The 57,671-nt window shown below is 69.6% G+C and carries 48 protein-coding genes (2 of these 48 cut by a window edge); 23 read left to right on the top strand and 25 right to left on the bottom strand.

Annotation, left to right across the window (positions count from 1 at the left end; translation table 11 throughout):
• Window positions 1–2,223, top strand: partial view of a BTAD domain-containing putative transcriptional regulator gene (locus tag AB0C30_RS02845; protein WP_357938876.1) — the 3' portion only. The gene continues 417 nt to the left of window position 1, outside the view; only the last 2,223 of its 2,640 coding nucleotides appear in the window; its start codon lies off the left edge, out of view; its stop codon occupies window positions 2,221–2,223.
• Here AB0C30_RS02845 and AB0C30_RS02850 read toward each other — a convergent pair.
• The 4 genes from AB0C30_RS02850 to AB0C30_RS02865 form a co-directional block, all read right to left on the bottom strand.
• Window positions 2,220–2,738, bottom strand: a complete 519-nt coding sequence (locus AB0C30_RS02850; protein ID WP_357938878.1) for a GNAT family protein — start codon at window positions 2,736–2,738, stop codon at window positions 2,220–2,222. The genes AB0C30_RS02845 and AB0C30_RS02850 overlap by 4 nt on opposite strands.
• Complete coding sequence (locus AB0C30_RS02855; RefSeq protein WP_357938880.1) at window positions 2,735–4,075, bottom strand: NERD domain-containing protein kinase family protein; 1,341 nt, start codon at window positions 4,073–4,075, stop codon at window positions 2,735–2,737. Before AB0C30_RS02855 ends, AB0C30_RS02850 begins: the two co-directional genes overlap by 4 nt.
• 133 nt (window positions 4,076–4,208) lie before the next feature.
• Window positions 4,209–4,778 carry a class I SAM-dependent methyltransferase gene (locus tag AB0C30_RS02860; RefSeq protein WP_357938882.1) on the bottom strand — a complete coding sequence of 190 codons (570 nt, stop codon included), beginning with the start codon at window positions 4,776–4,778 and terminating at the stop codon, window positions 4,209–4,211.
• Window positions 4,779–4,888: 110 nt separating this feature from the next.
• Window positions 4,889–5,377: a hypothetical protein gene (locus AB0C30_RS02865; RefSeq protein ID WP_357938884.1), complete on the bottom strand. Its 489-nt coding sequence runs from the start codon at window positions 5,375–5,377 to the stop codon at window positions 4,889–4,891.
• 403 nt (window positions 5,378–5,780) lie between these two features.
• Here AB0C30_RS02865 and AB0C30_RS02870 point away from each other — a divergent pair, with 403 nt between their 5' ends.
• The gene (locus tag AB0C30_RS02870; protein WP_357938886.1) at window positions 5,781–6,017 is read left to right on the top strand and encodes a hypothetical protein; all 237 of its coding nucleotides are present in this window, start codon (window positions 5,781–5,783) and stop codon (window positions 6,015–6,017) included.
• A gap of 230 nt (window positions 6,018–6,247) precedes the next feature.
• Here AB0C30_RS02870 and AB0C30_RS02875 read toward each other — a convergent pair whose 3' ends face one another.
• Window positions 6,248–7,213, bottom strand: a complete 966-nt coding sequence (locus tag AB0C30_RS02875) for an NlpC/P60 family protein (RefSeq protein WP_357938888.1) — start codon at window positions 7,211–7,213, stop codon at window positions 6,248–6,250.
• Between the two features lie 572 nt (window positions 7,214–7,785).
• Here AB0C30_RS02875 and AB0C30_RS02880 point away from each other — a divergent pair.
• Window positions 7,786–8,121: an STAS domain-containing protein gene (locus AB0C30_RS02880; RefSeq protein WP_357938890.1), complete on the top strand. Its 336-nt coding sequence runs from the start codon at window positions 7,786–7,788 to the stop codon at window positions 8,119–8,121.
• A 49-nt stretch (window positions 8,122–8,170) separates the two neighbouring features.
• Here AB0C30_RS02880 and AB0C30_RS02885 read toward each other — a convergent pair whose 3' ends face one another.
• Genes AB0C30_RS02885 through AB0C30_RS02905 form a run of 5 tightly spaced genes read right to left on the bottom strand, consistent with a single transcriptional unit; the run spans window position 8,171 to window position 15,211 of the window.
• Complete coding sequence (locus AB0C30_RS02885) at window positions 8,171–10,357, bottom strand: terpene synthase family protein (RefSeq protein WP_357938892.1); 2,187 nt, start codon at window positions 10,355–10,357, stop codon at window positions 8,171–8,173.
• Window positions 10,357–11,739 carry a family 2B encapsulin nanocompartment shell protein gene (locus AB0C30_RS02890; RefSeq protein WP_357938894.1) on the bottom strand — a complete coding sequence of 461 codons (1,383 nt, stop codon included), beginning with the start codon at window positions 11,737–11,739 and terminating at the stop codon, window positions 10,357–10,359. Before AB0C30_RS02890 ends, AB0C30_RS02885 begins: the two co-directional genes overlap by 1 nt.
• A gap of 43 nt (window positions 11,740–11,782) precedes the next feature.
• Complete coding sequence (locus AB0C30_RS02895; protein ID WP_357938896.1) at window positions 11,783–13,180, bottom strand: family 2B encapsulin nanocompartment shell protein; 1,398 nt, start codon at window positions 13,178–13,180, stop codon at window positions 11,783–11,785.
• Window positions 13,181–13,208: 28 nt separating this feature from the next.
• Window positions 13,209–14,150 carry a 4-hydroxy-3-methylbut-2-enyl diphosphate reductase gene (locus AB0C30_RS02900; RefSeq protein ID WP_357938898.1) on the bottom strand — a complete coding sequence of 314 codons (942 nt, stop codon included), beginning with the start codon at window positions 14,148–14,150 and terminating at the stop codon, window positions 13,209–13,211.
• Between the two features lie 11 nt (window positions 14,151–14,161).
• Window positions 14,162–15,211: a polyprenyl synthetase family protein gene (locus AB0C30_RS02905; RefSeq protein ID WP_357938900.1), complete on the bottom strand. Its 1,050-nt coding sequence runs from the start codon at window positions 15,209–15,211 to the stop codon at window positions 14,162–14,164.
• Window positions 15,212–15,512: 301 nt separating this feature from the next.
• Between AB0C30_RS02905 and AB0C30_RS02910 the strand changes: the two genes are divergently transcribed.
• Window positions 15,513–15,992, top strand: coding sequence for an ATP-binding protein (locus tag AB0C30_RS02910; RefSeq protein ID WP_357938902.1), 480 nt, complete (start codon window positions 15,513–15,515; stop codon window positions 15,990–15,992).
• Between the two features lie 141 nt (window positions 15,993–16,133).
• On the top strand, window positions 16,134–16,961 hold the full coding sequence (locus tag AB0C30_RS02915; RefSeq protein WP_357938904.1) for a hypothetical protein: 828 nt from the start codon (window positions 16,134–16,136) through the stop codon (window positions 16,959–16,961).
• Between the two features lie 4 nt (window positions 16,962–16,965).
• Here the strand turns inward: AB0C30_RS02915 and AB0C30_RS02920 are convergent, their stop codons facing one another.
• Window positions 16,966–17,370: an STAS domain-containing protein gene (locus AB0C30_RS02920; protein ID WP_357938906.1), complete on the bottom strand. Its 405-nt coding sequence runs from the start codon at window positions 17,368–17,370 to the stop codon at window positions 16,966–16,968.
• 306 nt (window positions 17,371–17,676) lie between these two features.
• Between AB0C30_RS02920 and AB0C30_RS02925 the strand changes: the two genes are divergently transcribed.
• Complete coding sequence (locus tag AB0C30_RS02925; protein ID WP_357939749.1) at window positions 17,677–18,306, top strand: PRC-barrel domain-containing protein; 630 nt, start codon at window positions 17,677–17,679, stop codon at window positions 18,304–18,306.
• Window positions 18,307–18,525: 219 nt separating this feature from the next.
• Here AB0C30_RS02925 and AB0C30_RS02930 read toward each other — a convergent pair whose 3' ends face one another.
• Window positions 18,526–20,874, bottom strand: a complete 2,349-nt coding sequence (locus tag AB0C30_RS02930) for a glycoside hydrolase family 6 protein (RefSeq protein ID WP_357938908.1) — start codon at window positions 20,872–20,874, stop codon at window positions 18,526–18,528.
• Between the two features lie 272 nt (window positions 20,875–21,146).
• Here AB0C30_RS02930 and AB0C30_RS02935 point away from each other — a divergent pair, with 272 nt between their 5' ends.
• Both AB0C30_RS02935 and AB0C30_RS02940 read left to right on the top strand, forming a co-directional pair.
• Entirely contained in the window at window positions 21,147–24,074 is a 2,928-nt protein-coding gene (locus AB0C30_RS02935) for a glycoside hydrolase family 48 protein (protein ID WP_357938910.1), read from the top strand.
• Between the two features lie 75 nt (window positions 24,075–24,149).
• A complete protein-coding gene (locus AB0C30_RS02940) occupies window positions 24,150–25,730 on the top strand; it encodes a cellulase family glycosylhydrolase (RefSeq protein ID WP_357938912.1) in 1,581 nt (526 codons plus the stop codon).
• Between the two features lie 313 nt (window positions 25,731–26,043).
• On the opposite strand, the gene AB0C30_RS02945 is transcribed toward AB0C30_RS02940, so the two are convergent.
• Complete coding sequence (locus AB0C30_RS02945) at window positions 26,044–26,568, bottom strand: hypothetical protein (protein WP_357938914.1); 525 nt, start codon at window positions 26,566–26,568, stop codon at window positions 26,044–26,046.
• Between the two features lie 21 nt (window positions 26,569–26,589).
• Window positions 26,590–27,651 (bottom strand): lytic polysaccharide monooxygenase, encoded by a 1,062-nt coding sequence (locus AB0C30_RS02950; RefSeq protein ID WP_357938916.1) that lies wholly within the window; start codon window positions 27,649–27,651, stop codon window positions 26,590–26,592.
• Window positions 27,652–27,910: 259 nt separating this feature from the next.
• On the opposite strand from AB0C30_RS02950, the gene AB0C30_RS02955 reads away from it, so the two are divergent.
• Entirely contained in the window at window positions 27,911–29,296 is a 1,386-nt protein-coding gene (locus AB0C30_RS02955) for a cellulose binding domain-containing protein (protein ID WP_357938918.1), read from the top strand.
• Window positions 29,297–29,399: 103 nt separating this feature from the next.
• Here the strand turns inward: AB0C30_RS02955 and solA are convergent, their stop codons facing one another.
• From solA to AB0C30_RS02985, 6 genes are read right to left on the bottom strand one after another with little or no spacing between them, the layout of a single operon-like run.
• Window positions 29,400–30,590 carry an N-methyl-L-tryptophan oxidase gene (gene solA, locus AB0C30_RS02960; protein WP_357938921.1) on the bottom strand — a complete coding sequence of 397 codons (1,191 nt, stop codon included), beginning with the start codon at window positions 30,588–30,590 and terminating at the stop codon, window positions 29,400–29,402.
• A complete protein-coding gene (locus AB0C30_RS02965; RefSeq protein ID WP_357938923.1) occupies window positions 30,587–32,140 on the bottom strand; it encodes an NAD-dependent succinate-semialdehyde dehydrogenase in 1,554 nt (517 codons plus the stop codon). The genes solA and AB0C30_RS02965 overlap by 4 nt, the downstream gene beginning before the upstream one ends.
• Window positions 32,082–33,344, bottom strand: a complete 1,263-nt coding sequence (locus tag AB0C30_RS02970; protein WP_357938925.1) for an aspartate aminotransferase family protein — start codon at window positions 33,342–33,344, stop codon at window positions 32,082–32,084. The genes AB0C30_RS02965 and AB0C30_RS02970 overlap by 59 nt, the downstream gene beginning before the upstream one ends.
• A gap of 55 nt (window positions 33,345–33,399) precedes the next feature.
• The gene (locus AB0C30_RS02975; protein ID WP_357938927.1) at window positions 33,400–33,813 is read right to left on the bottom strand and encodes a hypothetical protein; all 414 of its coding nucleotides are present in this window, start codon (window positions 33,811–33,813) and stop codon (window positions 33,400–33,402) included.
• Between the two features lie 54 nt (window positions 33,814–33,867).
• On the bottom strand, window positions 33,868–34,410 hold the full coding sequence (locus tag AB0C30_RS02980; protein WP_357938929.1) for a GNAT family N-acetyltransferase: 543 nt from the start codon (window positions 34,408–34,410) through the stop codon (window positions 33,868–33,870).
• A gap of 5 nt (window positions 34,411–34,415) precedes the next feature.
• Window positions 34,416–35,708 carry a cation diffusion facilitator family transporter gene (locus tag AB0C30_RS02985; RefSeq protein WP_357938931.1) on the bottom strand — a complete coding sequence of 431 codons (1,293 nt, stop codon included), beginning with the start codon at window positions 35,706–35,708 and terminating at the stop codon, window positions 34,416–34,418.
• 455 nt (window positions 35,709–36,163) lie between these two features.
• Between AB0C30_RS02985 and AB0C30_RS02990 the strand changes: the two genes are divergently transcribed.
• The 11 genes from AB0C30_RS02990 (at window position 36,164) to AB0C30_RS03040 (ending at window position 48,501) form a co-directional block, all read left to right on the top strand.
• The gene (locus tag AB0C30_RS02990) at window positions 36,164–36,838 is read left to right on the top strand and encodes a haloacid dehalogenase type II (protein WP_357938933.1); all 675 of its coding nucleotides are present in this window, start codon (window positions 36,164–36,166) and stop codon (window positions 36,836–36,838) included.
• 37 nt (window positions 36,839–36,875) lie between these two features.
• Window positions 36,876–38,150 (top strand): FAD-binding oxidoreductase, encoded by a 1,275-nt coding sequence (locus AB0C30_RS02995; protein ID WP_357938935.1) that lies wholly within the window; start codon window positions 36,876–36,878, stop codon window positions 38,148–38,150.
• A 47-nt stretch (window positions 38,151–38,197) separates the two neighbouring features.
• Window positions 38,198–39,133, top strand: coding sequence for an ABC transporter permease (locus AB0C30_RS03000; protein ID WP_357938937.1), 936 nt, complete (start codon window positions 38,198–38,200; stop codon window positions 39,131–39,133).
• On the top strand, window positions 39,120–40,040 hold the full coding sequence (locus AB0C30_RS03005) for an ABC transporter permease (RefSeq protein WP_357938939.1): 921 nt from the start codon (window positions 39,120–39,122) through the stop codon (window positions 40,038–40,040). The genes AB0C30_RS03000 and AB0C30_RS03005 overlap by 14 nt, the downstream gene beginning before the upstream one ends.
• A gap of 113 nt (window positions 40,041–40,153) precedes the next feature.
• Window positions 40,154–40,969, top strand: coding sequence for a GntR family transcriptional regulator (locus AB0C30_RS03010; RefSeq protein WP_357938941.1), 816 nt, complete (start codon window positions 40,154–40,156; stop codon window positions 40,967–40,969).
• The gene (locus AB0C30_RS03015) at window positions 40,966–41,970 is read left to right on the top strand and encodes an ABC transporter ATP-binding protein (protein ID WP_357938943.1); all 1,005 of its coding nucleotides are present in this window, start codon (window positions 40,966–40,968) and stop codon (window positions 41,968–41,970) included. Before AB0C30_RS03010 ends, AB0C30_RS03015 begins: the two co-directional genes overlap by 4 nt.
• Complete coding sequence (locus AB0C30_RS03020) at window positions 41,967–42,983, top strand: ABC transporter ATP-binding protein (RefSeq protein ID WP_357938945.1); 1,017 nt, start codon at window positions 41,967–41,969, stop codon at window positions 42,981–42,983. The genes AB0C30_RS03015 and AB0C30_RS03020 overlap by 4 nt, the downstream gene beginning before the upstream one ends.
• Window positions 42,980–44,467, top strand: coding sequence for an aldehyde dehydrogenase family protein (locus tag AB0C30_RS03025; protein WP_357938947.1), 1,488 nt, complete (start codon window positions 42,980–42,982; stop codon window positions 44,465–44,467). The genes AB0C30_RS03020 and AB0C30_RS03025 overlap by 4 nt, the downstream gene beginning before the upstream one ends.
• A gap of 127 nt (window positions 44,468–44,594) precedes the next feature.
• Window positions 44,595–46,124, top strand: a complete 1,530-nt coding sequence (locus tag AB0C30_RS03030; protein ID WP_357938949.1) for an ABC transporter substrate-binding protein — start codon at window positions 44,595–44,597, stop codon at window positions 46,122–46,124.
• Entirely contained in the window at window positions 46,121–47,218 is a 1,098-nt protein-coding gene (locus tag AB0C30_RS03035) for a tartrate dehydrogenase (protein WP_357938951.1), read from the top strand. Before AB0C30_RS03030 ends, AB0C30_RS03035 begins: the two co-directional genes overlap by 4 nt.
• Window positions 47,215–48,501: an amidohydrolase gene (locus tag AB0C30_RS03040; protein ID WP_357938953.1), complete on the top strand. Its 1,287-nt coding sequence runs from the start codon at window positions 47,215–47,217 to the stop codon at window positions 48,499–48,501. The genes AB0C30_RS03035 and AB0C30_RS03040 overlap by 4 nt, the downstream gene beginning before the upstream one ends.
• Window positions 48,502–48,550: 49 nt before the next feature.
• Here AB0C30_RS03040 and AB0C30_RS03045 read toward each other — a convergent pair whose 3' ends face one another.
• The 4 genes from AB0C30_RS03045 to AB0C30_RS03060 form a co-directional block, all read right to left on the bottom strand.
• A complete protein-coding gene (locus tag AB0C30_RS03045) occupies window positions 48,551–49,507 on the bottom strand; it encodes a Dyp-type peroxidase (RefSeq protein WP_357938955.1) in 957 nt (318 codons plus the stop codon).
• Window positions 49,508–49,638: 131 nt separating this feature from the next.
• Window positions 49,639–51,096 (bottom strand): protein kinase, encoded by a 1,458-nt coding sequence (locus AB0C30_RS03050; RefSeq protein WP_357938957.1) that lies wholly within the window; start codon window positions 51,094–51,096, stop codon window positions 49,639–49,641.
• Window positions 51,083–52,054: a LacI family DNA-binding transcriptional regulator gene (locus AB0C30_RS03055; RefSeq protein WP_357938959.1), complete on the bottom strand. Its 972-nt coding sequence runs from the start codon at window positions 52,052–52,054 to the stop codon at window positions 51,083–51,085. Before AB0C30_RS03055 ends, AB0C30_RS03050 begins: the two co-directional genes overlap by 14 nt.
• Window positions 52,055–52,229: 175 nt before the next feature.
• Window positions 52,230–54,383, bottom strand: a complete 2,154-nt coding sequence (locus AB0C30_RS03060) for a transglycosylase domain-containing protein (protein ID WP_357938961.1) — start codon at window positions 54,381–54,383, stop codon at window positions 52,230–52,232.
• Between the two features lie 61 nt (window positions 54,384–54,444).
• Between AB0C30_RS03060 and AB0C30_RS03065 the strand changes: the two genes are divergently transcribed.
• From AB0C30_RS03065 to AB0C30_RS03075, 3 genes are all read left to right on the top strand, one after another.
• A complete protein-coding gene (locus AB0C30_RS03065) occupies window positions 54,445–55,062 on the top strand; it encodes a TetR/AcrR family transcriptional regulator (protein WP_357938963.1) in 618 nt (205 codons plus the stop codon).
• A gap of 243 nt (window positions 55,063–55,305) precedes the next feature.
• Window positions 55,306–56,187, top strand: a complete 882-nt coding sequence (folP, locus tag AB0C30_RS03070) for a dihydropteroate synthase (protein WP_357938965.1) — start codon at window positions 55,306–55,308, stop codon at window positions 56,185–56,187.
• A 15-nt stretch (window positions 56,188–56,202) separates the two neighbouring features.
• Window positions 56,203–56,607: a DUF1992 domain-containing protein gene (locus AB0C30_RS03075; protein WP_357938967.1), complete on the top strand. Its 405-nt coding sequence runs from the start codon at window positions 56,203–56,205 to the stop codon at window positions 56,605–56,607.
• Here AB0C30_RS03075 and AB0C30_RS03080 read toward each other — a convergent pair.
• On the bottom strand, window positions 56,604–57,671 hold the 3' portion of the coding sequence (locus AB0C30_RS03080; RefSeq protein WP_357938969.1) for a glycosyltransferase family 4 protein. 105 nt of this gene lie beyond the right edge of the window; 1,068 of the gene's 1,173 nt are visible here — the last part of the coding sequence; its start codon lies off the right edge, out of view; the stop codon is at window positions 56,604–56,606. The genes AB0C30_RS03075 and AB0C30_RS03080 overlap by 4 nt on opposite strands.

The raw sequence follows: 57,671 nt of genomic DNA on the forward strand, positions 1-57,671 counted from the left end.
ATCGGCCAGCGGATCGAGAGGGGCGACCACGCAGGGGCGATCACCCAGCTGCGCGGGCTGCTGGTGGAGCACCCCTACCGGGAAGACCTGTGGAGCCGCCTCGTCCTGGCGTTGAACCGGGCCGGCCGCAAGGCCGAGGCGCTGCGGGCCTACGCCACGATCCGCGCCCAGCTGGTGGACGAGCTCGGCGTGGAACCGGGCGCCGACCTGCGTCGCGCCCACGAGTCGATCCTGGCCGACGAGGCCCCACCGGTCGCGCCCCGGCAGCTGCCGCCGGACCTGCCCGACTTCACCGGCCGGGCCGACCAGCTGGCCCTGCTGGCCAAGCCCTTCTCCATCGCGGTCGTCTCCGGTTCGCCGGGGGCCGGGAAGTCGGCGCTGGCCGTACACGCCGCCCACGGCCTGCGCGACGCCTTCCCCGGCGGGCAGCTCTATCTCGAACTCGACGGCAGGGAGCCGGCCGACCTGCTTGCCGAGGCGCTCCGGGCGCTCGGCGTGGAGACGCCGCCGCCGACGATCCACGAGCGCTCGGCGCTGTTCCGGTCGATGCTGTCCAAGCAGCCGATGCTCGTGCTGCTCGACGACGCGCTCGACGCCGCCCAGGTACGGCCGCTGCTGCCCGGAAACGACTGCGCCGTCATCGTGACCAGCCGGCGCCGGATCACGGAGTTACCCGGCTCGATCCAGGTCGACCTCGGAGAGCTGTCCGCGCACGACGCGCTGACGCTGCTCGGCAGGATCATCGGCACGGATCGGGTGTCCCGCGAGCACGAGGCGGCCCTGGCGATCGTGGAGGCGTGCGGGCGCCTGCCGGTGGCCGTGCGCAGCGCCGGATCGCGCCTGGCGGGCCGGCCGGGCTGGTCGCTCTCGGTGCTCAGACAGCGGCTGGACGACGACCGGCTGAGCGAGCTGAAAGAGGTGCGGGTCTGCCTCGACCGCAGTTACCGCCACCTACCTGACGAAGCCGCCCGTACGCTGGGCACGCTCGGCCTCCTGGGCGCCGTGGCCCAGCCCGGCTGGGTGATCGACGCCGCGCTCGACAGGCACCGCGCCGACGACGTCACCGACCTGCTGGTGGACGTCAACCTGCTGGAGCTGGTCGGCACCGACCCGGTGGGCCAGCCACGTTACCGGGTGCCCGATCTGATCCGCCGCCACGCGCTCGAACGCGGCTCCGACCGTACCGGCCTGACCAGGGTGCTCGCCGCCTGGACCGCGACCACCGAGCACGCCATGGCCCGGCTGCCCACCACCGTCTTCAGCCTCACCGCCGCCAGGGCGCCGCGCTGGCGGCTGCCCGAGCAGACGCTCGACCGGCTGACCTCCGACCCGCTGGGGTGGTTCGAGGCCGAGCACGAGACGCTGGTCGGGGCCGTGAGCGTCGCCGCGGAGGCCGGGCTGGCCGAGTCGGCCTGGGGGCTGGCCGCCGCGATGGTCCCCTACTTGGACCTGCACTGCCATCTCGACACGTGGGAGCGTACCCACACCGTCGCTCTCGATGCCGCCCGCGCGTCCGGCGACACCTACGGAGAGGCCGCCATGCTGCGCGGCCTGGCCCAGGTCTCCCTCTACCAGGACCGGTACGAGGAGGCCGTCGAGGACTTCACCCGATCCCGGCGGCTCTTCCACGACATCGGCGACCTGCGGGCGGAGGCGACCTCGATCTGCGGGCTCGGCGCGGTGAGCCAGTTCAGGGGCCGGCACGCCCAGTCGCTCGGGCACTTCAAGCGCGCCCTGGCCATGTTCCTGGCGGCGGACGACCCGCACGGCGAGGCGTTCGCCAGGCAGGCCATCGGCCGGGTCTGCCTCAAGTCGGGCGACCTGGCCCTGGCATCGGAATCGCTGGGCCAGGCCATGCGGCTGGCTCAGGAGCTCGGCGACGCCCACCGCGAGGGCTGCGTCTGCCTGCAGATGGGCAACCTGCACAAGGCCATGTCCTTCCACCGGCACGCGCTCGACATCTTCGAGTCGCTCGGAGACCGGCACTGCGGCGCGTACGCCCTCCAGAGCCTCGCCGGGCTGCAGGCGGCCCGTGGGGAGTGGGCACCGGCCTCCGCGGGGCTTGAGCGGTCACTGGAGATCTTCCAGGCACTCGGAGACCGGAGCGGGGAGGCGTCGAGCACGCAGATGCTGGGCGAGGTGCACCACTCGGCCGGTCGCACCGGGCTGGCACTCGACTATCTCAACCACGCCACCGTGCTGCGCCGCAGCCTGCCCGCCTAGTCCCGTGGGTCCAGGTCCGCGCGGATCATGCTGTACAGCACACCGTCGTGCCACTCGCCTGCGCGGAAGCCGACTCCGCGCAGGATGCCCTCCCTGGTGAATCCGACCTTCTCCAGGGCGCGCTGCTCGGCCAGGTTGCTCACCTCGGTCGACGCCTGGACCCGGTTGACCGTCGAATGGTCGAACAGGTAGCGCACCAGGAGTCGCTGCGCCCGGGTGCCGTGACCCATGCCGCGAAACTCGGGCGCCACGATGAGCCCCATCTCCCAGCAGTAGGAGATGCTGGAGGTCATCTGCTTGCTCCAGGACACCAAGCCCACGCGGTCGTCGCCCTCGGCGATCAGCAGCGTGCCGCCGTCGCCACTGAGCATCCCATTGTCCTCCCAACGCCTGCGGAGGCGGTGGGGATCCTGCCAGCCGTACCATTGATGGAGGCCCGTGCTCTCCGGATCGTGGTACAGCCGGTTGAGAAAGGGCAGATCGTCCTCGGTCACAGGATGAAGCTCACTCGTCATGGTCGAGACACTATGCGACGGACAAATCGCTTGAGGCGGGATCGCTGCGGCATTCCAGCCAGCTCCTCAAGGGACTCGGCCGCGCTCGGGCGCTTGGCGGGAGAATGGTCCAGCATCCGGCGCACCACGTCGGGAACCTCGGGCCCCTGGGTGTCGGCGCTGGTCGGCAGCTCGCCGGTGAGCAACTGGTAGGCGATCACCCCGGCCGCGTAGACGTCGGAGGCGGCCGTCATCATCTCGGGCCGCTCGTGGCACTCGGGGGCCACGTAGTGGGCGTCGAGCACGTTGCCCAGCTCGTGGGCGACCGTGTAGTTGCGCGCTCCCGGCTTGGCGTAGTCGAACCCCGTCAGCACCGCGTGCCCGTCGGTCACCAGCACGCAGGCCGGGGTCAGCGCCCGATGGATGACGCCGTGGGCGTGGGCGTGGGCCAGGCCGCGCAGCATGTCCTGGATCACGCCGAGTCGTACGCCGGTGCCCAGGCGCAGGTGCAGCGCCTCACCGTGCACGTCGTCGAGAACCAGCACGAACCGGCTCTCGTCGTCGATGGCGAAGAAGTCACGTGAGCGCACCACGCACGGATGCGGCGGGATGCGGGCCAGCGTCTGATAGGCGTTGGCGATCCGCTGCCGCTCGGCCGCCCGCGACTCCTGGTCGGCCAGCGGGTCGGCCTGGTAGACCCGGAGCAGCACGGTCTCGCTGCCCGGGAGTGTCGCGTTGAAGGCCCGGTATTCGGTCACCTTCGCGTCGCCGCCGAGCTGCTCCTCGACCTCCCAGTTGCCGAACCTGGGCGGCGCGGTGCTCCGGCGTACGGTCTGGTTGAGCGAGTCGAGAATCCCGGTGAGGTACGGCTTGATGCGGTGACTGCACCCGCGCCTGACCCGCGAGACGTCGCTCAGCGTGGCCAGCAGCCCATCGAGGGTGGTGACGTTGACCGCGTCGCGCCCGGCCGGGTCGACGAGCTCGGCGTCGGGCGAGGTGAGGACCACGAGGCTGTCGACGTAGACGCGCTCCAGCCGCGTGTCCTTGGAGACCAGCAGCCCCTTCAGCGCCTTCGCGATGCCCCGCAGCTTCGTCACGGGAGAGCCGAACGCCTCCCTGCGCGGCGGGAACCAGCGCGTGCCCGACACCTCGATCCGGCCACGGGTGCCCTTGACGTCGACGACGACCAGCGAGTGGCCGGTCAGCACGAGCAGGTCCACCTCGAAGACGTCGTCGCCGCGCGGGAGCTCGACGTTGTGCAGCAACAGCCAGTCGGCGGGTGCGTGGTCGCGCAGGAATGAGATCACCCGACGCTCGGCGTCGTTGACCGGACGTCCCCCTCCGACGATCTCTGCCATGGGCTAATCCTCCCACGTTCACCCTGCCCGGCGCCGACCTGTGGGACCTGGGCGGCGACCTTGAGCCGTTCGCCCGCAAGGTCCGCAAGTTCCTCCCTGGTGCGACTGAGCCGACCGCCGTTTCTGGGATGGTTCAGCGGGCCGTCGCCAGGATGACGCCGGAGCCGTGCGCCAGCTCGACCGCGACCAGCCGATCGTGGTTCAGCAAGGTCTGTCGCACACCCTCCTGCCTGCGGACGAACTCCTCCTCCCAGGTCACCCCGGGGTAGGGCACCATGTCGTCCACCAGCAGCACGCCACGGGGGTTGAGCGCGGCGATCGTCCGTTCGAGCCCCACCTGCTTGCCCGCACCCGCGTCGGCGAAGATCAGGTCGAAGGTGCCCAGCCCGGCCAGCGACTCGAGCGCGTCGCCGACGCGCGGGTCGACGAACTCCGGCCAGCCCTGGGCCGCGAGTCCGGCCCGTTCGGGGTCGCTCTCGATCGTCGTCACCGTGACGTCGGTCCGCGGCCGCAGCCCGCTGACCAGCCACCCGACCCCCGCCCCCAAGCCGGTGCCGATCTCCAGAATCCGGCCACCCTCCGGCACCTGGGCGGCCAGCACGGCGAGCAGCCGCCCGACGTCCGGGTCACAGGAGTAGTCGAACCCGGCCGCTTTCGCCCGCTCATGGGCTGCCCGCACGAGTTCCGGCAGATCATCATTCATGGCCATTTCCTATCGCACCCGCTACCGCAGCTTTGGGGCGGACTTATCGGACCCGTCCCGCAGCTTTGGGGCGGACTTATCGGACGTGTCCCGCCGCTGTGGGCGCGGACTTATCGCACCCGTCCCCGTGGCTTGAGCACAGACAGCGTGGTGGCGGTCAGCAACATGGCCAGCTGTCCGCCCAGTACCGCGACCTGTCCCCACTGACGGCCCTCGGCAGGCCGCGTCGCGCCCTCGGTCGCGGCGGCCATCCCCTCGGGGTCGAACAGGAACATCCCCAGGCAGATGACCGACACCAGCAGCACCAGCTTGGCCAGCACCCAGTAATGGCGGGCCAGCCCCCAGTGACTGGTCAGGCCGAGCGTGATGCCGGTGGCCAGCGCGGTGAGGCTGAGCGGGATGCCGCCCGCGAACACCAGGCTCGGCATCAGCCGGTAGGCCGCGTGGGCGAGCCCGAGATCGTCCGTCACCGTCGCCACGGTGTTCAGCACGACGAGCCCCCACACCTCGCCGAGCAACGCGACCGACGTGATGACGTGAACGACGAGCACGCCCTTGCGTACGCGCGGCCGTATGACCCGATTTGTTATCTCGACCACCGCTCGACCTCCGGATTCGCGGACTCCGGCCCATCTTGATCGGTGGATTCGTCCCGGACGTCCCCCAACGGGCGGCGGTCGCGCTACATCGTTCGGTGTAGTGGTGCCAAGCCCGGGGTGATCCTTGCTAAACCGGCCCGCGCGATAAGCCAATCATTCTCGATGCGCGGATAAATGAAACTCGTTTAGCCGTGTACGAGGCAAGCGCATATGCAGTTCGCCGGCCGGTGAGCTCGGAAAGTCGAATGCCAAGAAAACGAGGCGCCTCCTTGACCGCGAGCAGGCGTTTTTGGGTTGCGACATCGATCGGCTGCCGCGATTGTTATTGGCGGCACCTTCACAGCCCTGCACAAAACGACTAAGGCGCCGGGAATTCCGCGCCCATCAAACGGAGGAAACAAACATGATCCGTCGCATTCTCGCTGGTGCAGCCATCGCGGGCGCCGCTCTCGGCTTCTGCGTCTCCGCGGCTTCGGCCGACGTCGGCCCGAACCCCTACATCGGCGCCCCGTCCTTGCTGAGCCAGCTCAGCACCCTGGACAACCTCACCGGGGTGAGCGACGCGGCCAAGTACACCAACATTCCGACGACCGCGAACCTGCAGGACGTCAACCTTCACCTGCTGAACAACAACCGCTGACACCATCGCGGCATAGGCGGGAAGGTCCGCTCCCGGCTCCACGGGCACATGCCGCCCGGCATGCCGTAGGGCCCCACGGGCACATGCCGTAGGGCTGCCGGCCGCACCTTCCGCCGGATCGACGCTTGGGCGATCCGCCTGAACCATCTCCGTGGATACTCGCGAGGCCACGGACTCCGCTCGGATGCGCACCGAGACGGAACGCCGAGCGGCCCGGGTCACGATCGCGATCACGACCCGGGCCGCGAGGTGCTCCCCTTCCGCCGGCTGCTGGAATGCCCGCGCCTGGCCGAATGCCTGCCCCTGCCGGAATGCCCGCCCTTGGCGGAGTGCCCGTGCCTGGCGGAGCCGCCGTGTCTGCCAGAGTGCCCGCGCCTGCCGGAGTGCCCGCCCTTGGCGGAGCCGCCGTGTCTGCCGGAATGCCCGCGCCTAGCGGAAGGCGCGCCCTTGGAAGGCCCGCTGGTGGATCGCGCGCTGCCGGACGGCGGACTGCTGCGACGCGCGCTGCTGGGACGTCCACTGCTGGGAAGTGCGCTGCCAGGACGTGCGCTCTCGGGACGGACGGTCTCGGGGTAGACGGTCTCGGGATGGACGGTTCCGGGACGGATCACCCCCATGAAATGCGGCTTGTTCAGCGGGTCGAGGCGGACGACCTCCCCGGTGAACGGAGCGTCGACGATCCGCGTGCCGTCCACGGCCAGCCCCACGTGCTCTGGTCCCTGGCGTCGCGGTTTGCTGTCGTAGAAGACGAGGTCCCCTGGCGCGACCTGCTCCTTGGGCACCCTGGCCCCTGACCGCCACTGCTCGTGCGTCGTCGTGCCGATCGACACGCCCGCGTTCGCCCAGGCGTACTCCGTGAGCCCCGAGCAGTCGAAGCCCTTGGTCTTCTTGCCGTGTCCGATGCCGTAGCCGGGGCCCTGGGGCCCGCCGCCGCCCCACGAATAGGGGACGCCGAGCATCCCCAGCGCGGCCCGCACGGCGACGCCTCCAGCCGCCGCACCGCCAGCTGCCACGCCGCCAGTTGCCGCGCGTCCGGCCGCTGCGCCTCCAGCTGCCGCGCGGTCGGTCCCTGCCGCCTGCGGGCAACGCCCGGTGCCCTTTTCGCACGCCTGCCGGACGCCGGCCGTCGCGGTGCCGGAGTCCGGCGCCACGAGCGAGCCGCACGCCAGGACCGTCAGCAGCAGGGCCCGTTTCACGTTCACTCCAGGGAGCGTTCCTCATCCCCTTGGGGGATAAAACGCCCTTTAGCCAGGCGGGGCCCACATATGGCTATAAGCTGAAGTTTGTCCACACGGCGATATGTCGATAAATCACGACTGGTCGGACATTTGGCGCGAATGGTGATCAAGTGCTAAAGAATTTGAATAGAGAGCTCGCTTCAGGGCTAGTCGCAGGTGGGTGGAAATTAGTCGGTGGGTTATTTGTTCGGCGCGTTGATAATGCCGTTCTCTCGACAATTCTTCGACCGCCTGAACGGGTTGATCAATTTACCCAATGGGCGGTCCGATGCCGTGGTGATTGTGTCGCCGAGCGCTTCTAGATCGGCCGCGACCGACTGCGTGACCTTCCGCTCGGGGATCCAGCGGGTCGCGCAGTCGCTGGTGCGAGTCCCGGACGGCGGAAGATCCTGCTGCCGGATTGTTCATGACTTAGCTGTAATACGACCATATTTTCGTGCATATCAGGTGGTGAAACATACTTCGTGTAATGTGAGACCGGGTTCGTGTCGAGGACAACCCCCATGCGTGAGGTCTGATTGGGGGGTGCGATGACTGTGAACGGCGAGGCGGCCGAAACGTCGGAGCGCCTGCTGTACGAGGACGACCAGCTGCGCATCTCCCAGCGGGCCAGGTGCGAGGTTCCGGCGCTGGCGCTGCGCGGCGAGATCGACATCACCAACAGCTGCGCTCTCGCCCGGACCCTGGCCGCCGCCCGCGAGGGTGAGACGCACATCATCGTCGACACCGGCGAGCTCACGTTCATCGATCTGTCAGGCCTGCGCGTGCTGGCCATGCCGATGCTCGACCCTGCCGAGCGCTGGATACACCTGCGTAACCTCACGCCGTTCCAGCGACATCTCCTGAACCTGCTGGGATGGCACTGACACCCGCACGGCACACACGAAACACGCCGCCCACACGGCCCAAGCCGGGTCAGACGATCATCGCCGCCGAGGTGCCCAGGCCCGTCGGCCCGCCCAGCCGCCACTCGGGCGGCCGGTGGTGGCGCCGTAGCGACGCCTCGTCATAGCGATGGCAGTCGCGATGCCACCTGAGGATGCCCGCCATCCAGTCGCGCAGCTCCGCCACGTAGCCGTCGACGGCCGCGCGGGCCTCCCCGTTCAGCCGGAGGTCGTCGTACATGACCGGGAACTCGTACGCGAAGACATGCTCGAACTCCTTCATCCGGGACGTCATCAGATCGGCGACGATGCCGAGCGCCACCGGGTAGTCACAGTCGAAGAAGTTCTGGACGACCAGCACGCCGTTGTGCAGCTCACCCTCGAACTCGATCTCCTTCTGGTACGAGAAGACGTCGTTGAGCAGGGTGGCGTAGTCAGAAGCCGCGTTGTTCAGCGAGATCATCGACCCGGTCCGATGGACCTCCTCCGGGATCTCATCCTCGCGGGTCAGGCGGCACAGGCTCATGGTCAGGTCGGAGCCGAAGGTCAGCCGCCGCATCTCGATGTAGTCGACGGGGTCGGGCACCCGGTTCAGCAGCTGGTTGTCCAGCTCCCAGAGCCACGACGCGCACATGTCCTCGATGGCCGCGCGGAACCTGCGCCGCGCGTTCGTGCTCATCGGCCCCGCCGTACGGGTCCAGAGGTCGGACAGCCCCCGCTCCAGAGCGGTCATCGGCGCCGGGGGAGCCGAGCCGTCGAGCGGCATGAAGGCGCCGAACCGGTCGACGGTGGCGCGGGCGGCGGCCAGGTTGCGGGATCGGCCGAAGACGACGGGGAAGTAGTCGTCACCGTACGTCCCCCACGCCAGCCAGGCCGAGGCCAGGTCCAGCTCCTCCAGGGTCCCGTCGGGATGGAGCCCGGAGGCGCACAGCGCCAAGTCGTAGTCGACGAGCTTCTGCTCGTCCCAGACGGCCGAGCCGGTGACGCCCGGCTGCGCTTCGAGTATCCCCATCGCGCGCGCCCAGGCGACCAGGTTCAGGCGGGCGGTCTCCAGGTGGGGCGACCCGCTGACCTCGAACGGCATGTAGAAGTCGGGGATCCGCGACGGGCCGACGGGCGTGTGCGGGACGTGGGTGAAGCTGCGGATCCGCTTCGCGCCGAGCAGGTCGACGATCGAGGTCGTGCCCAGCGTTCTGCGGGTCGCGCGCTCGTTCATGTAGCGGCTGGAGGACATGTGCCATTCGTGGCCGCCCGACTGCCAGTCCTGCAGCCCCTTGACGTAGGCCAGCACGCCCGCGCAGGAGAGCGGGTCGAGGCCCTGCTCCACGAAGAGCGGGCCCAACTCGGTGAACACGGTGTGCTCGAACTGCTGCAGCCGCGAGGTGAGCAGGTCGTTGACCGCGTCGGCGGCCTCCTGCGTGGTGCAGCCGAGGAACTTCTCCAGCACGAGGACGCCGTTGCTCAGCTCGCCCTCGTCCTGGGTCTCCCGCTGGTAGGAGAACAGGTCGTTCCGCAGGTGCACCGCGTCGGCGAAGGCGTCGCGCAGCACCCGCATCGGCCGGGAGCCGGCGACGCGCGCCGGGACCTCGGCCCCCACGGCGTGCTCGACCAGCCCGGCCGACCATGGCGCCCCGCCGACCTTGCGCCGCATCTCGATGTACTCGATCGGATTGGGCACCCGGCCCGCGTTGATGTTGGACAGCTCCCAGAGCGACTCGTTCAGCAGGTTGCGGGTGCTCTCGGCGAAGCGCTCCCGCCAGGCGAGCGACCTGGCGGGGACCGTACGGGCCCACAGGTCGGCCAGCCCCGCCTCGACCGGATTGGTCGGCTCCGGCGTCGCGCACGACAGGTCCATCGGCATGAAGGCGGGCAGCCGGTCCAGGTAGCGCTTGCCGCCCTCACGGTCGTGGCCGCGCTTGAAGGCCTCCAGGAAGTGGTCGTCGAAGAAGAAGACCCAGACGTACCAGTCGGTGATCAGCGAGAGCTCGGCGCCGTCGCAGTCGGGGTGGGTGTAGCCGCACAGCAGGGCGTAGTCGTGGGCGTCGAGGTCGGCCTGCTCCCAGATGCCCGAGCCTTCCAGCATGCCCATGCCGCGCGCCCACTGCCTGGACTGCGCGCGCGCCTCCTCGACGTGCGGGTTGAGGCGGGCCGGATACGGAAGGTAGAAGTCCGGCAGCTCGAATGGCTGGGCCGACTCCCCATCCACGGAACGCGTCATCAGCCCATCACCTCGACGTTCTCGAGCATGCCCAGCGCGTCGGGTAGCAGGACCGCGGCCGAGTAATAGGCACTGACCAGGTACGACATGATCCCCTTCCCGTCGACGCCGGCCAGGCGGACGCTGAGCCCTGGCTGGTACTCATCCGGAATGCCGGTCTGATGCAGGCCGACGACGCCCGAGTCCTCCTCGCCGGTCCTGAACGCGAAGATCGAGGTGGTGCCCTCCGGGCTGATCGGGATCTTGTCGCAGGGCAGGATCGGCACCCCGCGCCAGGCTGTCAGCCTGCTGCCGTCGAGCTGGACGGTGTCGGGGTAGACCCCGCGCGCGTTGCACTGCCGGCCGAAGGCGGCGATGGCGCGGGGATGGGCCAGGTAATAACGGGTCTTCTTCCTGCGGCTGAGCAGTTCGTCGAGATCGTCGGGCGTAGGCGGGCCGCCGTACGTGGAGATCCGCTGCCGGGCATCGACGTTGTGCAGCAGCCCGAAGTCCCGGTTGGTGACCAGCTCGTACTCCTGGCGTTCGCGTAGTGCCTCGATGCTCAGCCGGAGTTGCTGATCGAGCTGGTTCATCGGCTGGTTGTACAGGTCGGAGACCCTGCTGTGCACCCGTAGGACGGTTTGGGCGAGGCTCAGTTCGTACTCGCGGGGGCTGAGTTCGTAGTCGACGAACGTGCCGGGCAGTGCGGGCTCGCCGGTGTGTCCGGCGGCCAGCTCGATCGCCGCCTCGCCGTGCTTGTTCTGCGGCCGGGCCCGCCGGTCCCGATGCGCCTCGATCTGCGCCCGCAGCGTCGGCGAGACCGCCGTCAGCGCGCGGAACACCGCCCAGGGCAGGAGCAGCACCGTGCAGGTGGTGGCGGCCCTGAGCGTGTACGGCCACCGGTCCTCCCGCTCGGGGAGGTCGTGGCCCGTGTGATCGCCGTCCGCCAGCGTCTCCCGCAGGACGCTGGTGCCGTACGGGCCGGTCTGCAGCTTGTCGGCCTTGCCGTGCGCGAGGAGCAGGAGAGCGTCGGCCGGGCGGCCCTCCTGCACGATCGTCTCGCCCCGCGCGTATTCCCGCTGCTCGAACTCCCCGGCCAGGGTGTCGAGCAGCGGGTCGCCGTCGAACCCGTGCAGCAGCGGCAGCTCGGTCAGGCTGGGCGGGATCACCCGCGTCGCAGCGCCCGCGCGGGCGAAGCTGACCCGGCCGCCGCCGACCTGATAGGTGAGCCGGCGGTTCACCCGGTAGGTGCCGGCTGCGGTTTGTACCCACGGAAGCGCCCGCAGCAGCCAGCGTGAAGAGATCTCCCGCATCTGCGGGGCAGTCTTGGTCGTGGTGGCGAGCCGGCGTGCCGCCTCCGTGCCCAGGCTCTGCCTTGAGTCCCGCTGGTCCAATTCCGTCAACCGAAACACCGCCAATCATTGGGCCGGGTGAACCGATCCGCGCTCAGCTGCCGAGTGCGACGTCTTCGAGAATGCCGAGTGCGTCAGGAACGAGTACGGCCGCGGAGAAGTAGGCAGTGACCAGGTAGGAGATGACGGCTTTCTCATTGATGTTCATGAAACGCACCGACAAGCTGGGCTGGTATTCGTCGGGGATGCCGGTCTGGTGCAGGCCGACAACGCCCTGGTTCTCGTGTCCGGTGCGCATGAGCAGGATGGAGGTCGTCCGGGTGCCGGTGATCGGGATCTTGTTGCACGGGAAGATCGGCACCCCGCGCCAGGCCGGGATGCGGTGCCCGTTGACCTCGCTGGCCTGCGGGTAGATGCCGCGCTTGCTGCACTCCCTGCCGATGGCCGCGATGGCCTGCGGGTGCGCGAGGAAGAAGGCGGGCTCCTTCCAGACCGTGGACAGCAGGTCGTCGAGGTCGTCGGGCGTGGGAGCGCCGCCGCGGGTGCGGATGCGCTGGCTGAGATCGGCGTTGTGCAGCAGCCCGAACTCGCGGCTGTTGATCAGCTCGTGTTCCTGGCGTTCGCGTAGTGCCTCGACGGTCAGCCGGAGCTGCTGGTCGAGCTGGTTCATCGGCTGGTTGTACAGGTCGGAGACCCTGCTGTGCACCCGTAGGACGGTCTGGGCGACGCTCAGTTCGTACTCGCGGGGACTGAGTTCGTAGTCGACGAACGTGCCGGGCAGTGCGGGCTCGCCGGTGTGTCCGGCGGCCAGCTCGATCGCCGCCTCGCCATAGGCGTTCTGTGAGCGTCCTTCGGCGTCCCGGGTGTTGCGCAGGTGGGCGCGGAGCGCGGGGGACCGGTCGAGGACCGCCTGCAGGTTCTGCCGCGAGAGCGTGAGCACGGTACAGGCGGTCTTGGCCGTCGCCGAGAACCCCCACTGGCCCGGCTCGCCCAGCAACTCCTCGCCGAAGTGGTCGCCGTCGGCCAGCACGCCGAGGTTCTGCTCATCGTCGTACGCGCCGCGGCCGGTCTTGGCCACCCGGCCATGGGCGATCAGGACCAGCTGGTCGAGGGGAGCGCCCTCACGGACGATCTCCTCGCCCGACTCGTACTCGCGCTGGCTGAACCCGTCGGCGAGCGACTGCAGGACCTCGCCGTCGCTGAAGCCGCGCAGCTGATGCAGCTCGGTGAGCTCCGCCGGGATGACGCGCACGTCCGCGCCACTGGTGGTGAACGTGATGCGACCGTCGCCCAGGGTGTAGGTCAGCCGGCGGTTGACCCGGAAGACGCCACCGGAGGTCTGCACCCACGGCAACAGCTTGAGCAGCCAGCGGGAGGTGATCTCCTGCATCTGCGGGGCGGTCTTCGTGGTCGTCGCCAGGTTCTTGGCGGCATCGGTGCTGAGGCTGAGCTGCTGGCCGTTGGCCTCGGTCGACTCGGTCGTTTCGGTCATCGTGCACCACCAATCTTTAGAGGGTTTGCTAGCCGGGGTTTTGAGTGGCTCGGAGTTCGGGCGGGAGGGAGAACTTGAGGGTCTCTTCGGCGAGCGTCACCGGCTCCACGTCGGCGTAGCCGCGGGCGGCGAGCCAGGCCAGCAACTGGCCGACCAGCTCTTCTGGGACCGAGGCGCCCGAGGTCACGCCGACGGTCCGTACGCCGTCGAGCCAGCGCTCGTCGGCGTCGCCGGCCCGGTCGACCAGGTGGGCCGCCCGCGCGCCGGCGTTCACGGCCACCTCGACGAGGCGCCGCGAGTTGGATGAGTTGGCGGAGCCGACGACGATGACCAGGTCGCACTGGGCGGCGATCCTGGTGATCGCCTCCTGGCGGTTCTGGCTGGCGTAGCAGATGTCGTCGCTCGGCGGGTCGATGAGCTGGGGGAAGCGCTCGCGCAGCCGGGCGACGGCGTCCATGGTCTCCTCGACCGCCAGCGTGGTCTGCGACAGCCAGCTCATCCTGGCCGAGCCGGCGCCTGTCAGCTCGTCGGGCCGGGCCGGATCGACCACGTGGATGCGGTCGGGCGCCTCGCCGACGGTGCCCTCCACCTCCTCGTGCACCGCGTGGCCGATGAGCACGATCTCGTAGCCCGACTCGGCCAGGCGTACGGCCTCTCTGTGCACCTTGGTGACCAGCGGGCAGGTCGCGTCGATCGTGCGCAGACCTCGACCGGCCGCCTCGTGCTTGATCGCGGGCGAGACGCCGTGCGCCGAGAAGACGACCAGGGCGCCCTCAGGGACCTCGTCGAGCTCGTCGACGAAGATCGCGCCCCGGCCGCTGAGGTCGTCGACCACGTAGGTGTTGTGCACGATCTGTTTGCGCACGTAGACGGGCGGTCCGTAGCGTCTGAGGGTCTCCTCGACGGTGTCGATGGCACGTTCCACACCCGCGCAATAGCCGCGCGGGGCCGCCAGAAGTACTCGTCCCATGATGTTCGCTCCTACCGGTCCCGGTGCGCGAGCTGGCCGGCCAGCACGGTCAGCGCGTCGCGCGCCTCGGAAGTGATGGGCGCCGCCTCCAGCGCCTTGGCGGCCTCGTGTACCCGCTGGTCGATCATGTCCTCGACCTCGGCCAGCGCGCCGGTGTCGAGCAGGATCCCGCGCAGCTCCGCCGCCCGCTCCTCCGTCAGCTCCTGGTTGCCGTGCCAGCTGCGCAGGTAGGACAGCTGCGCGGGCGTCGCCCGTCTCAGGGCATGCGCGATCAGGACGGTGTTCTTGCCCTCACGCATGTCGTCGAGTGCCGACTTGCCGGTGTCGGCCGAGGAGCCGAACGTGCCGAGCACGTCGTCGCGCAACTGGAACGCCTCGCCGATCGGCACGCCGAAGCGCGAGTAGGAGTCGAGCAGGTCGGGTTCCGCGCCGGCCAGGGCGCCGCCGATCTGCAGGGGGCGCTCGACGGTGTACTTGGCGGTCTTGTAGCGGATCACCGTCAGCGCCGCCGACACCGTGGCCCCCGCTCGGAGCTGGCCGAGGATGTCGAGATATTGGCCGCTGATGACCTCGGTGCGCATGGCGTCGAACACGTGGTGGGCGCCGTGCAGCCGGGCCGGTTCCACGCCGCACGACGACAGCAGCGCGTCCGACCAGGCCAGGCTGAGCGCGCCGAGCAGGATCCCGCCCGCCTGGCCGAACGCCTCGGCGCCCGGCCCCTCGTGCAGGTCGGCCAGGCTGCGGTGGATCGTCGAGCGGCCCCGCCGCATGTCGCTGCCGTCCATGATGTCGTCGTGGATGAGCAGCCCGGCGTGGCAGAGCTCAAGCGCCGCCGCCGCACTGATGATCTCGTCGCAGTCGTCGCCTCCGGCTCCCCGCCAGCCCCAGTAGCACAGCTGCGGGCGGATCCGCTTGCCGCCGCTGAGGATGAAGCTCGTCAGCAGCTCGTACGCCGCCGCCACGTCCGGATCGGACACAGGCGCGCGCCAGTCGTCCAGGAATCCATTGAGGCGCTTGTCGATGCGAGGTCCCACGGGGTCTTGCCATCCGCCGACCGCCATGCTGCAGGGCTCCTTCTGTAAAGCGTCCGCCACCAATAGTTACTCATCCAATACGGAGAGTGTAAAGTGCCTTTTTGCTGGCTCTTGGAGCGACGGGAGGTGCCCGATCCGCCCGCCTCGTCGGGCGTGTTGACCGACCCCGGAAACCGCGTTCGCGGCACGGAGGGGGAGCTCGCCACGGGATAACCGGGGTTGTTTCCTGGACGAATGCCGGTTGACGGTGTAATGCGCGGAGTGGCGGGCAGGGCGAAGGGTTGTCATTCGACGTGGTCCTCCGCCCGGCGGAGATGAGGAGCTTGTCATGCGCACCCTGCTGGCCCAGTCCTTCACCATCGATGAAGTGACCGGGCTACGCCAGTCCGTGGCGGAGCGGGCGGCGGACTGCGGGCTGAGCGGCGCGCGGCTGGAGGACTACATCCTCGCCGTGCACGAGAGCATCATCAACGCCGTGGAGCACGGCGGCGGGCGCGGGCACTTCACGCTGTGGACGGGCGACCGGATGCTCCGCTCGGAGACCCTCGACGAGGGCTCGGGCATCCCCGACGAGTACGTCGACGAGCGCCGGCGGCCGCCCGACATCGCGCCCACCGGCCGGGGCATCTATCTCATCCGCACTCTGTGCGACGGCGCCAGCTTCCACACCGGCCCCAAGGGCACCACGGTCCGGCTCACGATGTGGCTGCCGCGCCTGGCCCACATAGCGCTGCAGCGCGCGCCGATCAGGCGGATCAGAGTGGCGGCAGGGAGCGGGAAGAAGCAGCATCACGGTTTTCGGGCGTAACTATTTATCCGATATCAACCAAAATTCAACCATCTCACTGCATGGTCATCCTCTGTGACTACGCAACAGCTCTCTCAGGAGCCAACTGATATCCCCCCTCGCCCTCCGGCGGAGGAGGAGGCGTCCGGCAGTGTCGTGGGGATGCTGGAGCTCATCGGCTCCGTGGTGGTCCCGGTGGGCGTCGGGCTGTACGCGATGCTGTACCTGGGCATTCAGCAGATGTACTGGGTCTTCGACATCAATCCCGAACAAGCGGGGATCGACCAGTCCGTCCTGCTAGGGCGGCTCATGGGCACGCTGATCATGCTCCTGCTCCTCCTACTGCCCGTTATCGGAGTCCTGGTGGCGGTGGGGTGGCTGCTCGACAAGGTGACGGGCGGCGCGGTGAACCGGCTCGTCCAGGCCGTCAGGCGGCGGCCATGGATCGCGGCGGTCATCGCCGCCGCCTGGTGCGGGGTGACCTATCTCAGCACCATCTACCTGTTCACCATGGAGATCTCGCCGCTGCACGTGCTGGGCGCCCTGGTGCTCGGGGTCCTGGCGTTCGTGGTGCCGTTCCGGCTGCTGCGCCGCAAGCCGGTCGGCCGGGCCGGAATGAAGGTGCTCGTGGGCGCCCTCACCGGCATCGGGCTGGGTATGGTCCTGCTCGTCGGGCTGCTCATGGGCGCGGCGGACGTACGGACGACCGGGCAGGCCAACGATCTGCTGGGCCTGGTGGGGTTCCAGGACCAGTGGGTGGTGGTGAAGGACGGTGACGACAAGCCGTTGTACGACGGGCGCGACCTCATGCTGCTCGGCGAGAGCGACGGCACGTACGTCTTCTACGACTGCGACTACATGACCACCTTCCGTCGACCGGCCGAGTCGACGAACCTGGGGGACATCCGCCTCGATCCCGAGCGGGAGCCGGGCTACACCTGCGGGAGCCTGGTCAAGGACGAGGAGGCGACCAAGCCCAAGAAGAGCTGACCCATCATGCCGCCCCGGAGCCGCCGTTGCCCGTGAGGGGACGACGGTGGGGAGGCTCCGGCGGGGACAGCGCGGCGGTGAGAGCGTCCTGGAGGGTGCTGTGGACCGGCAGGTGCTCGCCTATCCGGGTGACCTCGACGATCCGGGCCGGCATGGGCTGCAGTGCCGCCAGGCGGACGCTGCCACCGTGCTGCCGGGAGAAGGTATAGGTGCTGAGCAGCAGCCGGAGCCCGGCGCTGTCCATGAAGTGCACTTCCGCGAGGTCGAACACGAGGTGATCGCCGGGCCGCTGGCGGCACTCCCGGATGAAGGCGTCGAGCCTGCCCTCGTTCGTGGCGTCCAGCTCGCCGCCGACGGCGATCACCGTCGCGCCGGGCAGGTGCTGGCAGGCGTAGGTCAGCCAGGACATGGGGTGGTCCATTGGCCATGCATGGCAGCGGCCAGACCCGGCTGCATAGGGGGATAGCTCGCCATGCCTGCACGATAGTCGTTTCGTGGCGGGATATCGCCTTACTGGCGACTGAATACCTCCCTTTCTCCGAACAGTAATTCGCCCGCTCTTTAGCTATTTATCCGTCCAAAGCAGTACCCAAGGTGGACCCAAACCTCGCGTAGAAGGTGTGGTTTTGCGAGGTTTGGGGGTATTCGTTCACTTTGAGCCCGGTCGGTGCGCCCGCCGGGCAGACGGACGAGACTCGGGGGGATCGCCGTGGCCATGCAAACAGAGATCCGCAGCCTGCTCGGCAGCCGTGTCATCGGTGCGGACGGCGAGGAGATCGGAAAGGTGGGGCAGGTCTATCTCAGCGACAGCACGGGGGAGCCCGAGTGGGTGACCGTACGCACAGGGCTTTTCGGGATGAGGCAGACATTCGTCCCGTTGATGAACGCCCGCCGGTCGGGAGAGGAGATCCGCGTTCCCTTCGACAAGGACACCATCAAGGACGCGCCCAACATCGACATCGACGGCCGCCTCTCGCTGGAGGAAGAGGCCAGGCTCTACCGGCACTACGGCATCCGGCCCACGGGCGTGCCGTCGCAGCGGACGGCCGAGCCGGGCACGGGGTTCGGCGGCCACGAGACGCGTGACGAGGGCGAGGAGACGGCCCAGGTACACATCTACAAGTACGTGGAGGTCGAGGTCGCCGAGGAGCCCGTGCCGCTCGAAGGGGACCAGACGGCGACGAGCCCTGTCGACTACCTGCGCAGCCGCCGCGGGAAGAAGCGGCCGGAGGTGGCCGGCCAGTACCGCGGTGAGCGGTTCGAGGCGGAGCGGGAGCCGGATCGCATGCCGCTCGACAGCGGCGACTACGCGAACGAGCAGGACGACGACGTTCCGCCCCCCTGACGGTGGCGCGGGCGAACGCGCACCAAGACGACAGCCGCAGGGTGAGCGGGCGGTTGAGCGGGTGGTTGAGCGAAGGCCCAGGCCGAAGAATCGGCCTGGGCCTTCGTCATGGCCGCCGGGCGACGGACGGGCAGGCGTTCGTCAGGGGACCGGCGGACGAGCGGCCGTCAAGAGACGGACGGGTAAGCGTTCGTCAGGAGACGGACGGGCAGGTGCTCGTCAGGAGACGGGCGGGTAGGCGTTCTGGAGCAGTTGGCGGAACTGGGCGGAGAACCACTGGCCGGACAGCGGCGCGTTGGGCAGCGCGCCCGTCAGGTTGTGGCCGTTGAGGTCGTTGCCGGTGTAGGTGGGGTCGCACATCCGGTCGAACTTCTTGCCCTCGTCGTTCGGGATGTCCGTGCTGGCGCCGTCCGACTCGCCGGGGGGCTTGACCCACACGTAGGCGTCCAGGCCGGAGTCGGGGTTGGCGGTCGGCCGCGCGCCGAGGCCCGCGCCGCTCTGGTTGCACCAGTTGCCGGCGTGGATGCGCCGGTCGATGCGTGACTGGTCGACGAAGGTGTTGACGTCCGTCGAGGTGCTCGGGCCGCTCGGGCGGGCGCTGCCGCCCCAGCCGTTGCGCGAGGTGTCGATCAGCATGCCGAGCCCCGGCTTGAAGCCCTTGCCGATCAGCGCGGTGCGCAGGGCCTGGGCGAAGGACGTCTCGTCCACGTACCAGTTCCAGTCGACCCACTTGGACTGCCGGACCGAGGTGCCGTTCACCGTGGTGTTGATGTTGAAGTACAGCTCCTTGGTGACGGAGGTGTTCGCGGTGTTGACGATGAATCCGTCCACGCTGTCCACCCCGGCGGCAGCGCCGGCCGCGGTGGAGTAGAAGAGGTTGACCGACGGGTTGAAGTTCGAGTCCCAGCCGAGCCACGCGTGGTGGGCGGCGTCGATGTAGGTGTAGACGTTCGACATCGCGTGCAGCTTGTTCAGCGCGTACTGGACGCCCTGGACGTAGGCACCGGTGGAGTTGGCCTCGGCGCACTTGGGGAAGCTCAGGTTGGTGACCAGGTTGGGCAGCGAGTCGGGCTCGATGATCGTGACGATCCGCAGGTTCGCGTACTTCGAGTCGCTCATGATGGCGGCGATCGGGTCGATGTACTCGGTCTTGTAGCGGTTGAGCCCGTTCTCCGCGACGAGCAGCTCGCCGTTGGAGGCCAGCGCCGAGCAGTCGCGGTTGGGCAGGTCATAGATGACGAACTGGACGGTCAGCGGCGCGGAGCCGTTGGCGGCGTCCTGCGTGACGGCCGCGTCCAGATGCGCCCGCAGGCCCATGACCGACGAGCTGCCGGCGATGGCGGCGATGCGGTCCAGCCACACGGCGGTGGAGGTGTTGGCCACCGCGGCACCGCCCGGCTCGGCCGCGGCCTTGGCCTTCCAGTTGGGGTTGACGTAGCCGGTGGCGCCCGCGTACGGGTTGTCGACGTGCCCGGGGGTCGGCGTGCCGTCGTCATCCGCCTCGGTGGCGGTGACCGTCCGGCTGGTCAGACCGCTGGAGGCGACGGTGAAGGTACGCGTGCCGTTGGTGCTGTCGGAGTCCTGGGCCGCGCCCACGGTCACGGTCTGGGCGGTGTTCCAGTTGGCGGAGGTGAAGGTGAGCGAGCCGCCCGAGGTCACGGTGAGGTCGGCGTCGCCGCTGCCGGCCGTGGAGGTGACGGTCAGGTTCGCCGACGGCTGGATGGCCGGCTTGACCGTGTAGGTGGCGCTGCCGCCTTCGGGCACGGTCACCGCGGTCGGGGTCACGACCAGCGACTGCGTCTGCGTGGTGTCGTCGTCGACCTCGGTGGCGTTGACGGTGGCGGCGGTGACGCCGGTTCCGCCGACGCTGAAGGCCGCCGTGCCGTTGGCGGTGTCGGAGTCCTGGGCCGCCGCGAGGGTCACGGTCTGGGCGGTGTTCCAGTTGCTCGGGGTGAAGGTGAGCGAGCCGCCGGAGCTCACGGTCAGGTCCGTGTCGCCGCTGGTCCGGGTGGTGGCGACGGTCACGTTGGCGGTGGGCGCGGCCGACAGCTTGGCGGTGAAGGTCGCCGTGCCGCCCTCGTTGACGGACACCGAGCTCGCGGAGGTGACGACCGAGGGCGTCGTCGGATTGCCGCCGCCACAGGTCACGTTGTTGACGCTGAAGGAGGCCGGGTTCGGGTTGCTGCCGCTCCACGTGCCGTTGAAGCCGATGTTGGTCGAGGCGCCGGTGGCGAGGTTGCCGTTGTACGACAGGTTCTGCCCGGTGACGCGGGTCGCGGTCTGGCTCCAGTTGGCGCCCCAGCCGCTAGGGACGTACTTCTGCCCGGCGGTGGGGAAGTCGAAGGCCAGCGTCCATGCGGTGAGGGGGTCACCGAGGTTCTTGAGTGTGATGTTCGCGGTGAAGCCGCCCTGCCCCGGACTCGTCGTCCACGTGTTGGGCGTGTAGGCGACGTCACAGGCGACCGCGGCCTGTGCGGCCGTGGTCTGGCCGGCGACGAGACCTAAGGTCGCCAGGCAGGCGGCGGTCGCGGTCACGGCCCATCTGCGCAGGCCGCGGTGGAGTTTCACGAGCAATCATCTCCAGGAGCTAGAGCTGATGTGTGGGAGCGCTCCCATACTGAGCCGTGCTCACGGATGTGTACAGCGTGCGGTGAAGAGCGGCTGCGCCGCGACCCGGCATGCTCGCCGAATGTCGCGGAACGTCCATGAAACTTTCATGCCACGCAGCCAGGTGAGGGGAAATATGCGGGTTACCGGGACGGCATTCCGTTGACATCTCCATTTGGCCACCCACAATCCATTTTGGGAGCGCTCCCACCCCCTACTCCCATGGAGACCTCGTGTCGTACACAATGCTCGCGCGCCTGAGAAGGCGGCTCGCACCGGCTTTTGCGCTTGTCCTCATAGCCGGGGCGACCACCGCGCTGACGGCCGCGCCCGCCAGCGCGGCCGTCGCCTGCGAGGTGACGTACACCACCAATGACTGGAGCCCCGGCTTCACCGCCAGCGTCACCATCAAGAACACCGGCGACCCGATCAACGGCTGGACGCTCGGCTTCAGTTTCCCCACGACCACGCAGAAGCTCAGCCAGGGCTGGAGCGCCACCTGGGCGCAGAACAACCAGGCCGTCACCGCCAAGAGCCTCGACTGGAACGGCAACCTGGCCACCGGCGCCTCCACCAACATCGGCTTCAACGGCACCTTCACCGGCAGCAATCCGAAGCCCACCGCCTTCACCGTCAACGGCGTCACCTGCGGGGGCGCCGGCGTCAACAAGCCGCCGACCGTGGCGCTGACCTCGCCGAGCGCCGGGCAGACGTTCGCGGCGCCCGCCACGGTGCCGATCGCCGCGACCGCCGCGGACTCCGACGGCACGATCGCCAAGGTCGACTTCTACCAGGGCACCACGCTGCTGAACAGCGACACCGCCGCCCCGTACGCCTACAGCTGGCCGAACGTGCCCGCCGGCAGCTACTCGATCACCGCCAGGGCCACCGACAACCTCGGCGCCACCACCACCTCCTCGCCCGTCGGGATCACCGTGACGGCCGACAACACGCCGGCGCTCGTGGTGAGCCCCACGAGCCTGGCCGTGCCGGAGAAGGGCACCGCGGCGTTCGGCGTCCGGCTGTCGAGGGCGCCCACCGGCACCGTGACCGTCGCCACCGCGCGGACCAGCGGTGACACCGACCTCACGGTCAGCTCGGGCGCCAGCCTGACCTTCACCACCGCCAACTGGAACACCGCGCAGAACGTCACCCTGGCCGCCGCCGACGACACCGACACGACCGCCGGCTCGGCCACGTTCACGGTGAGCGCCAGTGGCTACAGCCCGATCACGGTCACCGCCACCGAGGCCGACGACGATCTACCGGGTGGCGACAACGAGTACGTCAGGCGGTTCACCGAGCTCTACAACGAGCTGCACGACCCGGCCAACGGCTACTTCTCGCCCGAGGGCGTGCCGTACCACTCGCTGGAGACCTTCATGGTCGAGGCGCCCGACCAGGGGCACGAGACCACGTCGGAGGCGTTCAGCTATTACCTGTGGCTGGAGGCGGTCTACGGGCAGATCACCGGTGACTGGGCCAAGTTCAACACCGCCTGGGCGACGATGGAGAAGTACATCATCCCGGCCACGGCCGACCAGCCGACCAACTCCTTCTACACTCCGTCGAAGCCGGCTACGTACATCCCCGAGTCCACCTCGATCAACAACTACCCGTCACCGCTGGACACCAGCGTGAGCGTAGGCTCCGACCCGATCGCCAACGAGCTGAAGAGCGCGTACGGCACCGCCGACATCTACGGCATGCACTGGCTGCTGGACGTCGACAACACCTACGGCTTCGGCCGCTGCGGCGACGGCACCACCAAGCCCGCCTACATCAACACCTACCAGCGCGGCCCCGAGGAGTCGGTCTTCGAGACGATCCCGCAGCCGTCCTGCGACCAGTTCAAGTTCGGCGGCCCCAACGGCTATCTCGACCTGTTCGTCAAGGACAACTCGTACGCCAAGCAGTGGAAGTACACCAACGCCCCCGACGCCGACGCGCGGGCCGTGCAGGCGGCGTACTGGGCGCAGACCTGGGCCAAGGCGCAGGGCAAGGAGTCGCAGATCTCGGGGTCGGTCGCCAAGGCCGCGAAGATGGGCGACTACCTGCGGTACGCGATGTACGACAAGTACTTCAAGAAGCCCGGCTGCACCAGCCCGTCCTGCGCGGCGGGCACCGGCAAGGACGCCTCCAACTACCTGCTGTCCTGGTATTACGCCTGGGGCGGCGCGACCGACGCGAACGCCGGATGGGCCTGGCGGATCGGCTCCAGCCACAACCACTCCGGCTACCAGAACCCGCTGGCCGCCTGGGCCCTGGCGAACGTCGCCGAGCTCAAGCCCAAGAGCTCGACCGGCGCCACCGACTGGAGCACCAGCCTGACGCGGCAGCTGCAGTTCTACACCTGGCTGCAGTCGGCCGAAGGCGCCATCGCCGGTGGCGCGACCAACAGCTGGGAAGGCCACTACGGGACGCCGCCGGCCGGTCTGCCCAAGTTCTTCGGCATGACCTATGACTGGCAGCCCGTCTACCACGACCCGCCGTCCAACCAGTGGTTCGGCTTCCAGGCGTGGACGATGGAGCGGGTGGCCGAGTACTACTACGCCACCGGCAACGCCAACGCCAAGACGCTGCTCGACAAGTGGGTCACCTGGGCGCTGGCCAACACCACGGTCAACGCGGACGGCAGCTACCAGATCCCGTCCACGCTGCACTGGACCGGCCAGCCCGCGAGCGACTTCAGCTCCACGAGCGGCATGCCCGCCGCCAACCCGGGCCTGCACGTGTCGATCGTGGACTACACGCAGGACGTCGGCGTCGCCGGCGCCTACGCCAAGGCCCTGATGTACTACGCCGCCAAGGCCAACCACACGGCGGCCAGGACCACGGCCAAGGCGCTGCTCGACGGTGTCTGGAAGTACCGCGACGCCAAGGGCGTGTCGGTGCCGGAGACCAAGACGGACTACAAGCGCGTCGGCGACCCGGTGTACGTCCCGCCGGGCTGGAGCGGCACCATGCCGAACGGCGACCCGATCAACTCCAGCTCGACGTTCCTGTCGATCAGGTCCTTCTACAAGAACGACCCCGACTACGCGAGGGTCGACGCCTTCCTCAAGGGCACGGGCCCGGCGCCGGTCTTCAACTATCACCGGTTCTGGGCGCAGGTGGACGTAGCCGTCGCCCTGGCCGAGTACGGACGGCTCTTCCCGTGATCCGTCCCGCATGATCGCCCCGCCCCGCCGCGTCCTGCCACGTCGGCGGGGCGGGTCACCATCGAAAGGCCGCCCATGAGAACCCGACTCGCGGTGCTCGCCGCGCTGTTACTCCCGCTGCTCTTCCTCTCGGCCCCCGCGCACGCCGCCGCCGGCCTTCATGTGAGCGGTACGAAGATCCTCGAAGCGAACGGCCAGGAGTTCGTCATGCGCGGCACCAGCCACGCGCACACCTGGTACCCCACCCAGACCAAGGCGTTCGCCGACATCAAGTCCCTGGGCGCCAACACCGTCCGAGTCGTGCTCAGCGGCGGGCGCTGGACCGCCAACAGCGTCTCCGACGTGGCCGACGTCGTCTCCCGCTGCAAGGCCAACCGGCTGATCTGCGTCCTGGAGAACCACGACACCACCGGGTACGGCGAGCAGAGCGGCGCCTACACCCTCGACCAGGCGGCCGACTACTGGATCAGCGTCAAGAGCGCCCTGGCCGGCCAGGAGAACTACGTCATCGTCAACATCGGCAACGAGCCGGTCGGCAACAACGCCGTCACCCCTGACTGGACCACCGCCACCGCCAACGCGGTCAAGAAGCTGCGCGCCAACGGCTTCGAGCACGCGCTCATGGTGGACGCGCCCAACTGGGGCCAGGACTGGCAGAACGTCATGCGCAACACCGCGCGGACCGTCTTCGACGCCGACCCCGCCAAGAACACGATCTTCTCGGTGCACATGTACGGCGTGTACGACACGGCCGCGGAGATCACCACCTACCTGGAGGCGTTCAGGACCGCCGGGCTGCCGCTGGTGATCGGCGAGTTCGGCTTCAACCACTCAGACGGCGACCCGGACGAGGACACGATCATGGCCCAGTCCGTGAGCCGGGGCCTCGGCTACCTGGGCTGGTCGTGGAGCGGCAACGGCGGCGGCGTCGAGTACCTCGACCAGGTCACCAACTTCGACGTCAACCAGCTCACCTCATGGGGTCAGCGGCTCTTCAACGGCGCCAACGGCATCGCCGCCACCTCGCGCGAGGCGTCGGTGTACGGCGGCGGCCCCCCCGACCCGACCCCGCCCAGCGTGCCCGGCACCCCGGCCGCCTCCGGCGTCACCTCGACGGGGGCCACGCTGAGCTGGACCGCCTCCACCGACAACGTCCGCGTGACCGGATATGACGTCTACCGGGCGCCGAGCACGCTGCTCGGCCAGTCGGCGACCAACTCGATCACGCTGAGCGGGCTGACCCCCGCGACCGCCTACCAGGTCTACGTGAAGGCCAGGGACGCGGCGGGCAACCTCTCGGGGCAGTCGGGCCAGGTCACCTTCACCACCCTCAGCGGTGGTGGCGGCGGGGGCTGCACGGCCGTCGCGACCGTACAGAGCCAGTGGAGCAGCGGGTACGTCGTTCAGCCCGTGACCGTGACCAACACCAGCGGCGCGGCCAAGACCAGCTGGACGGTGACGTTCACGCTGCCCGCCGGGCACGTGCTCACCGGCTCCTGGAACGCCGCGGTGACGGTGAGCGGGCAGACCGTGACGGCCAGGAATCTGAGCTACAACGGCGCGCTCGGGCCGAACGCGAGCACCGCCTTCGGCTTCCAGGCCAGCCGGCCGAACGGCCAGACCACCGTGCCGTCCGGCTACACCTGCGCGAACTGAACCCCGAGACCGGCCGGTGCGGCGACTGCGCCACACCGGCCGGTCAACGCCACGAAGCGGCCGGATCGGTCGATCCGGCAGATTGACGAGCCCGGCCGGTCGATCCGGCCGGTCGATGAGGAGGTGGTGCCGACAACCGTCACTGGTGCAACCGTTCCATGTCACCATCCCGCCCGGATGGCGTGGACGCGGCCGGCCGCGAGACCTCCCCCTCCTGCCGGCCGCGTCCGCATGCCAGGCGGCGCCCCTCGGGTCGAGCGCCGCTCGCTTCGAGCACCACTCGGCCGAGCGCCGCTCATCGGGCGCCGCCAGGTCATCGGGCCGTCACCAGGGCGAACCTCTGGCGGGCCGCCTCGATCGCGTCCTCGTCGGCGAACTCGCCGAACGCCTCCTCCTGATACCGCTGGGGTATCACCTGCCGGACCCGCTCGGGGTAACCGGCGCCCGGCGTGGGCACCCGTACCAGAGGTGGATCGCCGAGCCGGACGGCGATCGGGCCCGAGGCGCGCACCGAGACGGCCCACCCGGCGCCCGGCCCGGTGATGGCGCACATGTGGCGGGCATAGACCCACTTCACCTGGGTCATCGTGGTCGCGGTCGGCGGGTCGAAGCCGAACGGGTCGACCGCGCACACGACCCGGCCGGCCTGCTCGCCGAACTCGTGCCCGTGGTCGTGGTGCTCGGCCGGCGTGGATCTCTCAAGGATGTCCGTGACCTGGGCGGCGAGCTGGTCGCGCAGGTCCGATCGCCCCGCCTGGTGCAGGCCCATGAACAGCGCCGCACCGGCGACGGGGATCAGGGCCACGACGGCGATCGCCGCGGCCCTTCTGGTCCTCACCTCTTCCGGAATGCGCATGACCTACGGGCTGGTGCAGGTCAGCGTGGGTGCGGGGCTGGGGGCGGTGCCCGTGGCGTTGAACCCGAACGAGGTGGTCGCGTTCGGCGCGAGCTGCCCGTTGTAGGTGGCGTTCTTGACCGAGACGTTGGGCGGCTGCGCGCTCAGCACGCCGTTCCATGGCGATCCGTCGAGGCCCTGCCCGCCGCTGAAGGTCCACTTGACCGTCCAGCCGTTCAGCGCGGTGGTGCCGTTGTTCTTGACCGTCACGTCGGCCTGGAAGTGTCCTGGCCAGCCGGGGTTGTCGGTCGCGTGCCAGGTGGCGGAGCAGGCGCCGGGTGTTGGGGGAGTCGGTGTGACAGTGGGGTCGGGCGTGCTGCCGCCGTTGGGTCCGACGCCGGTGACCTCGCCGTGGCCGCCGTCGAAGACGACGTCGGAGCAGCTGAAGAAGTTCTCGGCGCTGTCGGAGCGGATCCAGTCGACGTAGATCATGTGCCGCCCGCTCTTGCCGGACGGGAGCTGGACGTTCCAGTAGTAGTAGTTGAGCGCGCCGGGCCCACCGGTGGCCGGCGGGTTGGTGACGCTGCCGAACGACTCCAGGTCGGACCACTTGAGCGGGGCGTTCGGGTTCCAGCCGTTCTTGGTGATGTAGTAGACGAACGTGCCGGGGTGCTGGGCCCAGTTGCTGTGCCACATCTGGATGCTCGCGCCCGAGGTCAGGTGGGTCTGCGGCCAGTCGGAGCGGACGGCGTTGTAGGCGGTGAAGTCGTACGGGCCGCCGGTGCCGCCGCTGCAGAGCTGCCCGTCGGGGATGAAGCCGCTGGTACGGCCGCCGGCGTCGGAGCGCAGCACGGCGAACCAGTTGTACAGCGGTGTGGCGCCGCTCTGCGCGACGGCCGCCGCACAGGCCGGGTTGTAGGGGATGATCTGCCCGTTGTCCCGCAGACCGTCCTTCCAGCACAGGTAGGTACGGGCACCGGGGAACATCGTGACGCCATGCGCCTGCGCCTGGGGAGCCACCAGGGCGGAGGCGAGTAATGTCGCCACCAGCGCGGCGGCGAAGGCCACCGACCGGATGAATCTCATGGGGATTCCCTTGTTCGTGCGACAGAGATCCCGCCCACGACCTGCCCGCCCGGCAGCTAGACGGATTGAACCACGCGCCGACCCGGCCGACAACGCGGCATGAAACTTTCACCCCGTCCCGGTCAGGGTTTGCCTGGTCGCTCGCCTCACTGCGGGCGGTGGCACGGGCGGGCGCTTGCCGGGAGACCGCGTCGGCCATGATGCTGCGTTGTGGGAGCGCTCCCAATACTCCTTGTCAGAGAAGCGGGAGCAACATGCCATGAGGCGCGTGCACATCAACCTGATCATCGCGGCGATCGGCTCGATCCTCGCCGCGGGACTGTTCGCCGTTCCGGCCCAGGCCGCCCCGGTGATCTGCGGGAAGATAGATTCCACCAGCATCCAGGGCAACAAGTACATCGTCCAGAACAACATCTGGGGAGCCGACACGGCGCAGTGCATCGACGTCGACCAGGCCGCCGCCGGCTTCACGATCACCCAGGCGGCGCACAACAAGCCGACCAACGGCGCCCCCGCCTCCTACCCGTCGATCTTCGCGGGCTGCCACTACACCCTCTGTACGACCGGCAGCGGCCTGCCCATGCGGGCCGACGCGAGCGGCTTCGGCAACCTGCGCACCAGCGTCAGGATGAGCTACCCGAGCGCGGGCGTCTGGGACGCGGCCTATGACATCTGGTTCGATCCGACCCCGCGCACCGACGGGCAGAACACCGGGGCCGAGATCATGGTCTGGCTCAACAAGCAGGGCTCCATCCAGCCGGTCGGCTCGCCCGTCGGCACGGTGAGCCTGGCGGGCGGCACCTGGCAGGTCTGGTTCGGCAACACCGGCTGGAACGTGATCTCCTACGTCCGCACCTCGGCCACGTCCTCGCTGGACTTCGCCATCGACACCTTCCTCGCCGACGCGATCAGCCGCGGGTACGCCCAGCGGTCGTGGTATCTCACCAGCGTGCAGGCCGGGTTCGAGCCCTGGGTCGGCGGGACGGGGTTGGCCGTCAACGCGTTCTCGTACACCACCTCGGGAGGCGGCACCGACACGACGCCGCCGACCGCGCCGTCCGGCCTGACGGCCTCGGGCACCACGTCGAGCGGCACGAGCCTGTCGTGGACCGCCTCCACCGACTCAGGCGGCAGCGGGCTGGCCGGGTACGACATCCTGCGGGCGACAGGTACCGGCGCCTTCGCCCAGGTCGGCACCAGCACCACCACCTCGTACGCCGACAGCGGCCTGAGCGCCGCCACGACCTACCGCTACCAGGTACGGGCCCGGGACGGCGCGAACAACCAGTCACCGGTGTCGAACACGGTCAGCGTGACCACCTCGACCGGCGGCGGGGGCGGCGGCTGCTCGGCCGTCGGGACCGTACAGAACGCCTGGAGCAACGGCTACGTCGTGCAGCCCGTGACCGTGACCAACACCGGCACCGCCGCCAAGAACGGCTGGACGGTCACCTTCACGCTGCCCGCCGGTCACACCGTCACGGGCTCCTGGAACGCGACCCTCACGGTCAGCGGGCAGACCGTGACGGCCAGGAACCTGTCGCACAACGGCACCCTGGCGCCCGGCGGCAGCACCACGTTCGGCTTCCAAGCGAGCCGGCCCAACGGGAACACCCAGACGCCGTCGGGGTACAGCTGCAGCTGACCGTGCGTGAGGGGCGCGGCTTCGTGTGAGGGGCGGCGGCCGCGCGTGAGGGGTGCGGTCCGGCCGTACCCCTCACTGAGGGTCAAGCGCGGTGGCGATCCGCTCACACCGTCGCGGAGCGGCCGGGTGCGAATTGCCGGATATTGGCCTCGGTGACACCGTCAGCGAGGAGATCGCCCAGAGCCTCGCCGACCGCCGGCGCGTACTTGAATCCGCCGCCGGAGAATCCGACGGCGACCGCGACGTGCGCGGCGCCCGGGAGCAGCCCGACGACGGGCCGGCCGTCCCCCGTGTACGACTCCACGTGCACCGAGGTCTGCACAGGACGCGGGTTGAGCCGGGGCAGCCAGCGCCCGACGACCTCGCGGACCTCCGCCATGTGCTCGGCGGTGAGGTGGGGATCCAGGCGCGCCGGGTCGGCCACCTCTGGGTGTGGGCGGGTCTTCACGCCGATCTTGACCGTGGCGCCGTCCAGGCTGGGAAAGCCGTAGACGGAGGCGCCGCCCGGCAGGCCGGCCCGTTCGAAGACCGGAAAGCGTTCGGCGCTGTACAGCGACGGGTCGTCCGGTACGAACCAGGTCTGCGCCAGCCGGCGGGCGGTCAGCCCGGTCACCCCGATCGCCTCCCGCAGCCCATCCGGCAGCAGCGTGGCCGCCCAGGCGCCGGGGGCCAGGACCACCGCGTCGAACGTCTCGCTGCGAGCGCTTCCTCCCGTGCCACGGTAGGTCAGCTCGACCGTGTCGGACCTCACGTCGATGTCGAGGATCTCGGTGTCATGGTGCACCGTCGCCCCGAGCGTCGTGGCCTGTTCGATCGCGGCGAGGATGGCCGGCTCAGGACGGAGAAAGCCGGTCGCGGAGTCATGGACGGCGATGTCCTCGTCGTCGACGGCGTGCTGGGGGAAGCGGTGCCGCAGATCCCGCGCGTCGAAAATGCGGTGGGCCAGCCCCCACTTCTCGCAGCTGGCCACGGCCTGCCGGACGGAGGTGCGGTCCGCGGGACCGAGGATCAGTCCTCCGGTCTGCTCAAGCAGACGTCGTCCGGTCGCCTCCTCCAGCCGGCGCCACAGCCGCTCGGCCCGGAGAACCAGCGGCGGCAGGTCCGGGTCTCCCATGCTGATGACCGCGAACCGGCGGCTCTGCCCGCCGGAGGCCCCGCGGTGGTGCGGGACGCCCCAGCGATCGAAGGCATGCACGTCCAGGCCGCGCTCGGCCAGCTGCCAGGCGGCCATGCTCCCCACCGCTCCGGCCCCGATGACCGCCGCCCTTCTTCGAGCGGTTCCGACCGTCCTCATGAGGCCAGCGCCGGAGCGGCGAGGTACTTGAGGTTCTGGTACTCGGTGAGCCCTTCGGCGCCGCCCTCCCGGCCGAGCCCGGACTCCTTGATCCCGCCGAACGGCGCGGCCACGTGGGACAGCAGTCCCCGGTTGATGCCGACCATGCCGCTGTCCAACCGGCCCGCGACTCGCGCGATCCGGTCGCTGTCGCGCGCCACCAGGTATGCCGCGAGCCCGAACGGAGTGTCGTTGGCCAGCGCCACCCCCTCGTCCTCCGTCCGGAACCGGCGGATGCCCGCGACCGGGGCGAAGACCTCCTCCTGCTGCAGGAGAGCGTCGGCGCTGAGATGGTCGAGCACCACCGGGGCGAACCAGCTGCCGGGTCCGTCGGGTACGCCGGAACGCCCCAGAACAGTCGCCCCCTTAGAGATGGCGTCGTCGACCAGCCGGTCGGCCTTGGCCACCGCACGGTCATCGATGAGCGGACCGAGGTCGACGTCCGAGGTGCCCAGCCCGACCCTGATCGCGGTGAGGGCCTCGGTAAGACGGGCCGCGAACTCGTCGGCCACCGGTTCCTGGACGAGGAACCGGTTGGCCGCCACGCACGACTGACCCCCCAGGCGCATCTTGGCGATGACCGCCTCACGGACCGCGAGGTCGAGGTCGGCGTCGTCGAAGACCAGGAACGGGGCGTTGCCGCCGAGTTCCATCGACGTACGCAGCACGTGCGCGCCGGCCTGTCGCAGCAGCAGCTTCCCGACGGGGGTGGACCCGGTGAAGGACACCTTCCGCAGTCGCGGGTCGGCGATGAGGGCACCGCAGACCGCCCCTGGATCCGTGGTGGTGACCACGGTGAGGACTCCTGCCGGGACCCCCGCGTCCTGGGCGAGTCGCGCGAAGGCCAGCGAGGTCAGCGGGGTGAGCTCCGCCGGTTTCAGCACGACCGTGCAGCCGGCGGCCAGGGCGGGCGCGACCTTGCGGGTGGCCATCGCCAGCGGCACGTTCCACGGGGTGATGAGCAGGCAGGGGCCGACCGGGCGCGGGACGGTGACGATGTGCCAGCCGCCGTCGGGGGTCGGGGTGCTCCGGCCGGAGCTGCGGACCGCCTCCTCGGCGTACCAGCGGATGTACTCGGCGGCGTAGCGGACCTCGCCGCGGGACTCGGCGAGGGTCTTGCCGACCTCCAGGGTGATGAGGGCCGCCAGGCGGTCCTCGTCGGCGAGCATCGCCTGGTAGAGCCGGTGCAGAATGTCAGCTCGCCGCCGGGTCGGGGTGGCCGCCCAGGCGGGGAACGCCTCGCTCGCCGCGGTGAGCGCGAGCAGGGCGTCATCCGGTTCGCAGTCGGCGACGGCGGCGACCGGCCGGCCGAGCGCGGGATCGGCGACGGCGAAGGTCCGCCCGGAGCGCGGCGCCGTCCACTCGGCGCTCAGGAAGCCACTGGGCAGCGACGCGGCCGCGGTCTCCGTGAGTTCGCGATGCCGGGCGAGGTCCGCCGACGCCGGCGTGGGCTCAGGCGGATTCGAGGGCACGGGCACGGTCGAGAGCGGACTCGAGGACGTCAGCGGCACGGGAGATCTCCTCGGCGGTGATGACGAACGGGGGACTGACGTGCAGGGAGTTGTCGGCCAGCAGCCGGGTCAGGACGCCCTGCTCCCGCGCGGCGCGCAGCACGGGGCGGGCGTCGACGTCGGGGGCGAGCTGGACGGCCGCGAGCAGGCCGACCCCGGCCCGCACGTCCACGACGGCTCCGTGGTCGGCCAGCGGGGCGAGGGCCTGAGCCAGGACGGGTTCGAGGTCCAGGACGCGCTCCAGCAGACCTTCCTCCTCAAGGATGCTCAGGTTCGCCTCGGCGGCGACGCAGGCCGCGGCGTGGCCCGAGTACGTCAGGCCGTGGCGGAAGGTCGGGGCGTCGGAGGTTTCGGCGAAGAAGGGCTCCCAGACGCGCCGGGCCACCAGCACGCCGCCCAGCGGCAGGTAGCCGGAGGTGATGCCCTTGGCCATGGTGAGGAGGTCCGGCTCGATGCCGAAACGCTGGCAGGCGAACCACTGCCCGACCCGTCCGAAGCCGGTGATGACCTCGTCGGCGATGAGCAGGATGTCCAGGCGGCGGCACAGCTCGGCCAGCCCGGTGAGGTAGCCGGGCGCGGGCAGCAGCACTCCTCCGGTGCCGATGATCGGTTCGGCGATGAGGGCGGCGATGTTGTCGGGGCCGAGCCGGAGGAGCTCCGCCTCGGTGGCGGCCAGGTCGTCCCACGGCACGCGGGCGGTCTCGGGGATCAGCGAGTCGCTGCCGTACCCGTCGCGGTTGCTCTGGATGCCCGTGATGCTGGTACCGAACCCGTGCAGGCCGTGGTAGGCGTGCTCGCGGGAGACGATGATCCGCTTACCGGGCCGCCCGGCCACCTGCCAGTGCCGGCGCGCGAGCTTGCAGGCGGTGTCGACGGAGTCGGAGCCGCCGCTGGTGAGGAAGACCTTCGCGTCGGGGATGGGACTCAGCGCGGCGAGGCGCTCGGCGAGCCGGATGGCGGGGCGGTTGGCCATGCCCTGGAACAGGTGGTAGGTCTCCAGGTCGGTCAGCTGCTCACGAACGGCGTCGGCGATGCGGGCTCGGCCGTGTCCGACGTTGGCGTGCCACAGGCCGGCCGGCAGGTCGAGCAGGTCCTGGCCGTCCTCGGTACGTACCCAGGCTCCCTGCCCCGACGCGATGACGGTGCGGGTTTCCTCGATGGTGGACATCGCGGTCTGCGGATGCCACAGGCTGGTGCTGGTCAAGAAAGGCTCCTCATCACGTCGGGGGGAGTGCCGGTGGTGGCGAGAACGGCGCGGGTCAGGCGGCGGCCACGACGTCCTCGACGACCTCGGCGTGGATGTGCAGCATCCGGGCCACCAGGCCGTTGCCGCGAGTGAACTTCAGGTCCTCCGGCGCCACGGCGTCGTCCGCGCCGGTGAAGAACGCGGCACCCTGGTCCATCGACTTGTCGGACTTGTCATCGGGGTAGAGCGGGTTGATCGTGTTCTCGATCTTCGGCCACAGGGCTCGGGCGGCCTCGGTGCTCTCGAACTCCAGCGTCATCACCAGCGTGTTCGAGATGAGCTCCCCCGCGCACTCGCGCAGAACCGAGCCCCCGAGGTATCCGGGGTGGCCCTCCAGGCCGCGCAGCCAGTCGATGAGGCTGTTGCGGGCCTGGTCGACCTTGGTGGGCTCGGCAACGAAGATGAAGACGTCACGACGCTTGGACATGGTGTTCTCCTGTCTCGCCAGTGTGGTGGGGATGGCATGGGGACTGCGCGGCAGTCACCGCGAGGAGCGCGGCAGGTCGTAGAAGACCGCGCCGGTGGCTCCGTTCGAGTCGTCGTGGATGAGCAGGGCGCCGAAGGACTCCCAGAAGGCGACGGCGCCCGGGGAGTGCTGGTAGGTGTGCAGAGCGATGGCCTCGTAGTGCCCCTCCCGGTCCGCACGCTCGAGAACCGCGTGGACCAGGGCTCTGGCGATGCCGCGGCGGCGGGCTTCCTTGCGGACGTAGACGCGTACGAGCTGGCCGTGCCGGCCGTCCTCGTACCGGTCGACCACGTGTTGCGGGGTGAGGCCGGGCTTCAGCCGTCCGCTGCGGATCCCGCCCGTGGCCAGGACCTCATCCGTGCTGTCGTCGGTCACCACCAGGAGGAAGGGGCCGGCTCCGGGGGCGTAGTGGGTCAGCGGGTCGTCGACGTCGGCGTGGATCAGCGGGTCGTAGGCGTCGCCGAAGTCCTCGGCGATGCTGCGCCGCATCACCGACTGCGCGCCGGGCAGGGTGCGCTCACTCAGCGGGTGGATCGACCACCCCGTCGAGCCGTTCACGGGTGTCACCGCGCGCTCTGAGCGGCGAGCTTGGCCCGGTACGCCTCACGGGCCTCCTTCGAGGCGTGGTGGTCGGACAACTCGTGGAGGTCGTCGGGCACCACGCCGTCGAAGGCGGGGTGGACGTGGACGGTGACCCGGTCGAGGTTGCCGACCGCGTGCATCAGGGAGTGCTGCACGTCCTCGGCCACGCGGTGGGCCTCGATGATGCTCAGCCGGGCGTCGACGCCGATCTCGGCGTCTCCCTCCATGCGGTGACCGGACCAGCGGGCGCGCACGCCGCCGACGGTCTCGACGCCGACGACGCCGGCGATCGTGGTGCGCATCCGGTCGATCGTCGCCGGCTCCACACCGTCCATGAGACGGCGGACGATGATGACCAGGGAGTTGATCAGGATGCCGGTGATCGCCAGGGCGATCAGCAGGCCGACGATGGCGTCGGCCCGGTCGAACCCGAGCCACACGCCGATCACGCCGGCGACGACGGCGATGGAGGTGTAGCCGTCGGCGCGGGCGTGCTGGCCCTCGGCGATCAGCGCCGCGGATCCGATGCGACGGCCGGCCCGGATGCGGTACACGGCCACCACCTCGTTTCCGAGGAAGCCGACGACCCCGGCGGCGAAGACCCACCACAGGTTGGTCGGCGGGTGCGGGTTGAGCAGCGCGTCGATCGACTCCCAGATGATCAGCCCGATCGAGGCGACGATGACCAGGGAGATGAACAACCCGACCAGGTCCTCGGCGCGCCGGTAACCGTAGGAGTACTTCTTCGTCGCCGCGCGCCGGCCCAGCCGGAAGGCGATGATCAGCGGGATCGTGGTCGCCGCGTGTCCCAGGTTGTGGATGGTGTCGGCCAGCAGGGCGATCGACCCGGACATCGCGACGATGACCATCTGCCCGATCGCGGTGGCCATCATCCCGGCCAGCCCGATCCAGGCCGTGCGGATCCCGTGGTTGGCCGACTCCTCGGCGGTCTGGATCGCTTCGTTGGCGTCGTGGGCGTGGGGGACCACCGTGTGCTTGATCCGCGCCCACAGGCCGTTCCCGTGGTCGTGGCCCTCGTCGTGGCCGTGCCCATGGCCGTGCCCGTGACCGTGCCCATGCCCGTGACCGGTGGTGGCCGACGCCTCGGCCGCGTGGTGACCGGTCGCGTGGTGATCGGCCGCGTGGTCATCGTGGGCGTGATCGGAGTGGTCGTGCCCGTGGTCGTTGACGGTGGCGGGCGCGTCGTCGTGGGGGTGGCCGTGACCGTGGCCATGGCCGTGTCCGTGATCGTCTGGGGTCGTGGAAGCTCGCATGGGGAGTCCGTTCGTGCCGGCGGGGAGGGAGTCGCGGGGCCGGGAGAGAGTCGGCCGGCTGCCGAGTGGCGCCTGCCGCGTCATCACATCTTGTGCACAACGGCCAGCGGCGGTCAACTGTTGTCAACAATCTTCCGCTGGCCTGAAGGAAAACACCGGCAACGAAAGTCAGCCCCACGACCTGGAAATACTCGTTCAACCGGCTTATGAAGATCAAAGAAAGGCTGGGAAACGTACTCGTTACACGTGGGCAACTCGAAATTGTTGACAACAGAGAATCGGGTCCTTAGCGTTCCAGACACCACGCTGGCTGCCCGCCTCGGACGGCTCGCACCGGGCGTGATATCTCGCCGCTTCGCCGCCTGCCCAGTCGCACCGACGGGCTCCGGCCCTCACCGGACCGACCACCGACGCTCCTGCCCCCACCGGACATACCACCACCGGAGGAACTGCTCGTGGACCTGACCAGTGTGCGCCCCAAATACCTCACTTTCGATTGCTACGGGACGCTGACCAGCTTCGACCTCAACCTCACCGTCAAGCCGCTGGTCGCCGACCGGATCTCCGAGGAGGACATGCCGGTCTTCCTCAAGGACTACCGCGCGTACCGGATGGACGAGGTGCTCGGCGAGTTCAAGCTCTACCCCGATGTGCTCAAGGACTCCTTCAAGCGCACCTGCGAACGCTGGGGCATCGGCTACCGCCCCTCCGACGGCGAGGCCATCGTGGCCTGCGTACCGACCTGGGGTCCCCACGCGGACGTTCCCCCGAGCCTGGCCAAGCTCGCCGACGCCTACCCTCTGGTGATCTTCTCCAACGCCGTCGACGAGCAGGTGCGGCACAACGTCGACCAGCTCGGCGCCCCCTTTCACAAGGTGTTCACCGCCGAGCAGGCCAGGGCGTACAAACCGCGCTACCAGGCCTTCGAGTACATGCTCGACCAGCTGGGCTGCGAACGCGACGAGATCGTCCACGTCTCCTCGCACATCTGGTACGACCTGATCCCCGCCCACGAGCTGCGGATCCCGCACAAGATCTACGTCAACCGCGGCTACGACCCCTCCACGCCCTTCTACCAGTACGCCGAAACCGCCGACCTGTCCGGCGTCCCCGCCGTGCTGGGTCTGTGAAGGCCGCGAGGAGGATGCCGATGAAGAGGAGGAAGTCGTGAAGCTGACCAGCTACTGGCTCGACACCGCCGAGCCGGCCGGCGACTTCCGCCGCACCGAGCTCCCTGAGAACGTCGATGTCGCGGTCATCGGTGCCGGGTTGACCGGGCTGTCCGCCGCGCTGCATCTCGCTCGCAGCGGTGCCAGTGTCGCCGTGCTGGAGTCCCACACCGTGGGCTGGGGGGCCTCCGGTCGCAACGGCGGCATGGCCACGACCGGCCTGGCCATCTCCCTCCCCGCCGCGGTCAAGCGCTACGGCCCCGAGCGGGCGGCCATGATGTTCACCGCCTACGACAACGCGATCGACACCGTCGAGAAGATCGTCACCGAGGAGCAGATCGACTGCCACTTCGAGCGCTCCGGCAAGCTCACCCTGGCCGCCAAACCGGCGCACTACGCCGCTCTGGAGCGTTCGGCGCGGGTGATCGAGAAACTCGTCGGCCGCACGGTTCAGTTGGTCCCCCGCGGCCGCATGCGGGACGAGCTGGGTAGCGACCGCTACTACGGTGCGCAGGTCGACCCGAACGGGGCGGGCGCCCACGTCGGGAAGCTGGTCATGGGACTGGCCCGTGCCGCGGTCGGTCACGGGGCCCTGATAGCGGAGAACGCCGCGGTAACCGGCGTCCGCCGCGGCGGCCGGGGGCACCAGGTCCAGACCACGCGTGGCGCCCTGACCGCCTCCGACGTGCTCATCGCCACCAGCGGCTACACCGGGAAACTGACCCCGTGGCTGCGCCGCCGCATCGTGCCGGTGGGCAGTTTCATCGTCGTCACCGAACCCCTGCCGGACGACCTCGTCGCCCAGCTCATGCCACACCGGCGGATGGCGTCGGACACCAAGAACCTGCTGTACTACTTCCGTCCCACACCGGACAACCGGTTGCTGTTCGGCGGGCGGGCCCGGTTCGCCCTGTCGGACGCCCAGTCGGACCTCAAAAGCGGGGAGATCCTGCGCAAGGCCATCACTGAGGTGTTCCCGCGGCTGCGGGACGTCCGGCTGGACTACTGCTGGGGCGGGCTGGTCGACATGACGATGGATCAGATGGTCCACGCCGGCGTACGCGACGGGATGCACTACTCCGTCGGCTACAGCGGCCACGGGGTCCAGATGGCCACCCACATGGGCAAGGTCATGGCCGAGGTCATCGGCGGCGACTCCACGGCCAACCCGTGGCAGGGTCTGGCGTTCCCGCCGGTTCCCGGTCACTTCGGGCCGCCATGGTTCCTGCCGGCCGCCGGGGCGTTCTACCGCGCACTCGACGCCGTGCGCTGATCGATCCGAGAACGTGTGACGACCCGGAGGTATCCCGAGTGTTGTACATGCTGAGGCGGTTCGCCGTCCTCGTGACGACCCTGCTGGTCGCCTCTTTTCTGGTGTTCCTCATCCCCTACGTCACCTCCGGGGATCCGGCCGCGCGGATCCTGCGCGCCCGGGTGGGCGACCTGGTCCAGGACCCGGCGACGCTGGCCCGCCTCCGGCTCGAGTACGGGCTGGACCGGCCGCTGCTCCAGCAGTACCTGTCCTGGCTGGGCTCGGCACTGCAGGGTGATCTCGGCCGGTCGTTCACCAACGGCACGGAGGTTCTTCCTCAGCTGATGCGGGCGTTGTCGGTCACCGCCTCGATCGCCGTTCTCGCGCTCCTGCTCGCCCTGTTGGTCGCGGTTCCGCTGGGAGCCCTCTGCGCGATACGGCGTGGGACCAAGCTCGACGGGGCGATCACCGGCATCACGCAGGCATTCGTGGCCGTCCCGGAGTACTGGCTCGCCCCGGTCCTGGTGCTGGTGTTCGCCCTGCAGCTCGGCGTGCTGCCCTCCTCCGGCTGGCAGGGGCCGTCGTCGCTGGTGCTTCCCTGCCTGACCCTGGCGCTGCGGCCGATGAGCTACTTCACCCAGGTCGCCCGCTCGTCGATGGTCGAGGTAATCGAGGCGCCCTACATCACCGCCGCCCGCGGTCGCGGGCTGAGCTTCGCCCAGACCATGCTGCGTCACGGGCTGCGCAATTCCGTTCTGCCGGTCCTGACCCTGTTCGCGGTCTGGCTGGCCGGCCTGCTCGGTGGGTCCGTCGTCGTCGAGGTGATCTTCGCTGTGCCCGGGGTGGGGCGGCAGATGTACGACGCGGTCATCAACAACGACGTCCCGCTCATCCAGGGTGGGGTCGTGGCGGTCGTCGGCCTCGCCGTGATCATCACCACCCTCACCGATGTGCTTTACACCGTCATCAACCCGACTGCGAGGACGAGCCGTGTCCGTGCTTGACGTCTTCGGCGACAACACCCGTCGCGACAATTCCGGTGCTGAGCATCCGCCGTCACCGGCCGGAGCCACCACCGCCCCGGCCCCCCGCAGGCGCGGAAGCTGGCCACCGGCGTTGCTGGCCGGGTCCATCATGTTCGGTGTGATCGCCCTGCTCCTGCTGCTGGCACCGTGGCTGTCGCCCTATCCGCCGGCTCAGCAGAACCTCGCCGCCCGTCTGGAAGGCATCTCCGCGGCCCACCTGCTGGGCACCGACCACCTGGGCCGTGACGTGCTCAGCAGGCTGCTGGACGGGGGCCGGTTCTCTCTCGCCGTCGCCTCGGTCACGCTGGTGATCTGCGCCGTCACCGGCACTCTCGTGGGGTTCCTCGCCGCACGGCGGGGCGGCCTGCTCGACACCCTCGTCATGCGCGTCACCGACATCCTGCTGGCCTTCCCCGAGATGGTGGTCGCGCTCTTCCTCGTCGCGGTCCTCGGCACCGGTGACCTGACACTGCTGCTCGCCCTGACCATCGGCGGGTGGACCCCGTTCTGCCGGCTGGCCCGTGGTGTCGCCCTGGAACTCAACGGCCGCGACTTCATCGAAGCGGCTCAGGCCCTGGGCTGCTCGGGGTGGTTCATCATCCGCCGCCACCTGCTTCCCAACGCCATGCCCCCGTTGCTGGCCCATACGGCACTGCGCTTCGGCCACAAGCTCATCACCGTCGGCGCCCTGTCCTTCCTCGGACTCGGCGTCCAGCCGCCGTCCTCCGACTGGGGTTCGATGCTGTCCGAGGCCACCCCGTACCTCGACCGCCTGCCGATGCTGGTCCTGGCGCCCGGTGCCGCGATCTTCTTGGCCGCCCTCAGCGTCACACTCGCCGGCCGCGGCCTGGAGACGCGCCGGGCCCGGACAGGCGGGCCCTCATGACGTGCGGAGCGCCGCTGCACCCGCGCGGCGATCAGACTGGAAACGCTCACGCCCTCCTGCGCCTGCGGACTGTGAGTGGCGGAAACGGCACACAAACCCGGAGAAGCACACCCATGAGCGCTCAGACCCCGGCCCCGGCGGCCAAGACCTCGAAGCGCACGCTGACGGAGGTGGTCACCGGGCTGCTGCGTAACCGCATCCTCAGCGGGGAGTTCCCGCCCGGAACCCAGATGAACGAAGTCGAGCTCGCGGCCTCCTTCGAGGTCTCCCGCGGCCCGTTGCGCGAGGCGATGCAGCGCCTGGTACAGGAAGGTCTGCTGGTCAGCTACCCCCGTCACGGGGTCTTCGTCCCCACCTTGACCATTGAGGACCTGGAGGACATCTTCGTCGCCCGCCAAGCGATCGAACGGGAGGCGCTGCGCCGGGTCACCGCCCGAGGGGTCTCCGCGGGCCTGGTCGCCGACCTCGAAGTGATCGTCGCGCGGATGAAGGACGCCGCCGGCGGCCCGGACAGGAGCGCACTGGCCGCCCTGGACCTCGCCTTTCACCGCCGGCTGGTCAGCGGTGCCGGCAGCACCCGGCTGGATCGGCTGTACGGACTCATCTCCAACGAGATGCAGCTGTGCTTCCGGTTGATCGTCGACAGCTACAGCGATCGTTCCGAGCTGCCGGCCGAGCACGAGCAACTGCTGCACGTCATCGCCAGCGGTGACAAGTCCGCCGCCCTGGCACTTCTGGACCGGCACTTCGCCGAGGTCGGCGAACTTCAGGCGGCGACATCGGGCAAGCCGCACAAACACCACCTTCGACCACAGCCGCATCACCACCAGGATCCGCTGGCGCATGAACAGATCTTTCACGAACACGCCGACGGCTACCGCCACGGAGACGACCACAAAGCCCCACCGCAACCCCGGGAGCAGCCATGAGCGCACGCCTGGAGGTCCGTGACCTGACCGTTCACGCCGGTCGGCCTGGACAAGCCCCGCCCATCCTTGACCGCGTCAGCCTGACCCTGGACCCCGGCGAGGTGCTGGCCCTGGTCGGTGAATCAGGGTCGGGCAAGAGCATGGCCGCCCACTCGATGCTGCGCATGCTGCCGACCGGGTTGCACATGCACGCCGAGGCGCTGCGGCTGGGCGACCTGGACCTGCTCGCCGCCTCCTCACGGGCGTTGGACGGCATCCGCGGCCAGCGCATCTCCATGCTCTACCAGCAGCCCAAGCGCATGCTCGACCCGACCGCGACGATCGGCAGCCAGGTCGCCGAGCCACTGCGCCGCCATCTCGGCATGAGCCGGCAGGCCGCCCGCCGCCGGGTCGTGGAGTTGCTCGCCGACGTCGGGATCCCCGATCCCGAACGCCGCGCCGGTGACCATCCGCACCAGATGTCCGGCGGCATGGCCCAGCGCGTCATGATCGCCATGGCGCTGGCCACCCATCCGGATGTCCTCATCGCCGACGAACCCACCACCGCCCTGGACGTCACCGTCCAAGCGCAGATTCTCCGTCTCATCGCCGCATTGCAGGCCGAGACCGGAATGTCGGTCCTGTTCATCTCCCACGACGTCACCACCGTCGCCTCCATCGCCGACCGCATCGCCGTCATGTACGCGGGCCGCATCGTCGAGGACGGACCGGCCGACGAGGTCATCACCGCCGCCGAGCACCCATATACCCAGGCCTTGTTGCGCTGCTCCACGCTGCAGACCGACGACACCGGTCATCTGCACGTCATCCCCGGCAACGCCACCTCGGCACGCGCCGCCGGTAACGGCTGCCGATTCCGCCCACGCTGCGCCGTCGCGGACGGCGACGCGAAACTGAGCTCCCACTGTGACAGCGAGGAACCCGACCTCACCTGCTGCGGCACCCATCGCAACTCGCGCTGCTGGGTCACCATCGACACCCGACGACAGGTTCCGGCATGAACGACCTCGCCCCGAACTCCGCCATCGCCGTCCTCGACCATGTCAGCAAGCACTATCCGTTGTCGCGGACGGGTTTCGGCCGCCGGCCGCACGTGCACTCCGTCGACGACGTGTCCCTGCGCATCCGGGAGGGTGAGGTGCTGGGGCTGGTCGGTGAGTCCGGCTCGGGCAAGAGCACCCTGGCTCGGCTCTTGCTCGGCCTCGTACCAGCCGACGCCGGACTGATCGACGTCGATCGGCTGAGGGTCGGCAAGCTGCGCGGCGCCCGACTGCGGCAGCTGCGCCGGTCGGCGCAGCTGGTCTTCCAGGACCCGCACTCCGCGCTGGACCCGCGCATGACGCTGCGGGAATCGCTGCTCGCACCCCTGCAACAACACCGCATCGGTACGCCGCCGGAGCGCCTGCGGCGAGTCGCCACCGCGCTGGCGGAGGTGGGCCTGGACGACAGTTTCCTGGAGCGCCGGCCGGGCGACTGCTCCGGTGGGCAGCTGCAGCGGGTGGTCATCGCCAGAGCTCTCCTGCTGGAACCCAAACTGCTCGTCTGCGACGAGCCGGTGTCGGCCCTGGACGCCTCGGTGCAGGCGACCATCCTGAACCTGCTGGTCGATCTGCGTCGCTCGCGGGGGCTGAGCATGCTGTTCATCTCTCACGACCTGAAGGTGGTCAAGTTCCTCGCCGACCGGGTGGCGGTTCTGTATCTCGGGCAGGTCGTGGAGACGGCCACGCACGAAGGCATCTTCACCGACGCCCTGCACCCCTACACCCTGGCACTGCTGCATTCCGGTCGTGGACACCGCGTCAACGCCGGTGCGGCGGATCAGCTGAAGGGCGAACCACCCAGCCCCGTCTCCCCGCCTTCCGGCTGCCGCTTCAACACCCGCTGTCCGCTGGCCACCGACCAATGCCGCACCGAGCAACCCGATCTCGTCGACATCGGAGACGGCCACCAGGTCCGCTGTCACCGCTCGGCGGAGACCCGGAGCCGGCTGACAGTTGAGGAGCTCCCCGTATGAGCCTCATGACCGGACGCGCCGCCACGGCGGCCACTCGCTGGACCTTGCCCGGCAACGCGTACGCCGGTGGACGCTGGCGGGAAACGGAACGGCACACCACCATCACCGACCCCGAAACCGGCGAGTTCCTCGGCGAGGTCGCCGACAGCACCGCCGCGGAGGTACGCGAGGCCGTCGACGCGCTGGTGGACACCTTTCGGGCCGGCACCGCCGACCGTACCGACTGGCCGCTGTGGCAACGCCGGGAGGCCCTGCACCGCGCCGCCGAACTGCTGAGGCAGCACGCCGGGCGGTTCACCGCCATCGTGAGCTCCGAGGGATGCAAGACCATCAGAGATGCCCGCCGGGAGGTGGCCCGGGCAGCGGAGACCTTGCAGCTTTCCGCCGGTGCGGGACACGCCCTGCAGGGCACCAGCGTGCCGTTCGAGGACACCTCCCGCGGCGCGGACCGGCTCGGGTGGAGCAGCAGGGAACCGCTCGGGGTCGTCGCCGCCATCACCCCGTTCAACGACCCGCTGAACCTCGTGGCGCACAAGGTCGGCCCGGCACTGCTGGCCGGCAACGTCATCGCGGTCAAGCCGCACGAGGCGACGCCGCTGTCCGCGCTCGCCCTCGCCGAGTTGCTCCTTGAGGCCGGCGTTCCCGGTGACCGGATCGCCGTGCTGCCGGGCGGCCCGGCCGCCGGGCGGGAGCTGGTGTCGCATCCCGGCATCGACGTCGTCTCCTTCACCGGCGGGATCCGCACCGCCGACGAGGTGGCCCGGCTGGCCGGCGCCCGGACCCTGCTGATGGAGCTGGGCGGATCCAACCCGGTCATCGTCGACCATGGCGTGGACCTGGCGGCAGCCGCGCGGGCCATAGCCGAAGGGGCGTTCGGGTGCGCGGGGCAGAACTGCCTGTCGGTGCAGCGGGTCTACGTGGTCGCCGAGCACTACGACGAACTGCTCAGCCACCTGACCCAGACGACCGCTCACCTGAGCGTCGGCAGCAAGCACGACGAGAGCACCGACATCGGCCCGCTGATCGACACGGCGGCCGCGCGACGTGTGGAGCGCCGGGTCGAGGAGGCCGTCGCCCGCGGCGCGGTCGTACGCGCGGGAGCGGTCCGTCAGGAAGCCACCTACCAGCCGACCATCCTCACCGACCTCGCCCCCGATGATCCCATCATCACCGACGAGATCTTCGGCCCCGTGGTCAGCGTGCTGCCCGTGGCCGATCTCGACGACGCCGTGACCCAGGCCAACCGCGCGGCCACCGGTCTGCAGGCCGGGGTCTTCACCCGCGACACCACCTCGGCCCTGCGTACGGCCCGCCTGCTACGAGCCGGCGCGGTAATGATCAACGACACGTCCGACTTCCGCATCGACGCCATGCCGTTCGGCGGCTTCCACCGCAGCGGTATCGGCCGGGAAGGCGTCACCAGCGCCGTCGTGGCGATGACCGCACCCAAGGTCATCGCGGCCCGGCTGACCTCCATCAGCTGAGTTCTCCTCACTGACAAATACCCATCGGCTCTGCCAGCCCGACCGGGACGAACAGCCCTCACCGGGTCATGTCGTGGTGCCCATTTCCCCTTGCTCTCCCCCAACGACGTTCCGGAGGAACACCAGCATGGCCCGCACCTTCAATACCCTCGCCGGATTGTCGACAGGCCTCGTCCTGCTCGCCGGCTGCTCGTTCGACTCAGGAAGCCCCGACGCCACCACGAGCGGCACCTCCAAGCTGGTGATCGCCGACCTGTGGGCGCCCGACTCCGGGTACGCCCTGGAGACCGACGACGCCTTCACTCTCACCCGCGCCGGCTGCCTGGAGACCTTGGTGGTCGTGGACAAGGACAACCAGGCCCAGCCCGCTCTGGCGACGGAATGGAAGCAGGCGGCGCCCACGTCCTGGACGTTCACCATCCGTGAGACCAAGTTCCAGAACGGCACCGCGCTCACCGCCAAGGTCGTCGCCGACGATCTCAACCGGCTGCTGAAGGCCACGGCACCGCCGCGCAGCTTCTCTCCCAGCGTCATCTCCGCGGTCACCGCCGTCGACGACCGGACCGTACGGATCGACACACCGGAAGAGGACCACTTCCTGCCGCTACGGGTCAGCGTGCCCAACACCGGGATCCTCGCCCCCGAGGCGTTCTCCGGCACCACCACCAACCCGGTCGGCACCTGCACCGGGCCGTTCAAGATCACCAGCACCGGAACGGGGCAGTCGCTGGCGCTGACCGCCAACGCCGACTACTGGGGCGGGGACGTCGCCCTCGGCAGCGCCGAAATCCGCTACGCCGAGAGCGGCCCCACCCGCGCCACACAGCTGCGTACCGGTGAGGTCTCGGTGGCCGCCAACCTCCCCGTCACCACCCTCACGACCCTGAAGGGCGACAACAAGATCACCCTTCAGCAGACTTCACTGCCCCGCACCACCGGCCTCTACCTCAACACCCGCAAAGCCCCCTTCGACAAGGTCGAGGCCCGCCGCGCGATCCAGAAGGCCATCGGACTCGACGCCATCGTCAAGGGGGTCTACGAGGGCACCGCCACCCCGGCGGCCGGACCGTTCACCCCCGACGAGCCCTGGACACCGGCCGAACTGAAGCCGGTGCAGGGAGACGCCGCGGCGGCCAAGGCCGCCATGGCCGCCGCCGGAATCGACCCCGGCTCCCTCGGCTTCGAGCTCATCGCCTACTCCGACCGGCCCGAGTTCGCCGACCTCGCCCAGGTGATCCAGGCGCAACTGGCCGAGGCCGGCATCACCGTGAAGATCCGCACCGGCGACTACGCCTCGGTCGAGGACGACCTCATGAGCGGCAAGTTCCAGGCGACCCTGCTGTCCCGCAACCACCTCATCGACATGCCCGAGCCCATCAGCATGCTGCGCTCGGACGAGACCTGCAAGGGCAGTTTCAACCTCGCCGGATACTGCAGCCCGAAGGTCGACGGGCTGGTCAAGGAGGCCGGGAGCACGGGCGACACGACCAAGCGCCACGCCCTCTACGGTCAGATCGCCACCCAGCTGGCCGGCGACGTGGCGTTCATCCCGCTCGTCCACGAGAGCCTGACCATGGGTGTGGCGGCCGCTGTCAAGGGCCTGCCGACCGACCCGATGGAGCGAACCCTGCTGACGAAGGACACGAAGCTGTCGTGACCACGACCACCCCCGAACACGCAGGCCCCGGGACGACACGGCGCTATGTCGTCGACGTAGTCCCGGGGGACGGCATAGGCACCGAGGTCGTTCCCGCCGCCGTCCGCTGCGTCGACCACCTGGCCGGAACCTTCGGGTTCACCATCGAGTGGCGCGACCGCGCGTGGGGCTGCGACCACCACCGGGCGCACGGGCGCATGATGCCCGTCGACGGCCTCGAACAACTGGCCTCCGCCGACGCCATCCTGCTGGGCGCCGTCGGAGCGCCGGACATCCCCGATGACATCACCCTGTGGGGTCTGCTCATCCCCATCCGCCGGGAGTTCGTGCAGTACGTCAATCTGCGGCCGGTCCGATCCCTGCCCGGAATCCGCACGCCGTTGCGGTCGAATGTCCCGATCGACCTGGTCGTCGTACGCGAGAACGTCGAAGGCGAGTACAGCGAGGTCGGCGGCCGGGTCAACCGCGGCCGGCCCGGCGAGTTCGCTGTCCAGGAGGCGGTGTTCACCCGGACCGGCATCGAGCGGGTCGCACGTTTCGCCGCCGACCTGGCCCGGCGACGCTCGGGCCGGCTGATCTCGGCGACGAAGTCGAACGGCATCATTCACACGATGCCGTTCTGGGACGAGGTGGTGGCCGAGGTGGCCGACGGCAGCGGGGTGGAGCTGGAGAAGGTCCTCATCGACGCCTTGGCCGCCCGCCTCGTGCTGCGGCCGGAGTCCGTCGACGTCATCGTCGCCTCCAATCTGTTCGGCGACATCCTGTCCGACCTCGCCGGTGCCCTGGCCGGGTCGATCGGGGTCGCGCCCAGCGCCAACCTCGACCCCACCAAGACGTACCCGTCGATGTTCGAGCCAGTGCACGGATCGGCACCCGACATCGCCGGCATGGGCATCGCCAATCCGGTCGGCACTCTCTGGGCGGCGGCCATGATGCTGGACCATCTCGGCGAAGCCGCGGCCGCGGCCAGGCTCGTGTCCGCCTTCGAGCACGTCCTCCGTGCGGGGACCGCCACACCCGATCTCGGCGGCACGGCGAGCACCGAGCAGTTCACGACCGCCGTCGTCCACGCCATCGCCGGGGGAACGCGGTGAACACGCGCCCGCGAGCCGAGGCCAGGCCGGATCCGCTGGACGCGATCGCCGTCCGGCGTCATCTGCACCGGCGGCCCGAGATCGGCTTCCTCGAGATCGAGACCGCGGACCTGGCCTGGAACATCCTCTCCGATCTGGGCTGGCGGCTACGCGGCGGCGGCGACCTCGTCGACGTACACGATCACCCTGGTCTGCCGAGCCGCGACGAGCTCGACGCCGCCGCCCAGCGGGCCACCACGCAGGGTGTGCCGGAGTCATCGGTGCAGCGCTTCAGTGACGGAAACACCGCCTTCGTCGCGGAGTTGCGGGGCGCCCGCCCGGGTCCGCTGATCGCCCTGCGGGTGGACATGGACGCCCTGCCGATCCAGGAGAGCCGCCACCGCGGCCACGACCCGGCGGCCCAGGGTTTCGACTCGACCATCGACGGTGCCATGCACGCCTGCGGACACGACGGGCACGTGGCCATCGCGTTGCGGGCCGCGGCCCTGCTGTCCGACAGGCGGTTCGCCGGCATCGTACGGCTGCTGTTCCAGCCCGCCGAGGAGGGTGTCCGCGGCGCCGCTCCCATGGTGGCCGCCGGGCTGGTCGACGACGTCGACGTCCTGCTGGCCGTCCACCTCGGTTTCGGCACCCCGGACGGGTGCGTCGCGGCGGCGACCGAGCTGTACGGGACCTCGAAGCTGCGCGCGGAGTTCACCGGGGTCGCCGCCCACGCCAGCGGAGCGCCCGAACAGGGCCGCAGTGCGTTGGTGGCGGCGGCGTCCGCCGTTCTGGGCCTGCACGCTCTGCCCCGCTACGCGACGGCGACGACCCGCGTCAACGTCGGGGCGCTGCACGCACCCGGTGCGGCGAACATCGTCAACGCCCATGCCGTCCTCGACGCCGAGGTCCGGGCAGACGCCGCCGCCGAACACGACGACCTGGAGCGGCGTGCCCGCGCCGTCCTCCACGGCGCGGCCGCCATGCACGGTGTCACCGTGGACATCACCAGAACCGGCTGGGCGACCAGCGCGACCACCGACGGCGCGATCCTCGCCAGGGTCGAAACCCTCGCCCCGAACTGCGGTCTGCGTCTTCTGCCGCCGCGTCCCTTGCGCGCGAGCGACGACGCGACGCTGTTCATGCGGCACGTCCAGGAACGTGACGGGCTTGCCGGATACCTGCTCATGGGTGCCGGAACATACGGACCGCATCACTCGCCGACCTTCGACCTGGACGAGGCCGTGCTGACCCCAGCCGCTGACCTCCTGGCCACGCTCATCCGATCCCTGGAGGATCATTAAGGGAAAGATCCTTAAGGGATGTCAGGCGCGGGGAAGGGGCCCGCGTCGGTCAGGGTTCGCTGTTCGGCGGATCAGGCAGGTCCTGGAGGAAGTCGGCGCTCGGGACGAAGAAGAGCGTGCCGGTCACGGCCGTCGAGAAGTCGAGGATCCGGTCGTGGCCGGCCGGCGGGGCGCCGAGGAACATCCTTTCGAGCATCCGCTCGGTGACCGTGGGGGTGCGGGCGTAGCCGATGAAGTACGTGCCGAACTCGCCACGCCCCACGGCGCCGAAGGGCATGTTGTCGCGCAGGATCTGCCGCTCGGTACCGTCGGCGTCGACGATCGTGGTCAGGGCGACATGCGAGTCGGCCGGTTTGCTGTCGTCGTCCAGTTCGATGTCGGTCAGCTTCCTGCGGCCTATCACTTTCTCCTGCGCCTCGACCGTCAGCGCGTTCCACGCTCGCAGGTCGTGCAGGTACTTCTGCACGATGACGTAGCTCCCGCCGGCGAACGCGGGATCCTCGTCGCCGATCAGGACCGCTTTGTGCGCATCGGCACCGATGGGGTTCTCCGTTCCGTCGACGAAGCCGAGCAGGTCACGTACGTCGAAGTACTTGAACCCGTGCACCTCGTCGCGGACGGTCACCGCGCCGTAGAGCCGGTCCATGATCTCCGATGCCAGCGCGAAGCACAGGTCGAGGCGCTGCGCCCGGATGTGGAACAGCAGGTCACCGGGTGTGGACACGGCACGATGCCGGCTTCCGGCAAGTTCGCGGAAGGGGTGGAGCTCGGCGGGGCGAGGCCCGGCGAACAGCCGGTCCCAGGCGTGCGAGCCGATGGCGGCGACGCAGCTGAGTGTGCTGTCCGGCGCCCGGAAGCCGATGGCCCGCTGCAGCGCGTCCAGGTCGGAGAGGAGGTCTCGGACCGCCGGTCCGCCACCCGGATCGATCGTCGCCACGATGAAGATCGCCGCTCTGGTCAGTGGGCTCAGCACCTGTTGGGGGAGCGCGTCCGTGGGTTCCGCCATGCCGCTCCTCCTCAAGCGTTCGCGTTCATCGTAGCCCTGCTCAGCACCGACGACTGTGACCTGGGCAGGGCTTTCCGGCGTCGTGGCGGCGGCCGTGCACACGATCTGCTCGAGTGCGTCCGGTTGTACCCCTATTGGGGGCCCAGCGCGGTGGCGATCTCGTCGAGACGGGCCTGGAGCTGCGTGCGGCAGGACGGTGTGAGGCGGCCTTCGCGTTCGCGGTCGGCCAGCTTGCGCCTCAGCTTCGCCATGCCGGGCTCGATGGGGCCGGGGGTGTCGAGCACGCCCTGCAGGACCTGCTGGAGGTCCAGCGTGACGTCGTGATCGATGGCCCCGCACGCCGCGGCGCCTGACAGCGTTCCGTGGAACCCGGCCACCGCCTGCCGGGCCGTACGCTCCTGGCCGGGCGACCGCTGGACGGTGTGGGTGGACGGCCCCTCGGTGACAGCCGGTCCTGTGGTGCGAGCCGGGTCCGCGGTGGCCGACGGCAACGCGGCAGGGCTCGCGGACGGCCCGGCCGTGACGGCGCCATCGCCGGATGCGCGCGGTACGGCCGTATCGCCGGGCGCTCGCGTGCCGGGGATGGTGTCGGACGCGCGCGGCGGGGTGGTGGCGCCAGGGGTCTCGCTGGACGCTCGGGGCGTGGCCGTGGTGCCGGCGGGGGGCGAGGGCGAGATGGGGAGGTGGTCGACCGGGCGGTTGAGCCACAGCGCCGAGGACAGCATCATCACACCCGTCCCGGCGACGGCCAGGCCATGCCGTACCCGCCGGCCGAGAGCGGCCCCCCTGAGTGTGGCGGCCAGCGAGTCCGCGATCTCCGCCGCCGTGGGGCGCCGCGCGGGGTCGTGCGCGAGGCAGTTCCGGCACAGTGAGGCGATGCCGTGCGGCACGCCGGTCACCCGGGGCGGCGGCGAGGTGCGGTGGGCGGCCTCGATCTGCTCCCAGGTGGTCTCCGGATAGGGCGTACGGCCGGTGAGCATGGCGAACAGGAGCACCCCGAGCGCGTACACGTCGACCGCCGGATGGGTGGGGGCGCCGGCCAGCCGTTCGGGTGCGACGTAGGGAGGGGTGCCCCGGTCGTCGTCGGGATCACCGGAGGCGGCCGCGATCCCGAAGTCGAGCAGCTTCGGGCCGGACGCGGTGAGCAGCACGTTGTCGGCGGTGACGTCCCGATGGACCACGCCGCGGGCGTGCCCGTCGCGCAGCGCCCGCGCCAGCCGCAGGGCGATGGCCGCGGCCTCGGTCCAGGGCAGCGGCCCCTCGGCGATGCGCTCGCCAAGGGTGGAGCCGTCGAGCAGCGGCATCACCACGTAGGCCGCCACCTCGCCGTCCTCCGTCACGGTTTCGCCATAGTCGTAGATGTCGATCACGTCCGGGTGGAGGAACCGGGCGGCGGCGCGGGCCTCGCTGCGTACGCGGACGCGCTCGCCGAGCCCGGCCTGGAGCGAGGCGGTCAGCACCTTGACCGCGACCAGCCGGTGCAGTGACTGGTCGAAGGCCCGCCAGATCATCGACATGCCGCCGCGGGCGAGGGGATCCAGCAGCAGGTATCTGCGGGCCAGGACGTCACCCGGGTCAAGCCGACTCACGGATGACCAGTTCCGTGGGGAGGACTGGGTCGATGCCGGTCGTACCGGCGAGCAGTAATCGGGTGGCGACCATCGCGAGCTCCTCGACCGGCTGCCGGATCGTGGTCAGCGCCGGGACGGTACGCCGGGCGACGGGTGCGTCATCGAAGCCGATCACCGCGACGTCCGCGGGGACCCGGCGACCGGCGCGGCGCAGGGCCTGGACCGCGCCGGCGGCCATCAGGTCGGAGGCGGCGAAGACCGCGTCGAGCCCGGGGGCGTGCCGCAGCAGCCACTGCATGGCGTGCGTGCCGGAGGCGGCCGTGAAGTCGCCGTAGGCGACGGGCACCTCCGTCGCTCCGGCGGTGCGCAGCGTACGCACCAGACCGTCGAGCCGGTCTCGCGCCCCTGGCAGGGACGGCGGGCCGCCGATGGCGGCGATCGTCCGGCGGCCCGACAGCAGCAGGTGCTCGGCGGCCTGCCGGCCGCCGTCGTGGTTGTCCACGTCCACGTACGGGAGTTTGAGGTCGTGCGGGGGGCGGCCGACGTTCCGCACGGGCACGCCCGATGTGCAGAGCTTGATGGCCAGGGGATGGCGTTCGCGGGCGCCGATGAGGAGCACCGCGCCGCCTAACTCGGGAAGCACTGAGGCGGTCGGGGTCACCGTCGTCACCATGAGCTGCGTGCCGTGCTCGGCCAGTACGGCACCCGCGGCCGACAGCAGCCTGGCGTAGTAGGGCTCGGAGAATAATCGGGGCAGGTGGTCACAGACCACCGCCGTCACCCCGGCGGCCGGTCCTTTGGCCCCCGTTCCCCTGGGCGCGCGATGACGTACGTATCCCATGCGGGACACCGCGTCGTAGACCTGCCGGCGGGTCGAGGTGCTGACCCGTACGGAGCCGGTGAGGACCCTGGAGGCGGTCGCGGGCGAGACCCCCGCTTCGGCCGCTACCTGTGCCAGTGTGGGCTGCTCAGACATGGGAGCACCTCGCGGAAAAAGATCCTGGGAGCGCTCCCACGTTACCAATGTTTCGCCGCTGTTAACAGGGCGATTTGACAGTGTTGTCAGCACGAGACCCGCGAGCACGCCGTGCTCGCGGGTCTCGGAACGCTGGACCGGCTGGTCGGTCTCGGAACGCGGGACGCTGGACCGGCTAGTGGGGGAGGGTGTTGTCGATGATGGGCTCGTCGTCGTTGGGGCCCGTGTCGTTCTTCTCGTCGTCGGTCGGCGTCCGTACGGGAGCACAGCCCTGGCCGCAGCCGCCGAAGCGGGCGGAGTTGATCGGCGTGAACGAGGTGGGCTCGATGTCCTTCAGCGCCGCCAGCATGGTGTCCTTCCAGATCGGCCCAGGCACGCTCGCGCCGAACACTTCCGGGAAGTACTGGCCACCGATGGTGATGTTGTTGAGCTTGTATTTCTGGGAGCCCCGGATGTCGCCGATGCTCACCGCGCCGGCCAGGTCGGGTGTGAACCCGGCGAACCAGGCGGTGGCCTGGTTGTCGGTGGTGCCGGTCTTGCCCGCGGCGTCCCGGCCGATGCCGCCGACCTTTGACATCGTGCCCTTGGTGAACACCCCGCTCAGGACGTTCGCCGCAGCGTCCGCGACCTCGGGGTCGAGGCCGGCCGCCTGGTGGCAGTTGGGGTTGTACTTGGTGACCTTGCCGTCGCGGTCGGTGATCTGGGTGATGGCCATTGGCGTGCAGTACTTGCCGCGCGCCGCGATGGCGGCGTAGGCGTTGGCGACCGTGATCGGGTCCATCTCGTTGATGCCGAGCGTGAAGGTCTCGTACTCCTGCAGCCTGCCGCCGTCGGCCCGCTTGATGCCGAGCGACTGGGCGGTCTTGACGGTGTCGCAGAGGCCGACGCGCTGCTCCAGCGTCAGGAAGAAGGTGTTGACCGAGCCCCAGGTGCCGGTCTGCAGCGACTTGAAGCCGCCACCGCCCTCGTCGTTGCTGACGGCGTGTGTCGGGTCACCGATGTTCTCGCCCTTGCAGTTCTTGAAGGAGGAGAAGTAAGGGGCTGTATAGGTGCTGCCCACGGTGAAGCCGTCGTTGATCTTCATGCCCTCCTTGAGGGCGGTGATCAGCGTGAACGTCTTGAAGGTCGAGCCGGGCTGGAAGCCGGTGCCGCCGCCGTGGGCCGCGTCGGCCGCCACGTTGAGCGACAGTTGGTGCTTCCGCTTGGACGTGCCGTATGGCCTGCTGACCGCCATCGCCTTGATCGCCCCGGTGCCCGGCTGGATCAGGGCCTCGCTGGCGATCGGGTTGTCGGTGACGAAGACGTGCTTCTTGATGGCCTTGTCGGCCGCCGCCTGCATCTTGGGGTCGAGCGTGGTCTTGACCTTCAGGCCGCCCCGGCTGAGCAGCGCGGCGCGGATCTTCGGCGTCTTGCCGAAGAGTTTGCTCTTGGTGATCTCGTTGCGTACGTACACGCAGAAGTATGGGTATTTGCTGGACTCGCAGCCGCCGGGCAGCGGGGTGCCCTTGTAGCCGAGCTTCTTGGCCTTGGCCGCCGCGGCCTCCGCCGGGGTGATCTTGCCGAGTTCGGCCATCCGGTTGAGTACGGTGTCGCGGCGGGTCACCAGGCGCTCCCGGAACTTCCTGCCGAGATTGGGGTCGGTCGCGTTGGGGTCCTGCACCGCGCCCGCCAGAGTGGCCGCCTGCGCCAGGCTGAGCTCGGAGGCGTGTACGCCGAAGAACCGCAGGGCCGCGGCCTCCACCCCGTAGGCACTCGCGCCGAAGTAGGCGATGTTCAGATATTTCTCGAGGATCTGGTCCTTGGTGTACTTCTCCTCGACGGCCATCGCATAACGCAGCTCGTTGAGCTTGCGCGCGTAGGTGGCCTCCAGCGCCTTGTTCTTGTCCTCTTCGGTGGTGGCGTTGTTGAGCAGCACCTGCTTGACGTACTGCTGGGTGATGCTGGAGCCGCCCTGCGCCACCCGGCCCGTCCCCAGGTTCTTCGCCAGCGCGCGGACCGTGCCCTCGATGTCGATCGGGCCGTGCTCGTAGAACCGGTAGTCCTCGATCGAGATGATCGCTTTCTTCATGAGGTCGCCCATGTCGGCCAACGGGATGACCTTGCGGTACTGCTCGTAGAACTGCGCGATCTGGTTGCCCTTGGCGTCGAGGATCGCGGTCATCTCGGCCGGCGGCTCCTCGGGGAGATCTGTCGCCTTGAGATTCAGCTCGGCGGAAGCGGTCTTGAACAGCGCCCCCGCGCCGCCCACGGCAGGCAGGGCGATAGCGGCCACCAGCACACCCGCAGCCGCTCCCGCTCCGGCAAGACGCGCGATACTCCTGGTGATCACGTCAGTCCCCCCTATTGGTATTAGGATTAATCCTATAGCCGTTAGGGTTGCGGGGCGGACGATGCGTAAGAGACTAACGCGGCAGACGACGATAGATGGGGCGATCGCCTATGCCGATGAGCACGGCATCGACGCCCTGTCCATCAGCGCGCTGGCCCGCCATCTGGGTGTGGCCGCGCCCAGCCTGTACGTCCACCTGCCCGGCGGGCTGCGTGACCTTCGCATCGCCCTGTCCGTCAAGGGACATCGCGACCTCGCCGACCACTGCCGCCGCGCCGCCACCGGCCGCTCGGGAGCCGACGCCTTAAGAGCGCTGGCCCACGCCCAGCGAGCATACGCGCGCGAGCATCCTGCCCTGTACGCGGCCACGCACTTCGCGGTGGACGGCTTCGACGACGAGGAAGTACGCAGTGCCGCGGACGAGGCGGCGGCCGTCACCGTCGACGTCCTGGCCGTCGGCTCGCTGACCGGAGCCGCCCTGGCGCACGCCGCCCGCGGCATCCGCAGCGCGGTCCAGGGGTTCTGCGCGCTGGAGTCGGCCGGGGTGTTCGCGCTGTGCGTCTCGCTGGACGACAGCTTCGCCTGGCTGGTGGACGCGCTGGTGACCAAGGCGATGGGGGCCACCGCGCTGTCCACGGGGGCCACCGCCGTTTGGGAGAGTGGGCCTCGGCCAACCTGATGGGAGCGGCGGTGACGCCCCTCGTCGCGCGCCCCCTGCCAGGAGAGTTTGGTGTGATCAGGGGGCCTTTGTCGAGCATTTCGAAGATTCTGAAAGCGCCCGCCACCCCGTGAGCCGGACCCAGGTCGGCGTGTGACAGCCGAGGCTCGATACTGGGGAGATGGTGATGGACGCGGCGCTCGTGGCCCGGCAGTTCGACGGGTCCATCGATCGCTGGGCGAATCTCCTGGAGAGTGCATCAACGTGAGCGACATCCTCTTCCCCGTCCGGCGCATCGGCCGCCGCGAGTTCGACTTCGCGCGCCAGGTGGCCATCATGGCGATCGTCAACAGGACGCCCAACTCCTTCCACGACAAGGGCCGGACGTTCGAGCTCCACAGGGCCGTCGAGGCGGCGCGGGCCGCCGTCGCGGCCGGCGCCGACTGGGTGGACGTCGGCGGGTTCGCCTTCAGCGCCGATCAGGACGGCATCAGCGTCGGTGAGGAGGTCGACCGGGTGGTCCCCGTCATCGCCGAGATCCGCAACGTGACGGACGCCGTCATCTCGGTCGACACCCACCGCGCCGACGTGGCGAAGGCGGCTCTGGCGGCTGGCGCCGACGTCATCAACGACACCAACGGCCTGCGCGAGCCCGGCATGGCCGCGGTCGCGGCGGAGAGCGGCGCGACCGTGATCGTGACCCACAGCCTCGCCGGCCCGGGGAAGGCGGTCGTCCGGCCGGTGTACGGCGACGTCGTGACAGAGGTCGCGGACTTCCTGCGCGAGCGGGTCCGGTTCATGCTCGACTCCGGCATCCCCTCCGAGCGGATCATCATCGACCCCGGCCACGACCTGAACAAGAACACCTTCCACTCGCTGGAGCTCATGCGCAGGCTCGACGAGATCACCTCGATCGGCTACCCGACCCTGGTCGCCCTGTCGAACAAGGACTTCATCGGCGAGACCCTCGATCGCCCGCAGCGCGAGCGGACGGAAGGCACGATCGCCGCGAACGTGACCGCCGTCCTGAAGGGCGCCCGGATCCTCCGCGTGCACGACGTGCCCACTACGGTCGCGGCCGTACGGATGACCGAAGCCATGCTCGGCTGGCGGGCCCCGATCGCGCCTCGGCATAATCTCGGGTGAGGAGAGGGGTCGAGGATGACAGAGCGCAAACCGGGTGGGATGAGCTTCGAGTCATGGATCGACCGGCAGATCCGTGAGGCGACGGAGCGCGGCGAGTTCGACAACCTGCCAGGCGCCGGCAAGCCGCTTCCCGACCTCGACAAGCCGTACGACGAGATGTGGTGGATCAAGCAGAAGGTGCGCAGCGAGGGCCTGTCGATGCCGCTGCCGCCGACACTCGCCCTGCGCAAGGACGCGGAGGAGGCGCGCGCCGAGGCCGTGGGCGCCAGATCGGAGACCGAGGCGCGGCGCATCATCGAGGAGATCAACGCGCGCATCCGCGAGGCGATCAGGACCGGGCTGCAGGGTCCGCCGCTCAACCTGATGCCGTACGACGTCGAACGCGTCATCTCCGAATGGCGCGCCCGCCAGGGCCGCTAGCGGGTCCAATAGCTGTCGAGGATGGGCTCGCGGCTCAGCAGCTCCGCGAACAGGTCCTCCCACAGCGGCATCACCGAGTCGGCGTGGTAGTTGGCGGCCGTCCGCCTGGCCGCCGCCCCCATCCGCATCCGCAGCGCCTTGTCCGACATCAGCTGGTCGAGCGCGTCGGCCAGCCCGGCGACGTCCCCAGCCGGCACCAGCAGCCCCTCCTTGCCCGAAGTGAGCACGTCGGCGGGCCCGGTCGGGCAGTCGAACGCGGCGATCGGCAGCCCCTGCCCCATCGCCTCGATCATCACCATCGGCAGACCCTCGAAGCGGGACGAGAGCGCATAGATCGATGCCCCGGCCAGCTTCTCCTCCAGGCGGTCCGTACGGCCCATCAACTGCACCCGGTCCTGCAGGCCGAGCTCGGCGATGAGCGCGGTGAGCTCGGCCTGCCTGGGGCCGCCGCCGTACACGCGCAGCCGCCAGTCCGGATGCCGCCGCGCCGCCTGCTGGAACGCCGGGATCAGCAGGTCGAAGCCCTTCTGCTTGACCAGCCGCCCGGCCGCCACCACGACCGGGTTCACCTGCTTGGAGACCGGCCCCGACCCGTACAGCGCGTTGGGGATGCGCACGATGGGCGTGTCAGGCAGGAGGATGCGGTATTCGATCTGGTTCTTCGTGGTCAGCACGACGACCGCGTCGAAGCGGCCGTAGTAGCGGGCGATGTCCCGGGTGATCGTCTCGGGGTAGGCGCCCACGTTCATGTGGTCCTGGGCGACGCAGATGACGCTCTTGGGAGTACGGCGGGCGGCGATCAGGTTGAGCGCGGGCCGGGTCGTGACCAGGATTCCGCCTTCGAGGCGCGAGACATAGTCGATGACCGCCCTCTCCACCCGCTCGGTGAAGTAGTCGGCGGCGAACTCCCCGAAAGGCACGATCTTGCCGCGCATCCTGCGCCACAGCTTGCGGCCCAGCGAGTCGACCGGCACACCGGCGCGCTGGTCGGCCAGCGGAACCAGCGTCACGCGGGGATCGATGGGGAACTGGGGCTTGTCGCGCCGTCGTACGGCACTGGCGAT

Origin of the sequence: Nonomuraea sp. NPDC048901 (assembly GCF_040649695.1) — a bacterium.
In the GTDB taxonomy this organism is placed as follows: Bacteria; Actinomycetota; Actinomycetes; order Streptosporangiales; family Streptosporangiaceae; genus Nonomuraea.

Excerpts from the sequence above, each read along its gene's own strand:
- AB0C30_RS02860 (WP_357938882.1), bottom strand. The coding sequence starts at position 4,778 with ATGAATGATGATCTGCCGGAACTCGTGCGGGCAGCCCATGAGCGGGCG.
- AB0C30_RS02885 (WP_357938892.1), bottom strand. The coding sequence starts at position 10,357 with ATGACGCGTTCCGTGGATGGGGAGTCGGCCCAGCCATTCGAGCTGCCG.
- AB0C30_RS02985 (WP_357938931.1), bottom strand. The coding sequence starts at position 35,708 with ATGCGAGCTTCCACGACCCCAGACGATCACGGACACGGCCATGGCCAC.
- solA (WP_357938921.1), bottom strand. The coding sequence starts at position 30,590 with ATGAGGACGGTCGGAACCGCTCGAAGAAGGGCGGCGGTCATCGGGGCC.
- AB0C30_RS03020 (WP_357938945.1), top strand. The coding sequence starts at position 41,967 with ATGAACGACCTCGCCCCGAACTCCGCCATCGCCGTCCTCGACCATGTC.
- AB0C30_RS02870 (WP_357938886.1), top strand. The coding sequence starts at position 5,781 with ATGATCCGTCGCATTCTCGCTGGTGCAGCCATCGCGGGCGCCGCTCTC.
- AB0C30_RS02950 (WP_357938916.1), bottom strand. The coding sequence starts at position 27,651 with ATGAGATTCATCCGGTCGGTGGCCTTCGCCGCCGCGCTGGTGGCGACA.
- AB0C30_RS03000 (WP_357938937.1), top strand. The coding sequence starts at position 38,198 with ATGCTGAGGCGGTTCGCCGTCCTCGTGACGACCCTGCTGGTCGCCTCT.
- AB0C30_RS03010 (WP_357938941.1), top strand. The coding sequence starts at position 40,154 with ATGAGCGCTCAGACCCCGGCCCCGGCGGCCAAGACCTCGAAGCGCACG.
- AB0C30_RS02855 (WP_357938880.1), bottom strand. The coding sequence starts at position 4,075 with ATGGCAGAGATCGTCGGAGGGGGACGTCCGGTCAACGACGCCGAGCGT.
- AB0C30_RS02910 (WP_357938902.1), top strand. The coding sequence starts at position 15,513 with ATGCGCACCCTGCTGGCCCAGTCCTTCACCATCGATGAAGTGACCGGG.
- AB0C30_RS02925 (WP_357939749.1), top strand. The coding sequence starts at position 17,677 with ATGCAAACAGAGATCCGCAGCCTGCTCGGCAGCCGTGTCATCGGTGCG.
- AB0C30_RS02850 (WP_357938878.1), bottom strand. The coding sequence starts at position 2,738 with ATGACGAGTGAGCTTCATCCTGTGACCGAGGACGATCTGCCCTTTCTC.
- AB0C30_RS02905 (WP_357938900.1), bottom strand. The coding sequence starts at position 15,211 with ATGGCGGTCGGCGGATGGCAAGACCCCGTGGGACCTCGCATCGACAAG.
- AB0C30_RS02915 (WP_357938904.1), top strand. The coding sequence starts at position 16,134 with ATGCTGGAGCTCATCGGCTCCGTGGTGGTCCCGGTGGGCGTCGGGCTG.
- AB0C30_RS03055 (WP_357938959.1), bottom strand. The coding sequence starts at position 52,054 with ATGTCTGAGCAGCCCACACTGGCACAGGTAGCGGCCGAAGCGGGGGTC.
- AB0C30_RS03075 (WP_357938967.1), top strand. The coding sequence starts at position 56,203 with ATGACAGAGCGCAAACCGGGTGGGATGAGCTTCGAGTCATGGATCGAC.
- AB0C30_RS02920 (WP_357938906.1), bottom strand. The coding sequence starts at position 17,370 with ATGTCCTGGCTGACCTACGCCTGCCAGCACCTGCCCGGCGCGACGGTG.
- AB0C30_RS03025 (WP_357938947.1), top strand. The coding sequence starts at position 42,980 with ATGAGCCTCATGACCGGACGCGCCGCCACGGCGGCCACTCGCTGGACC.
- AB0C30_RS02955 (WP_357938918.1), top strand. The coding sequence starts at position 27,911 with ATGAGGCGCGTGCACATCAACCTGATCATCGCGGCGATCGGCTCGATC.
- AB0C30_RS03015 (WP_357938943.1), top strand. The coding sequence starts at position 40,966 with ATGAGCGCACGCCTGGAGGTCCGTGACCTGACCGTTCACGCCGGTCGG.
- AB0C30_RS03030 (WP_357938949.1), top strand. The coding sequence starts at position 44,595 with ATGGCCCGCACCTTCAATACCCTCGCCGGATTGTCGACAGGCCTCGTC.
- AB0C30_RS02940 (WP_357938912.1), top strand. The coding sequence starts at position 24,150 with ATGAGAACCCGACTCGCGGTGCTCGCCGCGCTGTTACTCCCGCTGCTC.
- AB0C30_RS03045 (WP_357938955.1), bottom strand. The coding sequence starts at position 49,507 with ATGGCGGAACCCACGGACGCGCTCCCCCAACAGGTGCTGAGCCCACTG.
- AB0C30_RS02975 (WP_357938927.1), bottom strand. The coding sequence starts at position 33,813 with ATGTCCAAGCGTCGTGACGTCTTCATCTTCGTTGCCGAGCCCACCAAG.
- AB0C30_RS02900 (WP_357938898.1), bottom strand. The coding sequence starts at position 14,150 with ATGGGACGAGTACTTCTGGCGGCCCCGCGCGGCTATTGCGCGGGTGTG.
- AB0C30_RS02895 (WP_357938896.1), bottom strand. The coding sequence starts at position 13,180 with ATGACCGAAACGACCGAGTCGACCGAGGCCAACGGCCAGCAGCTCAGC.
- AB0C30_RS02880 (WP_357938890.1), top strand. The coding sequence starts at position 7,786 with ATGACTGTGAACGGCGAGGCGGCCGAAACGTCGGAGCGCCTGCTGTAC.
- AB0C30_RS03065 (WP_357938963.1), top strand. The coding sequence starts at position 54,445 with ATGCGTAAGAGACTAACGCGGCAGACGACGATAGATGGGGCGATCGCC.